Source organism: Streptomyces sp. 796.1 (assembly GCF_047525675.1).
Lineage (GTDB): Bacteria > Actinomycetota > Actinomycetes > Streptomycetales > Streptomycetaceae > Streptomyces.
The window spans coordinates 39,421-97,091 of record NZ_JBLIWA010000031.1 but is presented as its reverse complement, the minus strand read 5'-3'; the positions used below and the strand labels follow the sequence as shown (position 1 = coordinate 97,091).

46 protein-coding genes, 3 pseudogenes and 1 riboswitch (1 of these 50 running past the window's edge) are annotated in these 57,671 nt (G+C 73.8%); of the genes and pseudogenes, 28 read left to right on the top strand and 21 right to left on the bottom strand.

Annotated elements, in window-relative coordinates; all coding sequences use genetic code 11:
• Positions 1-141, bottom strand: the beginning of a protein-coding gene (locus ACMA1D_RS21290; RefSeq protein WP_414725598.1) for an AAA family ATPase. It extends 1,146 nt beyond the left edge of the window; the window shows 141 of its 1,287 coding nt (coding positions 1-141); its start codon is at positions 139-141; its stop codon lies off the left edge, out of view.
• A 253-nt stretch (positions 142-394) separates the two neighbouring features.
• Between ACMA1D_RS21290 and ACMA1D_RS21285 the strand changes: the two genes are divergently transcribed.
• Positions 395-2,044 (top strand): DNA repair helicase XPB, encoded by a 1,650-nt coding sequence (locus tag ACMA1D_RS21285; protein ID WP_414725597.1) that lies wholly within the window; start codon positions 395-397, stop codon positions 2,042-2,044.
• A 343-nt stretch (positions 2,045-2,387) separates the two neighbouring features.
• Here ACMA1D_RS21285 and ACMA1D_RS21280 read toward each other — a convergent pair whose 3' ends face one another.
• Entirely contained in the window at positions 2,388-2,615 is a 228-nt protein-coding gene (locus ACMA1D_RS21280) for a hypothetical protein (RefSeq protein WP_414725596.1), read from the bottom strand.
• A gap of 681 nt (positions 2,616-3,296) precedes the next feature.
• On the opposite strand from ACMA1D_RS21280, the gene ACMA1D_RS21275 reads away from it, so the two are divergent.
• The 5 genes and pseudogenes from ACMA1D_RS21275 (at position 3,297) to ACMA1D_RS21255 (ending at position 8,007) form a co-directional block, all read left to right on the top strand.
• Positions 3,297-5,750 (top strand): HelD family protein, encoded by a 2,454-nt coding sequence (locus tag ACMA1D_RS21275; protein WP_414725595.1) that lies wholly within the window; start codon positions 3,297-3,299, stop codon positions 5,748-5,750.
• 230 nt (positions 5,751-5,980) lie between these two features.
• A complete protein-coding gene (locus tag ACMA1D_RS21270; RefSeq protein ID WP_414725594.1) occupies positions 5,981-6,775 on the top strand; it encodes a hypothetical protein in 795 nt (264 codons plus the stop codon).
• Positions 6,759-7,202, top strand: a pseudogene (locus tag ACMA1D_RS21265) (RHS repeat-associated core domain-containing protein); the annotation flags it as partial. The gene ACMA1D_RS21270 and the pseudogene ACMA1D_RS21265, both read left to right, overlap by 17 nt.
• 48 nt (positions 7,203-7,250) lie before the next feature.
• On the top strand, positions 7,251-7,598 hold the full coding sequence (locus tag ACMA1D_RS21260) for a hypothetical protein (protein ID WP_414725593.1): 348 nt from the start codon (positions 7,251-7,253) through the stop codon (positions 7,596-7,598).
• Position 7,599: 1 nt separating this feature from the next.
• Positions 7,600-8,007, top strand: coding sequence for a hypothetical protein (locus ACMA1D_RS21255; protein WP_414725592.1), 408 nt, complete (start codon positions 7,600-7,602; stop codon positions 8,005-8,007).
• 623 nt (positions 8,008-8,630) lie between these two features.
• Here the strand turns inward: ACMA1D_RS21255 and ACMA1D_RS21250 are convergent.
• Positions 8,631-9,347 carry a copper homeostasis protein CutC gene (locus tag ACMA1D_RS21250; RefSeq protein WP_414725591.1) on the bottom strand — a complete coding sequence of 239 codons (717 nt, stop codon included), beginning with the start codon at positions 9,345-9,347 and terminating at the stop codon, positions 8,631-8,633.
• A gap of 58 nt (positions 9,348-9,405) precedes the next feature.
• Between ACMA1D_RS21250 and ACMA1D_RS21245 the strand changes: the two genes are divergently transcribed.
• Together ACMA1D_RS21245 and ACMA1D_RS21240 are read left to right on the top strand one after the other, a co-directional pair.
• A complete protein-coding gene (locus ACMA1D_RS21245) occupies positions 9,406-10,194 on the top strand; it encodes a hypothetical protein (protein WP_414725590.1) in 789 nt (262 codons plus the stop codon).
• 439 nt (positions 10,195-10,633) lie between these two features.
• Positions 10,634-11,947, top strand: a complete 1,314-nt coding sequence (locus ACMA1D_RS21240; RefSeq protein WP_414725622.1) for a Cmx/CmrA family chloramphenicol efflux MFS transporter — start codon at positions 10,634-10,636, stop codon at positions 11,945-11,947.
• 145 nt (positions 11,948-12,092) lie between these two features.
• Here ACMA1D_RS21240 and ACMA1D_RS21235 read toward each other — a convergent pair whose 3' ends face one another.
• Both ACMA1D_RS21235 and ACMA1D_RS21230 read right to left on the bottom strand, forming a co-directional pair.
• A complete protein-coding gene (locus tag ACMA1D_RS21235) occupies positions 12,093-12,422 on the bottom strand; it encodes a DUF4031 domain-containing protein (protein ID WP_414725589.1) in 330 nt (109 codons plus the stop codon).
• Positions 12,422-12,820 (bottom strand): hypothetical protein, encoded by a 399-nt coding sequence (locus tag ACMA1D_RS21230; protein ID WP_349992706.1) that lies wholly within the window; start codon positions 12,818-12,820, stop codon positions 12,422-12,424. The genes ACMA1D_RS21235 and ACMA1D_RS21230 overlap by 1 nt, the downstream gene beginning before the upstream one ends.
• Positions 12,821-12,950: 130 nt before the next feature.
• On the opposite strand from ACMA1D_RS21230, the gene ACMA1D_RS21225 reads away from it, so the two are divergent.
• Positions 12,951-13,811: a MurR/RpiR family transcriptional regulator gene (locus ACMA1D_RS21225; protein ID WP_414725621.1), complete on the top strand. Its 861-nt coding sequence runs from the start codon at positions 12,951-12,953 to the stop codon at positions 13,809-13,811.
• Positions 13,812-13,988: 177 nt separating this feature from the next.
• Positions 13,989-14,936 (top strand): N-acetylmuramic acid 6-phosphate etherase, encoded by a 948-nt coding sequence (murQ, locus tag ACMA1D_RS21220; RefSeq protein WP_414725588.1) that lies wholly within the window; start codon positions 13,989-13,991, stop codon positions 14,934-14,936.
• Between the two features lie 117 nt (positions 14,937-15,053).
• Here the strand turns inward: murQ and groL are convergent, their stop codons facing one another.
• The 4 genes from groL to thrC form a co-directional block, all read right to left on the bottom strand.
• Entirely contained in the window at positions 15,054-16,679 is a 1,626-nt protein-coding gene (gene groL, locus ACMA1D_RS21215) for a chaperonin GroEL (RefSeq protein ID WP_414725587.1), read from the bottom strand.
• A 716-nt stretch (positions 16,680-17,395) separates the two neighbouring features.
• Entirely contained in the window at positions 17,396-17,599 is a 204-nt protein-coding gene (locus ACMA1D_RS21210; RefSeq protein WP_003986833.1) for a cold-shock protein, read from the bottom strand.
• 509 nt (positions 17,600-18,108) lie between these two features.
• On the bottom strand, positions 18,109-18,384 hold the full coding sequence (locus ACMA1D_RS21205; RefSeq protein ID WP_349992711.1) for a MoaD/ThiS family protein: 276 nt from the start codon (positions 18,382-18,384) through the stop codon (positions 18,109-18,111).
• Between the two features lie 124 nt (positions 18,385-18,508).
• Positions 18,509-19,819, bottom strand: coding sequence for a threonine synthase (gene thrC / locus ACMA1D_RS21200; protein WP_414725586.1), 1,311 nt, complete (start codon positions 19,817-19,819; stop codon positions 18,509-18,511).
• Positions 19,820-19,836: 17 nt separating this feature from the next.
• Positions 19,837-19,975, bottom strand: a riboswitch (SAM riboswitch).
• A gap of 176 nt (positions 19,976-20,151) precedes the next feature.
• On the opposite strand from thrC, the gene ACMA1D_RS21195 reads away from it, so the two are divergent.
• On the top strand, positions 20,152-21,159 hold the full coding sequence (locus ACMA1D_RS21195; RefSeq protein ID WP_414725585.1) for a glucosyl-3-phosphoglycerate synthase: 1,008 nt from the start codon (positions 20,152-20,154) through the stop codon (positions 21,157-21,159).
• Positions 21,160-21,530: 371 nt separating this feature from the next.
• Positions 21,531-23,261, top strand: a complete 1,731-nt coding sequence (locus ACMA1D_RS21190) for an alpha,alpha-trehalose-phosphate synthase (UDP-forming) (protein WP_414725584.1) — start codon at positions 21,531-21,533, stop codon at positions 23,259-23,261.
• Positions 23,262-23,436: 175 nt separating this feature from the next.
• Here the strand turns inward: ACMA1D_RS21190 and otsB are convergent, their stop codons facing one another.
• The 3 genes and pseudogenes from otsB to ACMA1D_RS21175 form a co-directional block, all read right to left on the bottom strand.
• A complete protein-coding gene (gene otsB, locus ACMA1D_RS21185; RefSeq protein ID WP_414725583.1) occupies positions 23,437-24,267 on the bottom strand; it encodes a trehalose-phosphatase in 831 nt (276 codons plus the stop codon).
• Between the two features lie 187 nt (positions 24,268-24,454).
• Positions 24,455-24,682: pseudogene (locus ACMA1D_RS21180) on the bottom strand (DUF3263 domain-containing protein); the annotation flags it as partial.
• A 295-nt stretch (positions 24,683-24,977) separates the two neighbouring features.
• Positions 24,978-26,255: an extracellular solute-binding protein gene (locus ACMA1D_RS21175; RefSeq protein WP_414725582.1), complete on the bottom strand. Its 1,278-nt coding sequence runs from the start codon at positions 26,253-26,255 to the stop codon at positions 24,978-24,980.
• 728 nt (positions 26,256-26,983) lie between these two features.
• Between ACMA1D_RS21175 and ACMA1D_RS21170 the strand changes: the two genes are divergently transcribed.
• The 4 genes and pseudogenes from ACMA1D_RS21170 to ACMA1D_RS21155 all read left to right on the top strand — a co-directional run bounded on the left by ACMA1D_RS21170 (position 26,984) and on the right by ACMA1D_RS21155 (position 32,022).
• Complete coding sequence (locus ACMA1D_RS21170; RefSeq protein WP_414725581.1) at positions 26,984-27,916, top strand: ROK family protein; 933 nt, start codon at positions 26,984-26,986, stop codon at positions 27,914-27,916.
• Complete coding sequence (gene nagA / locus ACMA1D_RS21165) at positions 27,916-29,097, top strand: N-acetylglucosamine-6-phosphate deacetylase (RefSeq protein ID WP_414725580.1); 1,182 nt, start codon at positions 27,916-27,918, stop codon at positions 29,095-29,097. The genes ACMA1D_RS21170 and nagA overlap by 1 nt, the downstream gene beginning before the upstream one ends.
• Before the next feature lie 811 nt (positions 29,098-29,908).
• The gene (locus ACMA1D_RS21160; RefSeq protein ID WP_414725579.1) at positions 29,909-30,838 is read left to right on the top strand and encodes a 1-phosphofructokinase family hexose kinase; all 930 of its coding nucleotides are present in this window, start codon (positions 29,909-29,911) and stop codon (positions 30,836-30,838) included.
• Between the two features lie 319 nt (positions 30,839-31,157).
• Positions 31,158-32,022, top strand: a pseudogene (locus tag ACMA1D_RS21155) (class II fructose-bisphosphate aldolase).
• Between the two features lie 360 nt (positions 32,023-32,382).
• Here ACMA1D_RS21155 and ACMA1D_RS21150 read toward each other — a convergent pair.
• Together ACMA1D_RS21150 and cdgB are read right to left on the bottom strand one after the other, a co-directional pair.
• Positions 32,383-33,444, bottom strand: a complete 1,062-nt coding sequence (locus tag ACMA1D_RS21150; RefSeq protein ID WP_414725578.1) for a carbohydrate-binding protein — start codon at positions 33,442-33,444, stop codon at positions 32,383-32,385.
• 256 nt (positions 33,445-33,700) lie between these two features.
• Entirely contained in the window at positions 33,701-35,473 is a 1,773-nt protein-coding gene (gene cdgB, locus ACMA1D_RS21145) for a diguanylate cyclase CdgB (protein ID WP_414725577.1), read from the bottom strand.
• A 354-nt stretch (positions 35,474-35,827) separates the two neighbouring features.
• Between cdgB and ACMA1D_RS21140 the strand changes: the two genes are divergently transcribed.
• Together ACMA1D_RS21140 and ACMA1D_RS21135 are read left to right on the top strand one after the other, a co-directional pair.
• A complete protein-coding gene (locus ACMA1D_RS21140; RefSeq protein WP_414725620.1) occupies positions 35,828-36,463 on the top strand; it encodes a flavin reductase family protein in 636 nt (211 codons plus the stop codon).
• A 585-nt stretch (positions 36,464-37,048) separates the two neighbouring features.
• Positions 37,049-38,047: a hypothetical protein gene (locus ACMA1D_RS21135; protein ID WP_414725576.1), complete on the top strand. Its 999-nt coding sequence runs from the start codon at positions 37,049-37,051 to the stop codon at positions 38,045-38,047.
• Positions 38,048-38,652: 605 nt separating this feature from the next.
• Here the strand turns inward: ACMA1D_RS21135 and arfB are convergent.
• Positions 38,653-39,081: an alternative ribosome rescue aminoacyl-tRNA hydrolase ArfB gene (arfB, locus tag ACMA1D_RS21130; protein ID WP_414725575.1), complete on the bottom strand. Its 429-nt coding sequence runs from the start codon at positions 39,079-39,081 to the stop codon at positions 38,653-38,655.
• Between the two features lie 320 nt (positions 39,082-39,401).
• On the opposite strand from arfB, the gene ACMA1D_RS21125 reads away from it, so the two are divergent.
• The gene (locus tag ACMA1D_RS21125) at positions 39,402-39,977 is read left to right on the top strand and encodes a TerD family protein (protein WP_414725574.1); all 576 of its coding nucleotides are present in this window, start codon (positions 39,402-39,404) and stop codon (positions 39,975-39,977) included.
• A gap of 551 nt (positions 39,978-40,528) precedes the next feature.
• Positions 40,529-41,809, top strand: a complete 1,281-nt coding sequence (locus ACMA1D_RS21120) for a GNAT family N-acetyltransferase (protein ID WP_414725573.1) — start codon at positions 40,529-40,531, stop codon at positions 41,807-41,809.
• Positions 41,810-41,864: 55 nt separating this feature from the next.
• Here the strand turns inward: ACMA1D_RS21120 and ACMA1D_RS21115 are convergent, their stop codons facing one another.
• Entirely contained in the window at positions 41,865-42,473 is a 609-nt protein-coding gene (locus tag ACMA1D_RS21115) for an ArsR/SmtB family transcription factor (protein ID WP_414725572.1), read from the bottom strand.
• Positions 42,474-42,587: 114 nt separating this feature from the next.
• On the opposite strand from ACMA1D_RS21115, the gene def reads away from it, so the two are divergent.
• From def to ACMA1D_RS21090, 5 genes are all read left to right on the top strand, one after another.
• Positions 42,588-43,247: a peptide deformylase gene (gene def / locus ACMA1D_RS21110; RefSeq protein ID WP_414725571.1), complete on the top strand. Its 660-nt coding sequence runs from the start codon at positions 42,588-42,590 to the stop codon at positions 43,245-43,247.
• Between the two features lie 549 nt (positions 43,248-43,796).
• Positions 43,797-44,168 (top strand): hypothetical protein, encoded by a 372-nt coding sequence (locus ACMA1D_RS21105; protein ID WP_414725570.1) that lies wholly within the window; start codon positions 43,797-43,799, stop codon positions 44,166-44,168.
• A gap of 291 nt (positions 44,169-44,459) precedes the next feature.
• The gene (locus ACMA1D_RS21100; protein WP_414725569.1) at positions 44,460-45,557 is read left to right on the top strand and encodes an S-(hydroxymethyl)mycothiol dehydrogenase; all 1,098 of its coding nucleotides are present in this window, start codon (positions 44,460-44,462) and stop codon (positions 45,555-45,557) included.
• Positions 45,554-46,228 (top strand): MBL fold metallo-hydrolase, encoded by a 675-nt coding sequence (locus ACMA1D_RS21095; RefSeq protein ID WP_414725568.1) that lies wholly within the window; start codon positions 45,554-45,556, stop codon positions 46,226-46,228. Before ACMA1D_RS21100 ends, ACMA1D_RS21095 begins: the two co-directional genes overlap by 4 nt.
• Before the next feature lie 235 nt (positions 46,229-46,463).
• Positions 46,464-46,883 (top strand): hypothetical protein, encoded by a 420-nt coding sequence (locus ACMA1D_RS21090; protein ID WP_414725567.1) that lies wholly within the window; start codon positions 46,464-46,466, stop codon positions 46,881-46,883.
• A gap of 274 nt (positions 46,884-47,157) precedes the next feature.
• Here ACMA1D_RS21090 and ACMA1D_RS21085 read toward each other — a convergent pair whose 3' ends face one another.
• From ACMA1D_RS21085 to ACMA1D_RS21070, 4 genes are all read right to left on the bottom strand, one after another.
• Positions 47,158-49,269 (bottom strand): right-handed parallel beta-helix repeat-containing protein, encoded by a 2,112-nt coding sequence (locus ACMA1D_RS21085; protein WP_414725566.1) that lies wholly within the window; start codon positions 49,267-49,269, stop codon positions 47,158-47,160.
• Between the two features lie 510 nt (positions 49,270-49,779).
• On the bottom strand, positions 49,780-50,478 hold the full coding sequence (locus tag ACMA1D_RS21080) for a response regulator (RefSeq protein ID WP_414725565.1): 699 nt from the start codon (positions 50,476-50,478) through the stop codon (positions 49,780-49,782).
• Between the two features lie 207 nt (positions 50,479-50,685).
• Complete coding sequence (locus ACMA1D_RS21075) at positions 50,686-52,122, bottom strand: sensor histidine kinase (protein ID WP_414725564.1); 1,437 nt, start codon at positions 52,120-52,122, stop codon at positions 50,686-50,688.
• A gap of 99 nt (positions 52,123-52,221) precedes the next feature.
• Entirely contained in the window at positions 52,222-52,608 is a 387-nt protein-coding gene (locus ACMA1D_RS21070; protein ID WP_414725563.1) for an ArsR/SmtB family transcription factor, read from the bottom strand.
• A gap of 446 nt (positions 52,609-53,054) precedes the next feature.
• Here ACMA1D_RS21070 and ACMA1D_RS21065 point away from each other — a divergent pair, with 446 nt between their 5' ends.
• Entirely contained in the window at positions 53,055-54,401 is a 1,347-nt protein-coding gene (locus ACMA1D_RS21065) for an MFS transporter (RefSeq protein ID WP_414725619.1), read from the top strand.
• Between the two features lie 449 nt (positions 54,402-54,850).
• Positions 54,851-55,348: a hypothetical protein gene (locus tag ACMA1D_RS21060; protein WP_414725562.1), complete on the top strand. Its 498-nt coding sequence runs from the start codon at positions 54,851-54,853 to the stop codon at positions 55,346-55,348.
• A gap of 136 nt (positions 55,349-55,484) precedes the next feature.
• On the opposite strand, the gene ACMA1D_RS21055 is transcribed toward ACMA1D_RS21060, so the two are convergent.
• A complete protein-coding gene (locus ACMA1D_RS21055; RefSeq protein WP_414725561.1) occupies positions 55,485-56,165 on the bottom strand; it encodes a pentapeptide repeat-containing protein in 681 nt (226 codons plus the stop codon).
• A 500-nt stretch (positions 56,166-56,665) separates the two neighbouring features.
• Here ACMA1D_RS21055 and ACMA1D_RS21050 point away from each other — a divergent pair, with 500 nt between their 5' ends.
• Entirely contained in the window at positions 56,666-57,652 is a 987-nt protein-coding gene (locus ACMA1D_RS21050; protein ID WP_414725560.1) for a zinc-binding dehydrogenase, read from the top strand.
• Positions 57,653-57,671: the final 19 nt, after the last annotated feature.

Below are 57,671 nucleotides of genomic sequence, written 5' to 3'. Positions count from 1 at the left end.
TGCATTCGTCCCGTAGATCGCGGCCACGGGTACGACTCGGTGGCCGCCGCTTGCGAGCTCCCGCTCCGCCCGGCCCGGGTGGCTGTCGGAGGCGACCAAGGACAGTTCCTGCTCATCACGAAGAGAGGCGTGGTTGGTCACCTGGAACCGGAGTAGCACGGTAACCCCCTCAAGCATTTACAGATGTCGCTGAACAGCTCTCTGGAGCAGAATCCGACGATACAAGCCTCTAGACGCAATCACTAGACCATTCACTCTGACGTGGGCACAGCGGCCGTGCCACCTCTCCAAGGTCCCGTAGCAGTTCCTCGCCTCCGCCTCCGCCACATGCGGCAAACTGGAGGTTTGGCCGTCCATAACCGGGCGGGTCACTCTGCCGGAAGGACTCACCCACGTGAACGGACCCCTCATCGTCCAGAGCGACAAGACACTCCTCCTGGAGGTGGACCACGACCAGGCGGACGCCTGTCGGCGGGCCATCGCGCCGTTCGCTGAGTTGGAGCGGGCGCCGGAGCACATGCACACCTACCGGGTGACGCCGCTCGGGCTGTGGAACGCCCGGGCGGCCGGGCACGACGCCGAGCAGGTCGTGGACGCGCTCGTCGAGTACTCCCGGTACCCGGTCCCGCACGCCCTGCTGGTCGACGTCGCCGAGACGATGGCCCGGTACGGGCGGCTGCGACTGCTCAAGCACCCCACGCACGGGCTCGTCCTGGAGAGCAGCGACCGGCCAGTGCTCGAAGAGGTGTTGCGGTCGAAGAAGGTGCAGCCCCTGGTCGGTGCGCGGATCGACGCGGACACCGTGGCCGTGCACCCCTCCGAGCGCGGGCAGATCAAGCAGACCCTGCTCAAGCTGGGCTGGCCGGCCGAGGACCTGGCCGGGTACGTGGACGGCGAGGCGCACCGGATCGACCTGGACGAGCAGGGCTGGGCGCTGCGCCCGTACCAGCAGCAGGCCGTCGAGGGGTTCTGGCACGGCGGCTCCGGCGTGGTCGTGCTGCCGTGCGGCGCGGGCAAGACGCTGGTGGGCGCGGGCGCGATGGCCCAGGCCAAGGCGACCACGCTGATCCTGGTCACCAACACCGTCTCGGCCCGGCAGTGGAAGCACGAGCTGGTCAAGCGCACCTCGCTGACCGAGGAGGAGATCGGCGAGTACAGCGGTACGAAGAAGGAGATCCGGCCGGTCACCATCGCCACCTACCAGGTGCTGACGACCCGGCGGAAGGGCGTCTACCCGCACCTGGAGCTGTTCGACTCGCGGGACTGGGGCCTGATCGTCTACGACGAGGTGCACCTGCTGCCCGCGCCGGTCTTCAAGTTCACCGCCGACCTCCAGGCCCGGCGCCGGCTCGGCCTGACGGCCACGCTCGTACGGGAGGACGGCCGTGAGTCGGACGTGTTCTCGCTGATCGGCCCGAAGCGGTTCGACGCGCCGTGGAAGGAGATCGAGGCGCAGGGGTACATCGCGCCGGCCGACTGCGTCGAGGTGCGGGTCAACCTGACCGACAGCGAACGGCTGACGTACGCGACCGCCGAGGCCGAGGAGAAGTACCGCTACTGCGCCACCACCGACTCCAAGCGGCGCGTCACCGAGGCGCTGGTCAAGCGCCATCAGGGCGAGCAGACGCTGGTCATCGGGCAGTACATCGACCAGCTCGACGAACTCGGCGAGCACCTCGGCGCCCCGGTCATCAAGGGCGAGACGACCAACGCCCAGCGGGAACGCCTCTTCGACGCCTTCCGCGCCGGCGAGCTCTCCGTGCTCGTCGTCTCCAAGGTCGCCAACTTCTCCATCGACCTGCCCGAGGCGACCGTGGCCATCCAGGTCTCCGGCACCTTCGGCTCCCGCCAGGAGGAGGCCCAGCGACTCGGCCGGGTACTGCGCCCCAAGGCGGACGGGCACGAGGCCAGGTTCTACTCGGTCGTCGCCCGCGACACCATCGACCAGGACTTCGCCGCCCACCGCCAACGCTTCCTGGCCGAGCAGGGCTACGCCTACCGGATCGTCGACGCGAGCGACCTCCTCGCGGACGAGGACGTCTGAGGGCACTGCCCCGGGGACACGCGCCTGGGGATGCCTGGGAATGCTCGGGGACGTCTGACGACGCCTGGGGGCGCGGGTCGTGCGAGGGATCGGAGCGTACGGGGATCGGGCCGTACGGGATGGGGTCGCATGAGGCCGGGGCGTACGGGCCGGAGCAGGTGCGGGCGGGTCGCGGGCGTGCGGGCGGGACGGTCTCGGGTGTGTGGGGCGTCACCCACAGTGGCGGGTTCGGGCGGATGGGGCGGTGGCGGGGCGGTCCTGGCGGGCTGGGTCACGGCCTGACGGGCTGGGTCACGGGGCCGGACGGAAGGGGCCGCGCGCCGTTGGCGCGGCTCGGGCGCTGCTACCTGCGGCGGACGCCCGCGTCCTCGTAGTCACCGAGCACGGCGACGCTGAAGGCGGTGGAGGCGAAGACCTTCACGGCACGGAACGCGGTCCCGAGCGGGCGGCGGGCGCGCGGCGTGGAGGCGGTCGCGCAGTGTGCGGCCGGCTGCGCTGCGGACCCGGGGGAGGTGCCGAAGCTGCTGGTCGTGAGGGCGGTCGGGCTGGCGGTGACGGTCGCGGTGGTCATGTGTTCCATCGTCGTCCCCGCACCCGGCCCGGGCATCGGCCGCGCGGCGTAAATGACGGTCGGCGCCCCTCCGCCCCCAGGCCCATGGCGTCCCCTACGGGAGGCGGAGCGCGACCCTGAGACCCCCTACCCCCGGGAGGAGCCGCCCCTGAGCCAACCCTGATCTCTACCCCGAGGCGGAACCATCCCGTCCCCGTCGCCGCCGGACCGGCCCCGCACCCGGGCCCACTCCGGGCCCACCGGCGGTCACGCAGCGCGACGCCCCCACGTCACCCCACACCCCCGCGCGGCGCCGTCCCGTACCGCCCGGGCATCGCGCCTGAACCCCTGCGCATCGCGCCCGTACCGGCCCCGTCGGCTCCCACCCGCGCCGCCGGCCACCCGCCCCCCGTACGGTCCACGCACCCCGCCCGCGCCCCCGACGTCCCGCGGCCCGTCCCCGCGAGGGGATATTCGCTCGCGCCCAGCCGCCCCCGTGGTTAAACTCTCGCTCTTCCCCGGGGCGACCGGGGCTTCCCGCCTCCCTCTCCGCAAGGGAGCGCTGCCGACCGGACGGAAACCGGTCGGTCAACCGCTCACAGCCGCGCGTAGGTGTCGACCACCGACGTGCGCCCACGCGCGCCGTCGGGCGGTTCGTCCACCCCGCTCCGTCCACCCCGCTCCACCGCCGGAGGCAACACCGTGCCCTCGCACGCCAAGGAACCGTCCGCAGCCCACCGCCCCACCGCCGATGTACCCGCCCCACCCGCCCCGGCGGTGGACGGCCCCCGCGGCGCTGGCGGTCCCAACGACGCAGCCAGCGCCGACGGCGCCGACGGCGCAGACGACGGCGGGCCGCTCGGTCGGGAGCGGGCGCACCTGGCCGCGTCCCGGGCCGCGTTGCGCGCCATGCGGGTGGACGTGGAGTCGCTGGACACCAGCGACACGGCAGGCAACTGGGTGAGCGCGGAGTCCCTGCGGCGCACCATCGACGACCGGATCAAGGCGCTCGCCGACCTCTCCGACACTCCGCTGTTCTTCGGCCGCCTCACCTACGGGCACGCCCACCACACCACCGAGGCGCCCGCCGCCACCCCGGCCGCGGCGGGACCGCCCCCGGACCAGCCGGCCGCCGGCAGCACCGCGGACGAGGTCGGCGACCAGTTCTACATCGGCCGCCGACACGTCCACGACGCGGGCGGCGAACCCATGGTCATCGACTGGCGCGCGCCCATCTCGCAACCCTTCTACCAGGCGTCCCCGAAGCAGCCGATGGACGTCGTACTGCGGCGCCGGTTCGGCTACACCGGCGGCGAGTTGACCGCGTACGAGGACGAGCCGCTGAGCGGCCCCGGCGCGGACGGCGGCGAGCAGACCAGCCGGCTCCTCCAGACGGAGATCGAACGCCCGCGCGTCGGCCCGATGCGCGACATCGTGGCGACGATCCAGCCGGAACAGGACGAGATCGTGCGCGCCGGCATCGGCGGCACGGTGTGCGTCCAGGGCGCGCCCGGCACCGGGAAGACCGCGGTGGGCCTGCACCGGGTGGCGTACCTGCTGTACGCGCACCGCGAGCGGCTGGCCCGCACCGGCACCCTGGTCATCGGCCCCAACGAGTCCTTCCTCAGCTACATCGAGCAGGTGCTGCCCGCGCTGGGCGAACTCCAGGTCAAGCAGGCGACGGTGGCGGGCCTGGTGGCCCACGTGGAGGTGCGCGGCACCGACGGTGCGGACCGGGCCCGGATCAAGGGCGACGCGCGGATGGCCGAGGTGCTGCGGCGCGCGCTGCGCTCGGGGGTGCGGATGCCGCAGGAGCCGGTGGTCGTGGTGCGCGGCTCGCGGCGCTGGCGGGTGCCGGCGTACGAAGTGGAGGAGATCGTCAGGGAGTTGCTGGCCCGTGACATCAGGTACGGGGCGGCCAGGGCGGCGCTGCCGCAGCGCATCGCGCACGCGGTGCTGGTGCGGATGGAACAGGCCGGGGAGGCGCCGGACGACCGGGTGCAGGACGCGGTGGCCCGCAACGCGGCGGTCAAGGCGGCGGTCAAGGAGATCTGGCCGCCGGTCGACCCGGTGAAGCTGGTGCTGCGGCTGCTGTCGGACGCCGAGGCGCTCGCCGAGCACGCGGAAGGCATCCTCAGCGAGGCCGAACAGCGCACCCTGCTGTGGGAGAAGCCGGCGCGCGGCCCGAAGTCGGCCAAGTGGTCGGCGGCGGACGCGGTGCTCATCGACGAGGCGGCCGACCTGATCGAACGCACCCCCTCGCTCGGGCACGTGGTCCTGGACGAGGCGCAGGACCTGTCGCCGATGCAGTACCGGGCGGTGGGCCGGCGCTGCACGACCGGCTCGGCGACCATCCTCGGCGACATCGCGCAGGGCACCACGCCGTGGGCGACCGGAAGTTGGGCCGAGGCCCTGCACCACCTGGGCAAGCCGGAGGCGCGGGTGGAGGAGCTGACCCGCGGCTTCCGCGTACCGCGCGAGGTCATCGCGTACGCCTCCCGGCTACTCCCCTCCATCGCCCCCGACCTGGCGGAAGCGACGTCGGTCCGGGAGTCGCCGGGCTCGTTGGAGTTCCGGCGGGTGCGTGTGGCCGGGGCTGCGGAGGAGGGTGCCGGGGCCGAGGAGGGTACGGGTGGTGGGGACTCGGACAGCGGGTCCGCGGCCCTGGACGCGGAGGTGGTGGCGGCCTGCCGGGACGCGCTCACCCAGGAGGGCTCCATCGGCCTGATCGCCGCGGACGCCCGCATCCCCGCCCTGGCCACCGCCCTGACCGCGGCCGGCCTCAGCCACCTCGCCCCCGGCGACGAGACCACCGCCGCATCGCGCCTGACCCTGGTCCCGGCCTCGCTGGCCAAGGGCCTTGAGTACGACTACGTGGTCCTGGACGAACCGGCCGCGGTGGTGGCGGGCGAACCACTGCTGACCGGCCCCACGGTCCAGCCGCCCACGACATCCGCCGACGAGACCGCGCACGGGACCACCACCGCGACCACCCCGACCACGACCGAGCACCCCCCACAGATCCCCGCCCACCGCACGGGCCTGCGCCGCCTCTACGTCGCCCTCACCCGAGCCGTCTCGGGCCTGACCATCGTCCACGCCCAGCCCCTACCGGCGGAACTCGCGGGGAGGGCGGGGGGTTGGGAGGGGAGTTAGGGCGGTGCGGGGCGGTGGTGGTGCAGGGGGTGGCTCCGCGGGCGCTGGCGGGGCTACTCCCCGATGGAGTACGGGCGTTGGGGGCCCGTCGGGTGAACGTCCACTCGCCACGGCCCTGATCGGCATCCGGCACATTCCGACGTGCCGTCATTCGGCTACTGCTACGACCGATCGGTACGCGAGCCCTGACCCGCTGGGGCTGGAACGCGTGCCTCACCGTAAGGACCCCCGTGCGCTACGCAATCGCCGAAGCGGTGACCACCTACTTATCCGAGACCGGCACGGACATCGGGGCGGATTCCGGCGCGGGCCCCGGAATGGGCCACCTCCCCCGGTACTCGTTGAGCGGCGGGTACGTAGCCGCGGGCCCGTATGGCAACGCCCAGGAGCGCGAGAAGCACGCGCGTGCGACGTCCGGGAGTTGCGACTGGCCGTGGTTCGACGGTGACGAGATGCGGTTCGACGCGCGAAGTGGGCTGTTGACGAGCCTCTTGCTCGCCGTGCCGGAAGAACCGCCGGCGGATGCCCAGGACAGTGCGGCATGGCTGTCGGTGCCGGCGCGGCCGGGAGGGCTCGCGATCACGCCGGGTACGAATTTCGATCTGAACCGTGCGGAGAGCCGATGGTGGGACGATGCGGTGACTGTGCTCGTGTGCCTCTACCCGGGGCGCCCCGCTCGCCCGCAGCGGCGGGTACGGCTCGCCGTTGCGCCGGGTCTTTCACTGCTGTGGGGAGACGAAAGGTTGGCCGGCTGGATGCTGGAGGACCCGGCGCGGCACCTCGTCCACGACTGGGAACCGGCCGTCACGGCCGAGACCACACCACGTACGCGTGCGCTGTTGGGCGACTACCTCTCCCTCCTCTCACCACCGTGGATCGAGGCAATGGAGGAAGGTGACCCGGGTGTACTAGCGCGGCTTGAGGGATTGCGCCAGGCCATCTCCGACAGCGGCTCGGACGCCCAGCGCACAGACGTATTGGGCCGGGCCGTAGGCGACCTGATGGAGCATTGGTACGACCTTTAGACGTCTTGCGGAGCCGACACAGGAGGGGGCCCGCGTACCCGCCGCCTCCTCAACGGCCAACGCCTCACCTGGGATTACGCCCCCCACCCACCGTCCACTCACCCAAACCGATCACGCGCCGGCCCAACCCGACTCACCCAGCCGAGTCCTCACCCAGGCCGACACCCGCTTCCACGCCATCGTCACCGACCCGATCGGCACCCCACAAGAACTGGTCACCCCGACCGGCACCCTGGCCTGGACCCCACGCACCACCCTGTGGGGCACTCCCCTACCAACCCCGCCCAACCCTCAGAGCCTCGACTGCCCCCTCCGCTTCCCGGGCCAGTACGCCGACCCGGAAACGGGCCTGCACTACAACTACTTCCGCCACTACGACCCGGAGACCGGTCGGTACGCGAGCCCTGATCCGCTGGGGTTGGCGGCGGGGTGGAATGCGCAGGGGTATGTCGTTAATTGTCTGACGTGGAGCGACGTGCTCGGCTTGGCGTGCACGCCAGAAACGCCAAGCCTTACGATCAATGAGAAACAATTTGGCAAAAAATGGGGGAGACACGCGCAAGATTATGGCCTCGACCCGAGCGATGCCAGCGCGCGAACATGGTTCCGCACCCACCTGGCCAACGTGCGCAACGAACCAGACGAGATACGGCGAGGGCCTTATAATCCGCAAGGCGGCGGCGGAGAAGACTATTTCTTCTACCGACAAGGGAAAGATCTCGTCATCACAAAACCTACTGGTGAATTCGTTACGATGTTCCCCCAAGATCGCCCCAACCAATGGCTCACCGGCGCGACCACCCTTTACGAGAAAGAGGAATAAAGTGCACATCGAAAGTCTTCGCGGAAAAGAGGTGAAGAGGCTACTCGGCATCTACTACACCCCGGAGAATGAACCCGAAGACGCGACACTTGAGGCCGTGGAGATGATCCTCACCGATTCGAAATCCATCGTCCTGTACGCGGGTACGGACTGGTCGCTGCGAATTGACCAGGGTAGCTGGCCAAGCCTACCGACCTGGTGCCACCCACCTCAATGCTGGGCTTTCTCGGACATCATTAACTCGACCGCGAAACTCGGAAGCATCCGCGATGTGCTGCCCCTGCGCAACCGGTACTCCGAATTGACTGGGGCCCACATTTCATTCGATGGACACACGTCCTTGTCTGTGACCGCGGGCGAGCAGTTCACCCTGGAGGTGAAAGACGACTCGTCGGGCGGTGGCACCTGACCCCTCCTTCGGACATCGCGCGCCAATATGCGGCCTTATAGGAACGCCTAGGAACGCATGAACTCGGACCAGTGTCGTGTTGCGGCCCTTGACATCTGCACGGGTGATGAATCGACACCCTGACGCGCAGGAATCCGTATCACGGCGACGCGAGACAAGGCGGCCCTCATGCAGGTGTCAGTGCTATGAGAGACAGCCTGGTCCAGAAAGCGTCACCACTCCCAGGTTGGAGATCGTGAACAGAGAAGGAGTTCAGAAACTGGGCAATCTTGTGCGCTTCGAAGGGGAGACATCGCTTTTCTCGTCGAGTGAGCCCGCGCCGGCAGCGCTGGCCTCATCGATGAGATCGTCTACCTGACCCGCGCCGAGGCGGCAGACATTCTCGTTAGATTTCTCGCCGACGAGTCCAGGAGTACGGGAGCATCGGCCCGCGGCAATAGCTGACGAGTCGCCGAGAGCGGACCGGCGGGCCCCGGGCCCAAGGCGTTGCCGCCAAGGCCGGGGCCCGTACAACGGATAGTGCTCGTACGACGGACAGCACTCGCACAACGAGCAGCGCCCGTACAGGCTCACGCCCAGGTCGAGTGCCGGCGTCCAGGGTGACGCCAACGGCGCCCTCCCCCTCAGCCCACCCTCACCGACGCATCCAACGCCGCCCGCCACCCCGCGACCGCCTCCGCCTCCACCGGGCCGGACCAGCCCTGGGGGCGGGCCGCGCCGCCGATGTGGAAGGCGTTGATGCCTGCGGCGCGGAGCTCGGGGAGGTGGTCCAGGTGGAGGCCGCCGCCTACCAGGATGGTCGGCTCGTAGCCGGGTTCGGCCGCCGCGCCGCGGGCCGCTTCGGCCACCAGTACGGGGAGGCCGGCGGTGACGCCGTCGGCCGCGCCCGCGGTCAGGTACGTGTCCAGGCCGGGCAGGTCCAGCAGGCGCTTGCGGGCCAGGTCGCGGTCGGCGGCCCGGTCGATGGCGCGGTGGAAGGTCCACGGGGCGCCCTCGACCGCTTCGGCCAGGGCGCGCACGGTCGCCAGGTCGGGCTGGCCCGCGTCGTTCAGGAAGCCGAAGACGAACTGGTCGGCGCCGGCCGCGCGCAGTTCGCGGGCGCTCGCGCACAGCGCGGCCACCTGCTCGGCGGTGCCGGCCGCGAAGCCGTCCGTGGCGCGCAGCATGACGCGTAGCGGAATGTCGACGGCGGACCGGATCGCGGTGAAGCCGTCGAGCGTGGGGGTGAGGCCGTCGGCCGCCATGTCGGTGACCAGTTCGAGGCGGTCCGCCCCTCCGGCCTGGGCCGCGATCGCGTCGGCCACGTCGAGCGCGATCACCTCAAGAATTGGTCTAGACATGTAACACAGCCTGCCACACCCCGGGCCGCAACCGGAAGACGCGCCCCACAATTGGCCTATGCCAATCCCCAGTGCCCACCCCGACCAGCCGTCCGGCCCGCACCCCAGGCCGGCGTCCGCCGCGCACACGCCGCTCCCACCGGCGGCGGACCCGCCCGCCGCATCGGCAGCGGATGCCGCGGACCCGGCCGGGGAAGGGCCACATCCCGCCACCGACGCCCTGCTCGCCCGCTGGTCCCACACGCTCGTCCGGGCCCGCGGCGCCGCGCCGGGGCCCGACCCGCTCCCGTACGGCGCGAACCTGCTGGCCCGCTGGGCCGAGCCGCAGCGCCGCTACCACACCACCGAGCACCTGCTGGCCGTGCTCGACCACGTCGACACGCTGGCGGGACACGCGGACGACCCGGACGCGGTGCGGCTCGCCGCCTGGTTCCACGACGCCGTCTACCTCCCGGACCGCTCGACCAACGAGGAGCGCAGCGCCCGGCTGGCCGAGCGCGCCCTGACCGAGGCGGGCGTGCCGGCGGCCACCACCGCCGAGGTGGCCCGGCTGGTCCGGCTCACCACCGGGCACGCCCCGGGCGCGGGCGACCGCAACGGGCAGGTGCTGTGCGACGCCGACCTGGCGGTGCTGGCCGGCGCCCCCGCGGCGTACGCGGCCTACGCGGCGGCCGTGCGCGAGGAGTACGCGTTCGTCCCCGAGGCCGCGTTCCGCGCCGGCCGGGCCGACGTGCTGCGCCAACTCCTCGCGCTGGAGCGGCTGTTCACCACGCCGACCGGCCACGACCGCTGGGAGCGCCCGGCCCGCCACAACCTCGCCACCGAACTGGAGCTCCTCGGCGGGTGAAGCGGCCACCCACCGAGCCGCACATCCCCTGCCCGGCCGCGCGTTCCGCGTCTGGCCGCACCTGACCGCACCCGCGCGCCCGGGTGGGGGCGCCTGCCCGCCGCCGGCCGCCCCCGCCCACCGGACGACCCCCGTCCGTACGAGACGACTGCCCGCGCGAGGCGTCTTCCGCACGCACCGGCTCCCGTACGCACCAACCCCCATGCGCGCCGGCTCCCGTACGCGCCGACTTCCCGTACGAAACGCCCCCGTACCAGACGACTCCCGCATGGCCAGCCGCAGGCGACCAGGTAACCGCAGGTCGCCAGGGGCGGTGGCGGGAATGGTGGGTGGTGGGTGGCTGTTTATGGTGGTCATGCCCGTCCCCAGTGAACGCGCCGCGGAACCCGCCCCCGCGCCCCCCGCCGCCGCCCTCGTCGAGCCGCCCGCCAGCAACCGGATGCCGATCGCGGTGTACGTGCTCGGGCTCTCCGTCTTCGCCCTCGGCACCTCCGAGTTCATGCTCTCCGGGCTGCTCCAGCCGCTCGCCCGGGACATGGGCGTCTCCATCCCCCAGGCCGGCCTGCTCGTCTCCGCGTTCGCGGTCGGCATGGTGGTCGGCGCGCCGGTGCTGGCCGCCGCGACGCTGCGGCTGCCGCGCCGTACGACCCTGATCGCGCTGCTGACCGTCTTCGGCCTCGGACAGATAGCCGGCGCCGTCGCGCCCTCGTACGGACTCCTCTTCGCCTCCCGCGTGATCAGCGCGCTGGCCTGCGCCGGGTTCTGGGCGGTGGGCGCATCGGTCGCCGTGTCGCTGGTGCCGGTGACCGCGCGGGCCAGGGCGATGGCCGTCATGGTCGGTGGGTTGAGCATCGCCAACATCGCCGGCGTCCCGGCCGGCGCCTTCCTCGGCCAGCACGCAGGTTGGCGGGCCGCGTTCTGGGCGGTCGCCGCGCTCTCCGCGGTCGGGCTCGTCGGCGTGATCGCGCTGGTGCCGCGCACCGCGCCGGCCACCGGGGCCGACGCCCCCTCGCTCCGCCGCGAACTGCTCATCTACCGCGACCGCCAGGTGTGGCTCGCCCTGGTCACGACGGCGCTCAACGGCGGCGCCGTCTTCGCGCTCTTCTCCTACCTCGGGCCGCTGCTCACCGAGACCTCGGGGATGGCCGAGAGCTGGGTGCCGACGGTGCTCGGGCTGTTCGGCGTCGGCGCGCTGATCGGCACCGCCGTCGGCGGGCGGATCGCCGACGCCCACCTGTTCGGCACCATCTCCGGCGGCATCACCGCGTCCACCGTGGTGCTCGCGCTGCTGGCGCTCACCGCCCAGTGGCCGGTCGCCGCCGTGACGCTGTCGCTGCTGCTCGGCGTCACGTCCTTCGCCACCGCGCCCGCGCTCAACGCCCGGATGTTCAACGTCGCCGGCGCGGCGCCCACACTGGCCGGCGCGACCACGACCTCCGCGTTCAACATCGGCAACACGCTCGGCCCCTGGCTCGGCGGCCTCGTCATCGGCGCCGGCTGGGGCTACCCGGCGGTCGCCTGGACCGGCGCCGCGCTGGCCGCCCTCGCGGTCGGCACCACGGTGGTGGCCGTCCGCATCCACCGGCAGACCGCGCCAGCGGCCCCGACCGCCCAGGTCAGCCGCATCGTCGCCAGCTCGGACGACTCCGGTTCGGATGCCGCCGGCCCAGCGCCGGAGGCCGCAGCCGCAGCCGGCGCCGTCCCCGCGGCCGACACTGAGGCCGCGCCGAAGGCGGGCTGCGCGACCGGCTGAGGGCCGGCGCCGGGGCGACCGTCGCACCGCGGGCGGGGCCGTACGGGCATACGGCCCGCCGGCCCGCCACGGCGCCCCACCACCGCTCGCCGCCGCCACGTCCCACCGACCGCCGCCCGCCGACTGCCGCCCGCCGCAACGCCCGCTACGGCAGCGCCCCGCCCGCCGAACCCGGGTCGCCCAGGCTGTCGTCGCGGAGTACGGCCGTGCCGTCCGGGCCCCGGCGGGGGCGGCGCAGGCCGGCGGCGGAGAGCAGGCGGACCAGTTCCTTGCTGGTCACCTCGACCGCGCCCAGGTCGACGGCGGTCGCATAGCTGGTGGACGGCACGTCGTAGTGGTCCCGGTCGAAGCCGCGGCGCGGGGCACCGATCCGCTCCGCGAAGGCGTGCAACTCCTCGTACGACACGTCACTGACCAGGTGCGACCACATGCGGCCGTGGCCCGGCCAGATGGGCGGGTCGATGTACACGGCCATCAGTGGTCGCCCTTGCCGCCGGATCTGGAGCCCCGGCCGCCCGAGATCACGGCCTCAAGCGCGCCCAGCCTGGCCACCTCGACGGTGGTCTTGGTGCACACCCAACGCGGGTCGGGGCCGAGCTCCGGCTCGACCTCCAGGGCGTGCGGGTCGCCGCCGCCCACGCAGACCGGGCACAGCGGCCACCGCCCGTACCGCTCAAGCAGCGCGTCCTGGACGTCCTGCGCCACCAGGCCGGCCACGAACTGCGCCCCGTCCGGCCACTGCTCGACCCACCACCGCCGGTGCGTCACCGCGTCCTCGACGAGCGAGACCACGTCCGCCCGCGCCACGTCTCCCGCCGACAGGTCAGCCAGTACGAGCGCCCGCGCCCTGTGCAGTGTCTGTTCGAGCTCCATGGCTCCATTGTCAGGCTCCGTCACTCTTGACGCCCGCCATGACCGAAAATACCTTTCAAAGGTGAGCAGCAAGCTGAAGGAAACTTTCATCGGCGTCCAGGGCGCCGCCCCTCCGGCCCCGGCTGCCCTGATGGCCACGTTGCGGGCCGTCGGGCCGTCCATGACCCGTTCGATGCAGCGGGTCGCCGAGACGGTCGCCGCCGACCCGGCGGGTTGTGCCGCGCTCACCGTCACCGGCCTCGCGGAGCGCACCGGCACCAGCGAGGCCACCGTGGTGCGCACCGCCCGGCTGCTCGGCTATCCGGGCTACCGCGATCTGCGGCTCGCCCTCGCCGCGCTCGCCGCCCAGCAGGCCGCGGGCCGGGCGCCGGCCGTCACCGCCGACATCGCGGTGGACGACCCGATCGCCACCGTGGTCGCCAAGCTCGCCCAGGAAGAGCAGCAGTGCCTGGCGGACACCGCCGCAGCGCTCGACACCAGCCAGTTGGACGCGGCCGTGGCGGCGCTGGTCTCGGCCCGCCGCATCGACGTGTACGGGATCGCCGCCTCGGGCCTGGTCGGCCAGGACCTGGTGCAGAAGCTGCTGCGGATCGGGCTCATCGCGCACGCGCACACCGATCTGCACCTCGCGGTGACCGGCGCCGTGCAGCTGCGGCCGGGCGACGTGGCCATCGCCATCACGCACTCCGGGCGCACCGCCGACGTCATCGAACCGCTGCACACCGCCTTCGCGCACGGCGCCACGACGGTCGCGATCACCGGCAACCCGGCCGCCGAGGTCGCACAGTACGCGGACCTGGTGCTCACCACGTCCTCCGCCCGGGAGAGCGAGTTGCGGCCGGCCGCCATGTCCAGCCGGACCAGTCAACTCCTGGTCGTGGACTGCCTGTTCATCGGCGTCGCGCAGCGCACCTACGCCACCGCTGCGCCCGCGCTCTCGGACTCCTACGAGGCACTGGCGCACCGCCGCACCCCCCGTACCAGCCGCTGACCCGACCCCCGGTCGGCCGGGGCGACACCCACCCGACCGCCTTCCCCTCCCCCTCACTCACCCCTCATATCCCTCACCCGCCCCACCCCTCCCTCGCCCCTCCGCCTCGTTCCCCTCACTCCCCTCGCTCAGCTCCCGCTCCGTCTCCTCCCGTACCGAGAAAGAGCCATCGCCGCCATGAACACCAGCGCCGACGGTGTCCGGCCCGGGCCGCTCCGGGCCCAGCTCGACACCCTGACGACCGAGGCGTACCGCCCGGAACTAGCCGAGATCGACCGGCTCGACACGCTCGCCATCGCCCGGCTGATGAACGCCGAAGACAGCGCCGTACCCACCGCGGTCGCCGCACAGTTGCCCCAGGTGGCGGCGGCGATCGACGCGGTGGCCGACCGGATGGCCGGCGGCGGCCGGCTGATCTACGCGGGCGCCGGCACCGCGGGCCGCCTCGGCGTGCTCGACGCCAGCGAGTGCCCGCCGACCTTCAACACCGCGCCCGAGCAGGTCATCGGGCTGATCGCGGGCGGCACGCCGGCCCTGGTCACCTCGGCCGAGGACGCCGAGGACAGCAAGGAGCTGGCCGCCGCCGACCTGGCCGCGCTGCGCCTGACCGAGCGCGACAGCGTCGTCGGCGTCTCGGCGTCGGGTCGCACGCCGTACGCGGTCGGGGCCGTCGAGTACGCGAGGGCGCACGGCGCGCTGACCGTCGGGCTGGCCTGCAACGCGGGCTCGGCACTGGCCGGCGCGGCCGAGCACGGCATCGAAGTGGTGGTCGGCCCGGAACTGCTCACCGGCTCCACCCGGTTGAAGGCGGGCACGGCGCAGAAGCTGGTGCTCAACATGATCTCGACGCTCACGATGATCCGGCTGGGCAAGACGTACGGGAACCTGATGGTGGACGTGCGGGCCTCCAACGACAAGCTGCGGGCCCGCTCCCGGCGCATCGTGCAGTTGGCCACCGGCGCGTCGGACGAGGCGACCGAGGCGGCGCTCGCGGCCACCGGCGGCGAGGTGAAGCCCGCCATCCTCACGCTGCTCGCCGACGTGGACGCGCCGACCGCGGACCGGCTGCTGACGGATGCGAACGGCCACCTCCGCGCGGCCCTGGACACGGCCCGTACGACCTGAGCGGCGCGGGGAACGGGCCCCGGCCCCGGCCGCCGGGCCGTCCCCGAGAACGCCCGAGGGCGGCACCCGCAGTGGGTGCCGCCCTCGTTCGTACGGAACAAGCTGATCCGCTGGGGATCAGAAGTCCATGTCACCGCCCGGCATGCCGCCCGGGGCGCCCGCAGCAGCGGCCTTCTCCGGCTTGTCGGCGATGACGGCCTCGGTGGTGAGGAACAGCGCGGCGATCGACGCGGCGTTCTGGAGCGCGGAGCGCGTCACCTTGGCCGGGTCGATGATGCCCTCGGCAACCAGGTCGACGTAGTCGCCGGTCGCGGCGTTCAGACCGTGGCCGGGGGTCAGGTTGCGCACCTTCTCCACGACGACGCCACCCTCAAGGCCGGCGTTGACGGCGATCTGCTTGAGCGGGGCCTCCAGGGCCAGGCGCACGGCCTGCGCACCGGTGGCCTCGTCGCCTTCGAGCTCCAGCTTCTCGAAGACCGCGGAGGCCTGGAGCAGGGCCACGCCACCGCCGGCGACGATGCCCTCTTCGACGGCCGCCTTCGCGTTGCGAACGGCGTCCTCGATGCGGTGCTTGCGCTCCTTGAGCTCGACCTCGGTGGCGGCACCGGCCTTGATGACGGCCACGCCGCCGGCCAGCTTCGCCAGGCGCTCCTGGAGCTTCTCGCGGTCGTAGTCGCTGTCCGAGTTCTCGATCTCGGCGCGGATCTGGTTGACGCGGCCCTGGACCTGCTCGCTGTCACCAGCACCGTCGACGATGGTGGTCTCGTCCTTGGTGATGACGACCTTGCGGGCGCGGCCCAGCAGGTCGAGACCGGCGTTCTCCAGCTTGAGGCCGACCTCCTCGGAGATGACGGTGCCACCGGTGAGGATGGCGATGTCGCCGAGCATGGCCTTGCGGCGGTCACCGAAGCCCGGGGCCTTGACGGCGACGGACTTGAAGGTGCCCCGGATCTTGTTGACGACCAGGGTGGAGAGGGCCTCGCCCTCCACGTCCTCGGCGATGATCAGCAGCGGCTTGCCCGACTGCATGACCTTCTCCAGGAGCGGGAGCAGGTCCTTCACCGCGGAGATCTTGGAGTTGACGATCAGGATGTACGGGTCGTCCAGGGACGCCTCCATACGCTCCATGTCCGTCGCGAAGTACGCGGAGATGTAGCCCTTGTCGAAGCGCATGCCCTCGGTGAGCTCCAGCTCAAGCCCGAAGGTCTGCGACTCCTCGACGGTGATGACGCCTTCCTTGCCGACCTTGTCCATCGCCTCGGCGATGAGCTCGCCGATCTGGGTGTCGGCGGCGGAGATGGAGGCGGTGGAGGCGATCTGCTCCTTGGTCTCCACGTCCTTGGCCTGCTCAAGGAGCTGCGCGGAGACGGCCTCGACGGCGCGCTCGATGCCGCGCTTGAGGGCCATCGGGTTGGCGCCCGCGGCGACGTTCCGCAGGCCCTCCTTCACCAGCGCCTGGGCCAGGACGGTCGCGGTCGTCGTGCCGTCACCGGCGACGTCGTCCGTCTTCTTCGCGACCTCCTTGACCAGCTCGGCGCCGATCTTCTCGTACGGGTCTTCGAGCTCGATCTCCTTGGCGATGGACACACCATCGTTGGTGATCGTGGGGGCGCCCCACTTCTTCTCAAGGACGACGTTGCGGCCCTTGGGGCCGAGGGTGACCCGGACGGCGTCAGCGAGCTGGTTCATCCCACGCTCAAGACCGCGCCGTGCCTCCTCGTCGAACGCGATGATCTTGGCCATGTGAAGTGGTCCTCCCAGGACTGGGGGCCCCCGGCCAGTGGCTGGGGGAGGGTGAATACTCCGGACCGCGTGGCGCCCGCGACGGACGGCCTGCCTGCCCCGCGGTTCCTTGCCCCGCTTGGCCTGCGGGCCTCACCGACCCGATCCTTCTGTCACTCTCGACAGCAGAGTGCTAACGCCAATGATTAGCACTCGGCACCTTAGAGTGCAAGGCCGCTCCGCTAGGAGCGTCGATGGGGGGTGGTGGTCGGGGACGCGGCGGGCGCAAGGTCGCTCCGTCAGGAGCGTCGTTGAGGGGTGGTGGCCGGGGACGCGGCGGGCGCAAGGTCGCTCCGCTAGGAGCGTCAGTGGGGGGCGGCGGTCGGGCCCGCCTCCGGTGCGAGTCGGGTTACCCCGCGATGCGGGGCCCCGTGTCGGCGGGCGGGGCGCCGGCCGTGCCGTACGCCCGCCACCTGCCCCGTACGCATCCGCCGCCCACCGCACACCGCCCGCCTTCGCCGTACGCATTCGCAACGCGCGGGAACGTCTGACGGCCGCATCACCGCCCCGCCCCGCCGTCTGGCCGCCCCACCGCGCCGCCCAGAGGGCCGCTGGGGGCGCCGGGCCCGCGGGTGGCCCCGGGGGTTCCGGGCCCGCAGAACCCGCTGCGGACATGCGAAGGGCCCGCACCCCCCTGCCGAGGGTGCGGGCCCTTGTTTCGCGCAGTCGGTCGGCGCTCAGCCGGCCACGCGGACCATGTCCGCCTGCGGCCCTTTCTGACCCTGCGAGATCTCGAACTCGACCCGCTGGCCTTCCTCAAGGGTGCGGTAGCCGTCCATCTGGATCGCGCTGTAGTGGACGAACACGTCCGCACCACCGTCGACCGCGATGAAGCCGTACCCCTTCTCCGCGTTGAACCACTTGACGGTGCCCTGAGCCATTCCAAACTCCCCTATTGCTGGCCCTTGCGCAGGACCGCACTCCGCGGACCCGGGTCAGACCTCACCCCTGAGAAACCCCTCGCCATCGGCCAAGGGAGCCCCGGGGGCGTGCGCCGGAACGCGTCGACCGCCGCTGAATGTATCTGCCCAGATGCCCAGAGCAACAGGTCAATCGGACGAGAATTCTGGGCGCGCGTCATCGGCTATACGGGGTTAACTCCGGTGAATACCGGTCAAGTCGGGCCGGACATGGCGGCACTAACCCGGCAAATCATGTCCACATTTCACGCACATTTTGACGGGTTCTCATATGCGCTCAACGCACGGGCCCGTGAAGGGTGCGGGGGAAGCGGGGAGTTGCGGGTGGGGCGGAACCGCGAGTGCGGGGCGGAGCTGGGGCTAAACGGAGAGAGCCACACCAACTCTATCGCGGTTCTGAGCACGGAATTGCCCCGTCCGCTTTCTTGTGGACGGGGCAATTCCGGCAGTTCGTGGCAGGTGACGGGCGATCAGCCGCCGGCGACGGCCGGGATGATCGAGATGCCCGCGCCGTCCGGGGTCGCCGTCTGGAGGCCCTCGGCGAAGCGCACGTCGTCGTCGTTGACGTACACGTTCACGAAGCGGCGCAGCTTGCCGTCCTCGTCGAGCACCCGGGCGGCGATGCCCTGGTGGTTCTTGTCCAGGTCGGCCAGCACCTCGCTGAGGGTCGTGCCCTCGGCGCTGACCTCGGCCTTGCCGCCGGTGTAGGTGCGCAGGATGGTCGGGATGCGGACGTTGACGCTCATGGGGTCACCTTCGTGGGAGATGCGGGGAAGTGTGCTGTCGCGGCGGGCCGGCGCGGGCCCGCCAGTCCACGGCCGACGTCCGGCCGGCGGCCGGGGCGCGCCGGCCAGGACCGGCGCGCGGGCCTCAGCCCGCCAGGCCGGCCGCGCGGAACGCGTCGAGGTTCGGCTTGATCGTCGCCGTCGGACCGGTGGTGGGCGCCACGGCGTCCAGCGTCTTGAGGCCGTCACCGGTGTTGAGCACGACGGTCGTCAGCGCCGGGTCGAGCTGCCCGGTCTCGATGAGCTTCTGGGTGACGCCGACGGTCACGCCGCCCGCGGTCTCCGCGAAGATGCCCTCGGTGCGCGCCAGCAGCTTGATCGCGTCGACCACCTGCTGGTCGTTGACGTCCTCGACCGCTCCCCCGGTGCGCCGGGTGATGTCCAGGACGTACGGGCCGTCGGCCGGGTTGCCGATCGCCAGCGACTTGGCGATCGTGTTCGGCTTCACCGGGCGCACCACGTCGTGCCCGTCCTTGAAGGCGCGGGAGACCGGCGAGCAGCCCTCGGCCTGGGCGCCGAAGATCTTGTACGGCTTGTCCGCGACCAGGCCGAGCTTGATCAGCTCCTTGAGCCCCTTGTCGATCTTGGTGAGCTGGGAGCCGGAGGCGATCGGGATGACGATCTGGTCCGGGATCTCCCAGCCGAGCTGCTCGCAGATCTCGTACGCGAGCGTCTTGGAGCCCTCGCCGTAGTACGGGCGCAGGTTGACGTTGACGAAGCCCCAGCCCTCGCCGAGCGGGTCGCCGATCAGCTCGCTACAGAACCGGTTGACGTCGTCGTACGTGCCCTCGATGCCGACCAGCTCGCCACCGTAGACCGCGGCCATGACGACCTTGCCGGCCTCCAGGTCGTGCGGGATGAACACGCAGGAGCGGAAGCCCGCGCGGGCGGCGGCGGCGCCGACCGCGCCGGCCAGGTTGCCGGTGGAGGAGCAGGAGAGCGTGGTGAAGCCGAAGGCGCGGGCCGCCTCGACGGCGATGGCCACCACCCGGTCCTTGAAGGAGTGGGTGGGGTTGCCCGAGTCGTCCTTGACGTACAGGCCGCCGGTGACGCCGAGCGCGTCGGCCAGCCGGTCGGCCTTGACCAGCGGGGTCAGGCCCGGGTTCAGGTTGGGCTTGGCGGCGACGTTCGCGGGGACCGGGAGCAGCGGGGCGTAGCGCCAGATGCTGTTCGGGCCGGCCTCGATGCGCTGCCGCAGCGCCTGCGGGTCACCGGTCGGCAGGTCGTACGCCACTTCGAGGGGGCCGAAACAGAGCTGGCAGGCGAAGATCGGGCCGAGCTCGAAGCGCTCGCCGCACTCGCGACAGGACAGCGCGGCGGCGGGGCCGAGGTCCACTGGGGCGGAGGCGTCCGACGTGGCGGGAGCGGTGGGAGTTGCGGTGACTTGCACAGCCATGATGGCGAGGCCCTTTCTCCTCATCTTCCTCGCGGCGCACTTCGCCACGAGACGGAATTGGCACCTTCCCCACCGGGAGCCTCGCGGTACGAGTTTCCGGCTGGAGGGTTGCCGGGGCTTCAACGGGCCGTATCCCTCTGCCCCTCTGGATGAGCGGTATGGCACTGGGCTCCTTGGAGCCAGGCGTTTGTGGGCGAGATGACCCCGGCATGCGACGGTCATCCGCGTTGTTCAAGACTGTAACCGAAGGTTGGAACAGTACGGACAGTCGTCCGAACCACGAGATGAACGTAACATCGAGCGCTGCTCGCCGCGCATAAGGAGTCACGCAGGTGCTGGAAGAGGTGGAGCGCTGGCTGAGCCGCCGGTCCTGGTCCGCTGCCGACCGTCAGCTCGACCGGCTCCTGGCGGCGAAAAGGGCTGGTGGGGCCACGGTCAGCGTGGTGTTGCCGGCGCTGAACGAGGAGGCGACGGTCGGCACGATCGTCGCCACGATCCGCCGCGACCTGATGCGCGACGCGCCGCTGGTGGACGAGCTCGTGGTGGTCGACTCGGGCTCGACGGACCGCACCGCGGCCGTCGCGCGCGAGGCCGGGGCGCAGGTGGTGCACCGGGACGACCTGCTGCCGCGGCTGCCGACGGTGCCCGGCAAGGGCGAGGTGCTGTGGCGCTCGCTGCTGGCCACCCGCGGCGACATCGTCTGCTTCGTCGACGCCGACCTGCGCGACTTCTCCTCCACCTTCGTCTCCGGCATCGTCGGACCGCTGCTCACCGACCCCGAGGTGCAGTTCGTGAAGGCGATGTACGACCGGCCGCTGGGGCAGGTCGGCGACGTGGGCGGGCCGGCCGCGGCCGACGCGCCCGGGCCCGGTTCCGGTTCCGGTTCCGCCGGGCAGGGCGGCCGGGTGACGGAGCTGGTGGCCAGACCGCTGTTGAACCTGCACTGGCCACAGCTCGCGGGGTTCGTCCAGCCGCTGGGCGGCGAGTACGCGGCGCGCCGCTCGCTCCTTGAGCGGCTGCCGTTCCCGGTCGGGTACGGCGTGGAGCTCGGGCTGCTGGTGGACGCGTTGCACACGGTCGGGCTCGATGCGCTGGCCCAGGTCGACGTGGGCGTGCGCCGCCACCGCCACCAGGACGGCCAGGCCCTCGGCCGGATGGCGGCGGCGATCTACCGCACGGCCCAACTCCGGCTGGCTCGCGGCTACTTGGTGCGTCCCCGACTGACCCAGTTCCAGCGCGGCGCGGACGGCGGCTTCGAGCCGCACACCCATCCGGTGGACACCGAGGAGCGCCCGCCGATGATCGAGGTCCCGGAGTACGCGGAGCGCTGGGCGGCGTAGCCACGGCGGGCCGCGACCCGACCACGACACGGCCACGCGCGACCACGGCGCGACCGCGACAGGGAGCCGGCGACAGGCACGGGCACGACCGGGACAGCCCGCCATCACCGACGGTGACGGTGCGTGCGCGTCGTGGTACGCGGGGTGGGTCCCCTGGTGCGTACGGGGCGGGGTGGGGGCTGCGCGGGGTGGCTCGGCGGGGATGGCCGGGGACGCGGAGAGGTAACGGAATCCGCCGCACCGGCGCGTACCGGAGTCGGCGTAGCGCGGGCGGTCCGGTCGGGTGGCGCGCGGAGACGGCGGGTGGGAGCGCGGCGGGGGCGACGGCGTACGTACGTTTGAGCGGTTCCGGTCCTGGCTAGGCTCGCGGCATGGTCTCCGTCCATGGCGAGCAGGAAGCCGTCGACTCCGTGCCGGCCACCGGTCCTGGACCGGGCGCCCGGGTGCTGGTCGCCTCGAACCGCGGGCCCGTCGCGTACGCGCTGACGCCCCCGCCGACCCATTCGCCCTCGCGAACGCCGCCCCCGGGCGAGGCGGGCGCGGCGGACGCACCCGCGGAACCGCCCGCCACACCGGAACCACCCACGACATCGGCGACGCCGGCAGCACCAGCCGCGCCGGCGGTGGCTCCGGCCGCGGCCGGGCTGACCGCCAAGCGCGGCGGTGGCGGCCTGGTCTCCGGGCTCTCCGCGATCGGCGCGGACGCCGACTCCGTGTGGGTGTGCGCCGCGCTCGGCGACGGCGACCGGGAGGCGGTGCGGCGGGCCGCGGCCGGCGACCCGACGGCCGGCGGCCGGCGCGGTGCGCCGCTCGACCCGGCGGACACCGGCGGCCAGCGGGTGCGGATGCTGGACATCGAGCCCGAGGTCTTCACCGCGGCGTACAACGGGGTGGCCAACTCCGTGCTCTGGTTCGTGCACCACCTGCTCTACCAGACCCCGTTGGAGCCGGTCTTCGACGAGGAGTTCCGGCGCCAGTGGGAGGCGTACGAGGCCTACAACGCCGCGTTCGCGGACGCGCTCGCGCGCGAGGCGGGTCCCGGGGCCGCCGTCCTGGTGCAGGACTACCACCTGGCGCTGGTTCCCGCGCTGCTCCGGCAGCGCCGCCCCGACCTGCGCGTCGGCCACTTCTCGCACACCCCGTGGGCCCCGCCGGACTACTTCCGGCTGCTGCCCGACGACGTCGCAGCCGCCGTGCTGCACGGCATCCTGGGCGGCGACCGGGCGGCCTTCCTCACCACGCGCTGGGCCGAGGCGTTCGCCGACTGCTGCGCCCGGGTGCTCGGCGCCCGGATCGGCCGGGACGCGGCGACCGGCGAACTCACCGTGGAGTCGGCCGGGCGGACGACCCGGCTCGGGGTGCACGGCCTGGGCGCGGACGCGGAGTTCCTGCGCAGCCGCTCGCGCGCCGCCGACGTGACGGAGCGACTGGCCGCGCTGCGGGCCCAGATCGAGGGCCCGGGCGCCACCGACGGGCCAGCCGGCTCGGAGCACCGCGCGCCGGCCCGGAAGGTGATCGTCCGGGTGGACCGCACCGAGCTGTCCAAGAACATCGTGCGCGGGCTGCACGCGTACCGGCTGCTGCTCACGGACCATCCCGAGTGGCGCGAACGGGTGGTGCACGTCGCCTTCGCCTACCCCTCGCGGCAGGACCTCGCGGTCTACCGGGCGTACACGGCCGAGGTGCAGCGGGTCGCCGACGCGATCAACGAGGAGTTCGGCACGGCGACCTGGCAGCCGGTCGCGCTGCACGTGAAGGACGACTTCGCGCGCTCGCTCGCCGCGTACCGGATCGCCGACGTGGCGCTGGTGAACCCGATCAGGGACGGCATGAACCTGGTCGCCAAGGAGGTCCCGGTGGTCTCGGACGCCGGCTGCGCGCTGGTGCTCTCCCGGGAGGCCGGGGCGCACGCCGAGTTGGCCGACGACGCGCTGCCGGTCAACCCGTACGACGTGCAGGAGACGGCCAGGGCGCTGCACGAGGCGCTCCGCATGGACCCGGCCGAGCGCGCCGAGCGGACCAAGCGGCTGGCCGCTGCGGCCACGGCGCTGCCCCCGCAGGAGTGGTTCCTGGCCCAGTTGCGGGCGCTCGGGGCGGCGTAGCGGGCGCGCCTCCCGCGCGGAGTGGCGGGTCCTGCCTCACGGGGTGGCCCGTCTCCCCCGTCGCGGGGCGGCGCGTCCTCCCGCGCGGAGGCGATGAGCTTCCCGCGCGGGGCGGCGGGGCCCACCTGGAGGCGGCGCGCCTCCCGCGCGGGGCCGGTGAGCTTCCTGCGCGGCCTCAGCCCAGTTCGTGGGCGAGTGCCCTCAGCAGGGCGACCACGCCCGCCGGGCCGGCCACGACGAGGTCGGCCCGGTCGGCGAGTTCGGTGACCTCGTTGCTGCCGCTGCACACCAGGAGGCCGGGCGTGCCGTCCGCGCGGCGGCGTGCCACCGCGTCGAAGGCCGCGAGGTCGCCCAGGTCGTCGCCCGCGTACAGCACGGTCTCCGCGTCCACGCCGCGCACGAACTCGGTGAGCGCCGCGCCCTTGTCCACGCCCGGCGGGCGCAGCTCGATGACCAGGCGGCCCGGTTCGACGGCCAGGCCGTGACGGGCGGCGAGCTCACCGAGCGGGGCGCGCAGTGCGTCGAAGGCGGCCTGTGGTGCCGCGGCCCTGCGGGTGTGGACGGCGACGGCCCGGCCCTTGTCCTCGATCCACGCGCCGGCCGCCGCGGTGGTCCCGTCGAGCACGCCGGGCAGTTCGGCGCGGACGGCGGCCACCCCGGGGTGCGGCTCGGGGGCCCGGAGTTCGCCGGTCGCCGCGTCCCAGCGCTCGGCGCCGTAGTGGCCGAGTACGACGAGGTGTTCGAGTCCCGGGACGCCGGCGAAGCCGCCGTAGCGCACCGCGACGTCGGCCGGGCGGCCGGTGAGCACCAGCACGGTGCCCACCAGCGGGGCGAGCGCGGCCAGGGCCGGGACGGCCGCCGGGTGGGCGCGGGCCTGCTCCGGGTCGGGGACGATCTCGGCCAGCGTGCCGTCGAAGTCGAGTGCGACGACGGCCCGTCGGGGCCGTGCCAACAGCGCGGCGAGCCCGGCTCGGCCCGCGTCGGTTGAGGGGACGGGAATGCCCATGCGGCCGACCCTACCGGCGCCACCCACCACCGCCACCAGTGCCGGATCGGCCAACGCGGGGGTGGTGGTGCGGGCGGGCCCGCACGGGTTCAGCGGGCCGCGGATCGGCGCGCGTCCGGCCTGTCCGGCCAACCCACAGCGGGTCCGGCGGGCCGCGGGGCGGCGTTCGTCCTACGCGGCCGGCCGGTCAGCGGCGGTCGCGGCGGGCCTGGCGGACCCGGCGCAGCCGGTTGACGGTGACCGCGTCGTGGCGCAGGGCGCGCGGGTCGTCCAGGAGGGCGTTGAGGAGTTGGTAGTAGTGGGTGGGCGAGATGCCGAGCCGTTCCCGGATGGCCCGCTCCTTCGCGCCGGGGCCCGACCAACCGCGGCGCTCCAGCGCCAGCACGGCCAGGTCCCGCTCGGAGAGCCCGGGGCCCGCCGCGTCGGATTCCTCGGCGCCTGGGCCCTCTGCTCCGGGGCCGCCTGTGCCGGGGCCCGCTGCGTCGGGGCCGTCCGGACTGCTGGTGCCGTTCGGGCCGTCTGTGCCGTACGAGCCGTCGGGGCCGGTGGCGGCGCCGGACTCGGACCCCGAGACGGGTTCGGCCGCGGACGCGGGCTCGACCCCAGACGCAGGCTCAGCCCCAGGACCGGGCTCAGCTCCAGGCAGGTGCTCGGGCCCGGGCTCGGGTGCTGGCCGGTCGGGAGTGGCGGGGGGAGTCACGCCCGTCAACCTAACGTTCCTCGTTCTCCTTGGCGTCGGCCTTGCGCTGGATCTCACCGAGCACCGTGGCCGGGTCGCCGCCGCTGGCGACCATCGTGCCGACCGAGTCCCGCAGCGACTGGTTGACCTTGGTCCAGGAGACCTTGTCGAACGGGTAGAACTGCGCGGTGTCCAGGCCGTCGAGGAACTGCCACAGGCTCTTGTACTCGTCGTCGCGGCGCATGACCGTGGACGCGTCCGTGGTCACCGGCAGCAGCCGGTACTTGCCGGAGAAGCCGACCACGTTGTCCGACTCGTAGACGAAGTTGAGGAACTGGCCTATCTGCTTGCGGTGGCCGTTCTTCTTGAACGCCATCATCCAGTCGGCCACGCCCATCGTGGTGGGCGAGGGGCCCTTGCGGCCGGGCAGCGGTGCGACGTCGTAGTCGATGCGGTGGCCGACGGCCTGCTGCATCAGCGTCGGGTGGCCGTTCAGCATGCCGACCTCGCCGCGCGTGAAGGCGTTGAACGCCTCCTGCCGGTTGAGCTGGCCCGGCGGGCGGGAGCCGGTCAGGCCCTTGCCGACGAACTCGTCGCGCAGCCACTCCAGCGTCTCGACGTTCTCCGGCGAGTCGAGCATGTAGCTGCCGTACCCGTCGGTGTAGCCGCCACCGCCGCTGAGCAGCCAGATCAGCGTCTCGGCCTGGGCCTCCTCGCGGCCGAGCGGCAGCGCGTACGGGTACTTCACGTCGATCGCCTTGAGCTTTTCGGCCGCGGCCTGGAGCTCGTCCCAGTCCTTCGGGGGCGCGGTGATGCCCGCCTGCTCGAAGAGGGCCTTGTTGTAGAAGAGCAGTCGGGTGCTGGCGCCGAACGGCATCGCGTACTGCACCCGGTTGACCTCGCCCGCCTGGGCGATGGAGGAGACGAAGGAGGCCATCGTGCGGATGGAGAGGATCTGGTCGGCGCGGTAGAGCATGCCCTGGTCGACGAAGTCCGCGTACGTGCCGAACTGGACCATGTCCGGCGTGTCGCCGGACTCGATCATCTCGGCGACCTTCTTGTCGATGTCCGTCCAGCTATAGACGTTGACGTCGACCTTGACGTTGCTGTTCTTGGTCTCGAACGCGCGGACCAGGTCGCCCCAGTAGTTGAGCGTGCTGTTGCTACTGCTGTCGCCGTAGTCGGCCGCGACCAGCTTCAGGCGCACGTCGTCCGTGCCCGAGTCACTGCCGCAGGCGGTGAGTGTCGGCGCCAACGCCGCCGTCGCGGCACCCGCCGCCGTCAGACCCAAGAACCGCCGCCGCTGCACGACCAGTACCCACCCTCGCGCTCTCGTTGTTTCCCGGAATCAGCCGGAGTGTCACTCTCCGGCACGAGTTGCGAGTCTCCCCGCTAACCCCTCCTGAGGTCTACACCACACCCGGTCTCGCTTCGGTATCACCTCTGGTCACACCGGCTTCACCTGTATCGGGTATGGCGGCAGCCGGAACGCACCGCTCCCCGCGGGCGCACCGAACCCGCTCAGGGTAAGCACGACTTCCCGCACCGTCCCGGCACAACCGTGCGCGAAGCCGACTACTCCCCCACGTCAAACGGGGTGATTACCGCCCCATTCCGGCACTTTGCCCGGGCACCGTGTGCGGAGTCACAGATCGTTTGCGCGTCGCCGGCCAGCAGCCCTCCCGTCGGCCGACGGGCACCGCCGGGCCACCCGCCCCCCGCCCCACCGGGCCGCCCACCGGGCGCCCCACCATCCGCACCACCGCACGTCACGCGGCGGTCCCGGGAACGCCCACACTGCCCCGGTGGCCGCACATTCGGGGCCAAATCACCACCCCGGCGCCGCCCGGGCGCTGCCCGAGCACCGTCGAACACGCTGCCCGATGGGGCATCTACCGGGGCCCTGACCACACCCCGGGACCGGTACCGGAGCGGCCCGTCGCGGCCCCGGCGATCACACCGCGTCGGGGGGCGCGACACTCCGCGAGCGTGAAGTGGCCTAGACCTCTAGTGGGGAATCGCGCGAGACTGTCCCGCGTGAAACACGTCATCGCCCTTGATGTGGGCGGCACCGGAATGAAGGCCGCCCTGGTCGGGGCGGACGGCGAACTGCTGCACACGGCCCGGCGGCGCACCGAGCGCGAGCGCGGTCCCGACGCCGTGATAGCCGGCATCCTCGACTTCGCGGCCGAACTGCGCGCGCTCGGCATCGAGCGGTACGGGGTACCCGCCGCGGCGGCCGGGGTCGCCGTACCGGGCATCGTCGACGAGGCAGCGGGCGTCGCCGTGTACGCGGCCAACCTGGGCTGGCGCGACGTCCCCATGCGGGCGCGGCTTTCGGAGCGGCTCGCCGGCGCGCCGGTGGCGCTCGGCCATGACGTGCGCACCGGTGGCCTGGCCGAGGGCCGCATCGGTGCCGGTGAGGGCACCGACCGCTTCCTGTTCGTACCGCTGGGCACCGGGATCGCCGGCGCCATCGGCATCGACGGACGGGTGGAGGCCGGCGCGCACGGCTGCGCCGGCGAGATCGGGCACGTGGTGGTCCGCCCCGGCGGTCCCGAGTGCGGCTGCGGGCAGCGCGGCTGTCTGGAGACGCTCGCCTCGGCCGCCGCGGTCAGCCGGGCGTGGGCCGCCGCCGTCGGCGACCCGCAGGCGGACGCCGCCGACTGCGCGAAGGCCGTCGCCTCCGGCGATCCGCGGGCCGTCGCCGTCTGGCAGGAGGCCGTGGACGCGCTCGCCGACGGCCTCGTCGTCGCCCTCACCCTGCTCGACCCGCGCCGGCTGATCATCGGCGGCGGACTCGCCGAGGCCCGGGACACGTTGTTCGTACCGCTGCGTGCGGCGGTGGCCGAGCGGGTCACGTTCCAACAGCTCCCCGACATCGTCCCGGCGGCCCTCGGGGACACCGCCGGTTGCCTGGGCGCCGGTCTGCTCGCCTGGGATCTTCTCGCTACGGAGGTATCCGCCTGATGGCCGAACGAACATCTCTCGCGGGCGCCCGCGTCGCCCTACCCACCGGAGTCGTCGAGTCCGGTCAGGTCACGGTCGCGGACGGACGCATCGTCAGCGCCGGCCCGGACGACGCCGCTGCGGGGGCCGGGGCAGCCGGCACCGACCGCATCGACCTCGCCGGGCACCTGATCGTCCCCGGCTTCGTGGACGTGCACGTGCACGGTGGCGGCGGCGCCTCGTTCTCGGCGGGCAAGACCGAGGAGGCGCTGCGGGTCATCGACACCCACCGCCGGCACGGCAGCACCACCATGCTCGCCTCCACCGTCACCGGTGACCTGGACGAGGTGGCCCAGCAGGCGCACGTGCTCTCCGAACTGGTCCAGCAGGGCGAGTTGGCCGGCGTGCACTTCGAGGGCCCGTTCATCTCGCCGCACCGCTGCGGGGCGCACGAGCCGACCCTGCTGCGCGACCCGGACCCGGCCGACGTCCGCAAGCTGATCGACGCGGCCCGCGGCACGGCGAAGATGATGACGCTGGCGCCCGAACTGCCCGGCGGCCTGGACTCGGTGCGGCTCCTGGTGGACGCCGGCGTGATCGCCGCGGTGGGCCACACGGACTCCACGTACGACGCGACGCGCGAGGCCATCGACGCCGGCGCGAGCGTGGCGACGCACCTGTTCAACGCGATGCCCTCGCTGCTGCACCGCGCGCCTGGCCCGGTGGCGGCGCTGCTTGAGGACGAGCGGATCACCGTCGAGCTGATCAACGACGGCACGCACCTGCACCCGGCGACGCTGGAGTTGGCGTTCCGCAGCGCGGGCGCGGACCGGGTCGCGTTCATCACGGACGCGATGGGCGCGGCCGGCATGGAGGACGGCATCTTCCCGCTGGGTCCGATGCAGGTGGAGGTCAAGGACGGGGTGGCGCGCATCAGCGACGGCCCGACCGCGGGCTCCATCGCCGGCTCCACGCTCACCCTGGACCAGGTCTTCCGGCGCGCGGTCAGCGTCGACCGGCTCTCGATCGACCAGACCGTGCGCGCCCTGTCCAGCACCCCGGCCCGGGTGCTGGGCCTGGAGGACCGCATCGGCTCCATCGAGCCGGGCAAGGACGCCGACCTGGTGGTGCTCGACTCCGACTACGCGCTGGTCGGCGTCATGCGTCGGGGTGCGTGGGTGGTACGGCCGACGGCGGGCTGAGCCCGCGGCGCACGCCCCGACCGACCACCCCCCGGCCGAGGACGCGCAGCCCCCACCCCCGCACCACCCCGCCGCGCGGGCCCAGGCCGAAGCGCCCGGCCCGCGCGGCACCGGCCGCCCCACCCTCGGGTGCGGGCGCCGGCCGCCCGCTCCCCGCGCCGGCGGACCCGTACCCGCTACGGGCCCCCGGCGCGGGGCGCCGGCACCCCACCGGCACGGCCCACGGCGGGCCGCGGCAGGACGATCGACACGGCGCCTGTGTGTTCCTGTTGCTTCGTTGGGTGGCTCTGCTGCCTCGTTGTGCGGGCCTGTTGCTCCGTGAGTCTTTCTGCTCTGTGGCTGGCCTGTTTCGCACCCGGGTTGCCTTACGGCCGTGTCACCCTCCGCGTGGGTCGCCGTACGCCTGGTCCCGTACGCCTGGTCCCGTACGCCTGTGGCCCCGTACGCCTGGGTTGCTCCACTGCTGGGTCACACCCAACCCTGCGGCGATGGCGCCCACCCACACGAGCCACCCCGCGCACCCGCACGCACACCCACCCCACGCGCCGGTCACACCCACCACCCCACCACACCGGGCGGAATCCACCGCCAACGGCACACAAATCGACAGAGCCGCGCGGTTGGACTACAGGGGTGGGCCAACCGCTTCGGCTTTGGCATGATCGCTGCCAGTAAGCCAACCGCTCCGAGCGCCGTGCCGCGCAGCAGGGACCGGCGCCCCGAGACCACGCCTCGGAACCGCGCCGCCCGGCCGCCACCACCGCTCGGCGGCCACACCACGTCCACCAGCAACGGGGAGGGGGAGCCCGCCGTGATCCTGACCGTGACGCTCAACGCCGCCCTCGACATCACCTACCGCGTGCCGCGCCTGCGCGCCCACCACAGCCACCGGGTGTCCGAGGTCATCGAGCGCCCTGGCGGCAAGGGCCTGAACGTCGCACGGGTGCTCGCCGCGCTCGGCCACCCGTCGATCGCCACCGGCCTGGTCGGCGGCGCGACCGGGGCGGCGGTGCGCGACCAACTCGGCGCCTACCCGGGGGTGAGCGACGCGTTCGTCACCGTCGCCGGCACCACCCGGCGCACGGTCGGCGTGGTGGACGCCTCCAGCGGCGACACCACCCAGCTCAACGAGCCCGGGCCACAGGTCACACCGGCCGAGTGGGCGGCGTTCGCGGCCCGCTACACCGAACTGGTCGACGGCGTGACGGCGGTCGCGCTGTGCGGCAGCCTGCCGCCCGGGGTGCCGGTCGGCGCCTACGCCCAGTTGATACGCACCGCGCGCACCGCCGGGGTCCCCGTCCTGCTGGACACCAGCGGCGAGCCGCTGCGCCGCGGCATCGCCGCCAGGCCCGACGTCGTCAAGCCGAACGCGGAGGAGCTCGCCGCACTGACCGGCTCCACCGAGCCGGTGCGGGCCGCCCGGGACGCCAGGCGCCGGGGCGCGCACGCCGTCGCCGCTTCGCTCGGCCCGGACGGGCTGCTGGCCGTGACCGCCGACGGCGCCTGGCGGGCCGGACCGCCCGGCCGGATCGCGGGCAACCCGACGGGCGCCGGCGACTCGGCCGTCGCCGGCCTGCTCTCCGGCCTCGCCGAGGGGCTGCCCTGGCCGGAGCGGCTGGCCCGGGCGGTGGCGCTGTCGGCGGCGACGGTGCGGGCGCCGGTGGCCGGCGAGTTCGACGAGGCGACGTACGCGGAGTTGCTGCCCCAGGTCCGCGTCGAGAGCCACCCGGCAGCGGCATGAGCGAGCGCGCCCGGCCCGGCCGACCCCGGCCGCGCCGGGCGCTCCTGCGACCACGTCCCGCACACGCCGGACCACGCTGCGCGCCGCCCACCGGGCCGGCAGCCGCCCCCCACACGCGTGCGGGCCGCCCCTTCGCGGGCCGGCCCCGCACCTCCGCGACCGGCAAGGGTGCCGGCCCGCGGGCCACCGGCGGCGGGCTGCGGCCCGGCGCGTGTACGACCGCCGCGGCGGGGCCCGGGGCGTGCGCGCAGTGCGCCGCGCGCCCGGCGTCGCCCGGCGCGAACGAGGGGCCGTCCAAGGCCCGGGACAGAGGAAAGTCATGCCACTGGTCAGCACTGGTGAACTCGTCGGGCAGGCGCGGTCCGCGGGCCGCGCGCTCGCCGCGTTCAACGTCATCTCGCTGGAGCACGCCGAGGCGATCGCCGCCGGCGCGGACACCGTGATGCTGGGCAGCCTGCTCGCCGGCGATCCTCCAGGTGTCGGAGAACGCGGTGCGCTTCCACGGCGGCCGACTGGCCCCGATCGCCGCCGCCGCTGCCGCGGTCGCCCGCGCGTCCAGCGCCCCGCTCTCGCTCCACCTCGACCACGTGGTCAGCGTCGACCTGCTGCACGCCGCGCACGACAACGGCTTCAGCTCGGTGATGTTCGACGCGTCCAAGCTCGGCTACGCGGCGAACGTGCGGGCCACCGCGGACGCCGTCGCCTGGGGCCACCAGCGGGGCGTCTGGGTGGAGGCCGAACTCGGCGAGGTCGGCGGCAAGGAGGGCGAGGCACCGCTGGACGCCCACGCCCCCGGGGTGCGGACCGACCCGGACCAGGCGGCGGCGTACGTCGCGGACACCGGCGTGGACGCGCTGGCCGTGGCCGTCGGCAGCTCGCACGCGATGACCGAGCGCACCGCGGCCCTCGACCACGAACTGATCGGCAGGCTGCGGGACGCGGTGCCGGTGCCGCTGGTGCTGCACGGCTCGTCCGGCGTGCCGGACGCGGAGATCCGGCAGGCGGTCGCCGCCGGCATGGCCAAGATCAACGTGGGCACGGCCCTGAACACCGCCTTCACCGCCGCCGTCCGCGCGGAGCTCGCGGCCCGCCCCGACCTGGTGGACCCGCGCAAGTACGTGGGCCCCGGCCGCGATGCGATGGCCGCGACGGTGGCCGCGTTCCTCGCCGTGGTCGGCGGCTGAGCGCCGCGAGGGGGGCGGCGACGGGGTGAGCCCGCCATGAGGGTGCCGGTCCCGGCCCGACCGACCCGGGACCGGCCGGCCCGTACGCGTTCCCCGGGCCGGCCCCCGGCCCGGGGCCGATTGGGCCGCACGGGCGGGAGGCGTACGGGCCGGGGCGTCGGCGTGCGGGCCGAGGCGTCCTCGTACGGGCCGGGGCGAGCGGGGCCGGAGCCGCGCGGCCGGGGAGAGCGGGCCTGGAGCACGGGCCGGGAGGGAACAGGCCCGGTGCGGGCCGAGGAAGCAGGTCCAGCGCGCGGCATCGGAGCAGCAGCTCCGGTGCCGCGGGTGGGCCGGAGGGGAGCAGGTGCCGCGGGGTGGGTGTCAGCCCTTCGTCAGCCACACCCGGTCGAGGTTGACGTCACACTTGTTGCCGCTCTCGCAGGAGAGCCGGACCGTGTTGGTGCCCTTGTTGAGGTTGACGATGGCCCAGGTGTTGGTCCAGCCGGCTTCCCAGTCACCCTTCTTCGCTAGTGCGAAGTTCTTCATGCTGACGGCGCGGGGGTCCCGCTTGCTGTTCACCGTCAGGCTCAGGTTCTGGTCCTCGCCGGGGACGCCGTACCCCACGTACAGCCGGTACTGGCCGGACTCTTCGACGTCGACGGTCCAGGTGGCCGCCGCACCGGGCTTGTTGATGCCCGCCACGTACTTGCCGCCGTCGGCCTTCGCACCGGGCACGTCGGAGGCGAGGGTCGTGCCGCCCTCCAGCTTCATCGCCGACGCGTCCTCGGTGGGCAGCGGCGCCGGGCCCTTGGTGGCCTTCGGGGTGTTGCTCGGCTCGACGGTCTCGGAGGCGGTCGGCTGGGCGTCCTTGGTCGGCTCGGCCTTGTCGTCCTTCTTGCCGCCCGTGTTGTTGGAGATCATCGCCACGGAGATGGCGACGATCACGACGGCGACCACGGCTATCGCCCCGATGAGCAGCCCCTTGCTGTTGGGCCCGCGGCCTCCGCCGCCGCGCCCCGCGGGGGCGCCGTGGCCGGGACCGCCGGGCGCCTGCTGCCGCGGCGGCACGCCGCCGGGCGGCGGGCCCTGCACCCGGTTCCAGGTCTGCGTCGGCAGCGCCTCGGGCGCCGTGTAGTGCCCGTGCTGCTGCTGTTGCTGTGGTGACTGCTGCTGCCCGTAGCCGTAGCCGCCGGGCGCGGCCTGCTGGTGGTGCTGCTGATGCTGTTGCTGCTGCCCGTACTGCCGCTCACCCACCGCGCGGACGTGGTTGTACGAGGTGCGGGGGACGCCGGGCTGCGGCGGTCCTGGATAGCCGTAACCGCCCGTGCGCGGCGTGCCCTGGGCGCCCTGGTCCGCGCCCGCCTCGCCGCCCTCCTGGCGGTACAGGTAGGCGAACGGGTCGTCGTCCTGCGGCACCCCCGAGCCGTTATTGCCGGCCGTCATCCCCTGGTCACTCCCACTTCGTCCCTGATGGTCATCCGCGCTGCGGCACTCAGGTGCCAGAACAGCTCATATCAGGGCCGGGGCGGCCGTCATAGCCGTGCGCTGTCCGGATGGCCAATGTTCATGATCGATTCATTCTCGGCAGCCGTGCCGACCGGCGCAGCCTACCCCGCCGAGCAACGGCCGTGCGGCTGCTCCGCGTTCCCGCCCCGGGCACCCGCTCGGGACCGGCCACGCGGCAGCGGGCGGCCGGCGGTCAGCCGGCGCGCCGGTTCGCCTTCGAGCGCGACCGCTTTTCCACGTACATGCGCTGGTCAGCGGATTGCAGCACCTCTTCGGCCGACATTCCGCAGGCCGCCCAGCCGATGCCGAAGCTGGCGCCGACCCGTACCGCGCGGCCCTCGAAACGAATGGGCGGGATGATCGCGTTCCGCAGCCGCACGGCGAGGTCCTGGGCGTCGGCCCGGCCGAGGCCGTCCGCCAGCACCACGAACTCGTCGCCGCCGAGCCTGGCCACCGTGTCCCCGTCCCGCACCCCGTGCGAGAGCCGCCGGGCGACCTCGATGAGCACGGCGTCGCCGGTGTGGTGGCCGAACCTGTCGTTGATCGACTTGAAGCCGTCGAGGTCGCAGAAGAGCACCGCGAGCCCCTTGGTGCCGTCGTCCTCCTCGCCCTCGGCCGGCGCATAGGTGTGCACGTGGTGGTCGAAGGGGCCGGCGTCCGCGCCGCCCGGCAGGCCCTCCAGCACGTCGGCGGCGAGCCCGCCGAGGTCACCGGGGTCGCCGAGGTCCACCGCGGCGCCGCCGAACGCGTCGAGCCCGAAGCCCTGCACGTACGCGTCCTGCTCGATGCTGCCGACCAGCGCCGCCTCGCGCACCGCCGCGGGCTGGGCGCCGTCGACGGCCGGACCCGCGGCGTCCGCGCCCGCGTAGACCGGCTGCGGGGGACGGCCGCAGAGCCGGGCGCCGAGCCGGCTGCGCAACTCGGCGCTGTTGGGCAGCCCGGTCAGCGAATCGTGGCTGGCCCGGTGGGCGAGTTGCAGTTCGTGGCGCTTGCGCTCCTCGATGTCCTCGACGTGGGTGAGCAGGAAGCGGGGGCCGTCGGCGGCGTCGGCGACCACGCTGTTGCGCAGCGAGACCCACATGTACGTGCCGTCGCGGCGGGCGAGGCGCAGTTCGGCCCGGCCGCCCTCGGCCGAGGTGCGCAGCAGCGTCCCGATGTCCTCGGGGTGGACGAGGTCGGAGAAGGAGTAGCGGCGCAGCACGGTGGCGGAGCGGCCGAGCAGCCGGCACAGCGCGTCGTTGGTGCGCAGCAGTCGCCCGTGCTGGTCGCCGCCCATCTCGGCGATGGCCATGCCGCTGGGCGCGTACTCGAACGCCTGCCGGAAGCTCTCCTCGCTGGCCCGCAGCGCCTGCTGGTCACGGCCGAGCCGGCGCAGCGCGCGCTGCATGTTGGCGCGCAGCCGGGCGTTGCCGATCGCGATGGCGGCGTGGAAGGCGTACATCTGGAGGGCCTCCTGGCCCCAGGCGCCGGGGCGGCGGCCGTTGCGCGGCTTGTCGACGGAGATCACGCCGAGCAGCTCGCCCTCCGAGGTGCCCGCCGAGCGCATCGGCGCGAACAGCCGGTCCATCGGGTGCCACTCGTCGGGGAACCGCGGCGCGGGCCCGGCGACGTGCCACTGCGGCACGTCGTCGTCGTCGAGCACCCAGCCCTCGGTGTACGGGATGAACCGCAGGTCGCCCCAGCGGTCACCCATCGACAGGCGGCGCTCCCAGGACGCCCGCGAGCCGATCCGGCCCGCCATCAGCGCCTCGGCACCCGGGCTGCCGCTGACCGCGGCCACCACCAGGTCCCCGTCGGGTCGGACCAGATTGACTGCCGACAGCTCATAGCCCAGGCCCTGGGTCACGCCGTCGGCGACGGTTTGCAGGGTGTCCGCAAGACTGCGCCCCGTGTTCAGTTCGGCGACCACGTGATGTAGCTGCCGCAGGGTCGCAAGACGGATGTACGGCTCCGACTCGGTCTCCATCGATCGCTCTCCCCCGAGACCTCGACAGCAACTCCAGAATTTCTCGTCGACTCTCCACTGCCACGGCCACTGAATCACAGCGAGCTGTCCAGTCGGTACACAGGGTCAACAATTACTGCCCGTTGTGACTTATGTCACAACGTACATCCGTTGCAGGGATATGGCCGTTACTCGGGCTCAGACCCCCCGCACGATATTTCCTGAAAGCAAATCCGGAATGCGATTACGTTTACCGGGGGTGGCCGTATCGAATATCGGTACGGATTTGCGCGGACCCCGCCCAAGGTCCTAGGGCGTTCTCCGTCGGGAGCCCGATGTGGGTCGGCGGGGCGGCCGGATAGCGTCGCTGACGTGTTGCGAACCTCGTCCTCCCCAGCCCCGCACGTCCCCGGCTCCACCACGGCCACACCGGGCACACCACCGGCCGCGCCGACCCGCGAGACGCCCCGGCGGTCGGAGTCCGGCCGCGCCGTCCCGCATCCTGGAGGGGTGAGCGAGGACGAGTTCCGGGCCGCGCTGTCGCGGCTGGCGGCCGGGGTGGTGCTGGTGACGGCGCACGACCCGGAGGACGGCCCGCGCGGCGAGGACGTCGGCATGACGGCGACCGCCTTCCTCTCGGTGTCGCTCGATCCGCCGCTGGTGATGGTGAGCGTGCGCACCGAGTCGCGGATGGACGACGTGCTGGAGCGGCAGCCGCTGTGGGCGGTGTCGCTGCTCGCCGAGGGCCAGCGGCAGGTCGCGGGCCGCTTCGCGATGAAGGGCCGGATCAGCGACCGACTGCTCTTCGCCGACCTCCCGCACGTCCGCGGCGAGGCGTCCGGCGCCCCGCTGGTCAGCGGCGCCCTCGCCACCCTGGAGTGCCGCACGGAGCAGCGCATCCCGGCGGGCGACCACACCCTTGTGGTGGCCCGCGTACTGACCGCCGCGGCCTCGGGCACGGAGGGCGACCCGCTGACCTACTTCCGGGGTCGATACCGGCACCTGGGCTGAGGCGTTTCTGGGGCCAGTGCCGGCACCCCGGGCTGACGTAGGGGGCGCGCCTCGCGCACGTACGGGCGGGTTGGCGGGACCCGGCGCCTTCGTCTTCGCCTTCGCTTCGGCGTGCCTTCGCGCGCGTACGCGTGGGTTGGGGCGCGCGGATTGTCGCGCGCGAGTCGTGGGCTCCGTCGGCGGCGGGCTTGCCGCTTCGCGCCCGCGCGTACGGGGTGGGTGGGGCGGCGTACCGGTGGTGCGGGGTGTCCGCACCCTGGACCGGTGCGGGGGCGTCGGGGGCCCGCGCGCCGTTGCGCCGCCGTGCGCCCGGCCGTACGCCGCGGGGCTCGGTCCGCACCCCGTCGGCGTCGGGGCGCGGCGACGGGTGCGCAGCGCAGCGCGGGTGTTCGGCCCACCGGACGCCGCGGGGTGCGCCGGCGCACCGGGCGGGCGGTGCGGTGGCCGGGGCGGGCCCGTGCGGGTGGCCGGAGCGACGCCAGGGGCCGACGGGACAGGATGAGCTGATTGACCGTCAACTAATGAGTTTCTAAACGCCGTTGGGTCGTTGACAATGGATTGCCCACAGTGGATCGGGGGGCAACGATGGGGAGACCAGGACGTCGACAGGGCGCGCCGCGGGGTCGCACCGCGCAGGCCAATGAGCTGGCCGCGTTCGTCTGTACGCTCACGCACGGGCGTACGGTGCGGGAGCTGGCCGACCGCTATCCGGCAGGCAAGACGAGTTGGGGCGAGTACCGCACCGGGGCCAAGATCATTCCGCTGGTGCTGTTACGGACGCTGGCCGCGGACGGGGCGCCGGACGCCTGGGGCCGCGCCAAGCTGCTGACCAGGGCCGAACTCCTGCACGCGCGGGCGGAGGCGGCCCGCCAGGCCACCGGCCGCCCACCGACCGCCGGCGGGCGCACCGCGGCGGGCGCCCGCACCGGCAGGCAGCGCGCGGCCGGGCCCGGCCCGGCGGCCGGACAGGGCCAGGCCCTTGGCGCCGGGGCGCGACGGGGCACCGGCGCGGCGACCGCGGCCACGGCGGAACGCGGGGCGAGAGCACGGCCCGGGGCGGCTGCACGGGCAGTTGCCGGCGCGGCGGAGGCGACCGCAGGTGCGGTGGGTTCGACCGCCGCCGGGTCGGAGGCCGGGGCCGGGGCCGGGGCGAGTGCCCGAGCCGCTGCCGCCAGGGCGGGTGCGGGTGATGCGGGCTCACGCCGCGCCGGCGCGGTCGGTACGGGCGCAGGCGATACGGGCTCGCGCCGGACAGGCTCGGGCGAGAGGGACTCACGCGGTACGGGCTCACGCAGTACGGGCGCGCGGGCGGGCGCCGGCGGCGCCCGGGCGGAGGTGGCCGGGAAACTGGCCGGAGCCGTCGGAGCAGCCGTGGCGCAGGCGGCACCCGCGCCGGGGGCGGTAACGGTGGTGGGGAAGTCGCCCACGGCGAGGAGTCGTGGTGCGGCGCGGAGTCGGGCCGCGACCGAGGGGGCGGGCGGGGACGTCGACACCGGGCGGACGGGCGCGGGCCACGGGTCCGTCGCCGGGCCGCACGACGACGGACCCGCCCAGCAGACCGAGGCCGAAAGGGGCGCCTCATAACGAGCGCACGCCCCCTACGGCCCGGGGCGAGCCTTATGCCGCTGCGGGCCGCCGGTAAGGGGCGGAGTGGTACGACACCCGGCGTGCGCACGGCTGTTCGCATGCGAGAAGCCGTGGGCCGTGGAATGGCGCGCGAATAGCCGTGTACGAGGCCCTGCGGCCTATTACCAGTTCGGCCATCCGCGATATCGCTAAATGCTGCCCAAGCGGGCAGTTCGTTTTCCCGTAATGCCGGGCGGGGGCGGGTTCTCGGGGCGGCGGGCCTTCCGCGAACGCCTCCGGAGCCGCCGGCTCCGCCGCGCCGCGTGCCGTCGCCCCCGCCCCGGCGTCAGCACGTAGCGTCACCGGCGGGAGCGTGCTGGGGGTGGACAGTTGCTCCGCCCCTGCGGGCCGCGGCGTACGACCATCAGCGACGCACCCGGAATCCGGCAACTGGCGACCGGCAACCACGGAGCCGGGCCGGTACGCATGAGGAACCCCGGCACACCTGAGAAGCCACGGAGCCGGGCCGGCGCGCATCAGGTCCCACCGGGCCACGCACGCGCGCGCTCGCGCGAGGTGCCCGGCCCGGGGCGGGCCTCACGGCCGCTGGGCCGAGGCTGCCCTCAGTGCCAATCGCGGCCGGAGCGGCCCCGCTTGGTGTCGCCGCGCTGCTTCTTCTCGCGCAGGCGGCGTTCGTTGATGCCGCGCGGGATGCGGGTGGGGCGGCGGGGCTTGGGCGGCGGGGCGGTGGCCTCGGCCAGCAGGGCGGCGAGGCGGACGGCCGCGGTCTCCCGGTTGCGCCACTGGGAGCGGTGGTCCGACGCGCGGACCGCCACCACGCCGTTGACCAGCCGGTCGGCCAGTCGCTTGAGCGCGCGTTCCTTCCACACCGGCGGCAGGGACTCGGTCGCGGCCAGGTCGAAGCGCAACTCCACCTGGCTGTCGCTGGTGTTCACGTGCTGCCCGCCGGGCCCCGACGACCGGGAGAAACGCCACATCAGCTCGGCCTCCGGCAGGGAGACCGAGCCGCGGATGACATAGGGCCCGGACATGCCCCCATGATCCCCCCTTTGACGCGCCCCCGTCACCCACATTTCCCGCCCCACGCGCCCGGGCCCACGCGGGACGCACCCCGATCCCTCCCCGGCCCCGCCCTCGGGTCGACGGCGGGCCGGCAGGGGCCCCGGCCGCTCCGCGCGGGCGCGAGGCGCCCAAAAGAAGCGGAATGACATCGTCCGTACCGCCAGGGTTTGGCAAAGAAAGTAAAGGGTGCTGGAACCCAGTGGTCCCCTCGGGGCGTTGTGAGGGGTGACGGTAGCTTCGTGGTCGTCACGAAGCCCGACTCTCGACCAGTACAGGAAAGGGACACCCCATGGCTGTAAGCCTGTCCAAGGGCGGCAACGTCTCGCTCACCAAGGAGGCACCGGGCCTGACCGCCGTTACGGTCGGCCTCGGCTGGGACGTCCGCACCACCACCGGCCAGGACTTCGACCTGGACGCCAGCGCCATCGCCGTGAACCCGAGCGGCAAGGTCTACTCGGACCAGCACTTCGTCTTCTTCAACAACAAGGCGACGCCGGACCAGTCGATCGTGCACACCGGTGACAACCTCACCGGCCAGGGCGAGGGCGACGACGAGCAGATCAACGTCAACCTGGCGGGTCTGCCGGCCGACGTCGAGAAGATCGTCTTCCCGGTTTCGATCTACGACGCCGAGACCCGCAGCCAGAACTTCGGCCAGGTCCGCAACGCGTACATCCGCATCCTCAACCAGGCCGGCGGCGCCGAGATCGCCCGCTACGACCTGAGCGAGGACGCCGCCACCGAGACCGCCATGGTCTTCGGTGAGCTGTACCGCAACGGTGCCGAGTGGAAGTTCCGCGCCGTCGGCCAGGGGTACGCCTCGGGCCTGTCGGGCATCGCGCAGGACTTCGGCGTCAACGTCTGATCGACGCGGTCCGATCGACCTGATCGACGCGACGCGATCTGATCGACGCACACCGTTCCGCACGGCGCCCGCGCGGCGTTCCGCACGGCGCCCGCACGGTGTCGACGCGGCGCCCCTGTCGGCCGACCCGTCGGCCGGTGCGGCCGGTCGTCGTTGAGTCGTCGAGTCGTCGAGTCGCAGCCCGGCGCGTTCCGGGCCAGCACGCGGCCCCCTCCCTTCCCCACGGGTGCACCACCTGCGGGCGGGAGGGGGCCGCGTGCGTCGTACGGCAGCACGCCGGGCCGCGGCGACGAGACGGCGAGGCGGCCTAGACGGCAGGGCGTCAGGGCCGCGAGCGGCGCGCGCAGGCCCGCGCGGGGACGCGAGTGGTGCGCGAGGGGCAACAGCGCGCGGGGCTCCGCGCACGGCGGCGCCGGCCCCTTCCCCCGTCGCGCACCGCCCCCGACCGGCCGCCGCTCGGGCACCACCGCACGCGGTCACCCACCGTCACACACCGTCCCACCAGCAAAAACTCCTGGACCACGCGGACCGCGGATGCCATAGTGCCCGCCATGAACGACTCCCCCGCAGCCGCCCGCCCGGAGAACCCGCCCGCCGCGGAAGGCTCCGCTCCGCCCCGTACGTTGCCCGGCGGGCTGGTGCTGCGTACGGCGGGGCCGGCGGACCTGGAGCAGATCGGGGAGTTGCTCGCCCGGCGCGGGGACGCGGTGGACGCGCTCGATCACCGGCTGGTGGTGGAGGACCCCGAGGCCGGCTGGGAGTCCTGTGCGGTGGTCGTGGACGGGGACCGGGTGGTCTCCACGGCGACCCTGTTGGACGAGGTCGTCCGCATCGGTGACGTACGCCTGCCGGCCGGACAGGTCGAGCTGGTCGCCACCGACCGCGCCTACGAGGGCCGCGGCCTGGTGCGGGCCCTGATGGAGTGGGCGCACGAGCGCTCAGCGGCCCGCGGACACGTCGTCCAGGTCATGATCGGCATCCCGTACTTCTACCGGCTCTTCGGCTACGAGTACGCCATCGACATCCCGCCCGCGCGCACCGTGTGCATCCCGCGGCCGGCCGCTGCCCACGGCGGGCCCGTGCTGCGCGCCGCGCTGCCGGCCGACGTGCCCGCGCTGGCCGGCCTCCAGGCGGCGGCGCAGAGCGGGTTCGACGTGGCGATCGGGCACCCCGCGGCGCGCTGGCGCTGGCTGCTCGGCCACGAGGCGAGCAGCCTGTGGGTGGTGGAGCGGGACGGCGCGGTCGTCGCATCGGGGCGGATCACGCCGCCCGACGACGGCGGGGTGCTGGTCGCGGAGGCGACGGCGGTGGACGCGGCGGCGGCCCACGCGCTGCTGCGCGGCGTCGCGGCCCGCCGGCCCGGCGCGGAGATCAGCGTGGTGCACCGGGCCGGTACGGTGCCGGCCGACGCCTGGCAGGAGTGGGCGGACGCGACGCCGCAGGGGCGCGCCGAGCAGTACTACGTACGGATTCCGGACCCGGCCGCGCTGCTCGACCGGCTCCGCCCGGTGCTGGCGGGGCGGTTGGCCGCGGCCGGCATCGACCGCCCCGAACGGGACGTCGTCGTCTCCACCTTCGGCGCCCACTACCGGCTGCCGGTCACGGCCGACGGCCTCGGCCCGGTCGTCACCGGCGGCACGATGCAGAGCCCGGGCGCCGTGCGCGGCGCGGCGGTCGCCCCCGACCAACTGCCGGCGCTGCTCTTCGGCCCGCACGGCATGGCGGGCCTGACCAAGCTCCGCCCCGACGTCTACGCCGGCGACCGCCCCCTGTTCGACGCGCTGTTCCCACCGCTGCGAGCCGACGTGCTCAGCTACTACCTGCCGTACTAGGCGGATCACGGTCCGAGCCGTACGGGGCCCGGACCCGTGCGGCTCGGCGTCCCGTTCACTCCCGTCGTGTCGGGCCCTCCCCGGTCGTGGCGATCAGGGGGAAGAGCCTGGCCACCGCGGCGACCGGGGCGGTGCCTTCGGGGCGGGCGGCCGGGGCGCGGTCGCGGTAGTCGGCGAGCAGGCCGCGGATCGCGGTGGCGAGGTCGGTCAGCTCCGCCGGGGTCAGGTGCAGCACGGCGCTGAAGGACTCGTCCCGCTGCCAGGCGGCCGGCGCCAGGTCCCGGTGGGCCAGCCACTGCTGGTAGCTCTCGTCTTCGAGCCCGCGGGCCAGCGCCGTGAACTCGTCCTGGCCCGCCGCCCCCTGGCCCGCCGGCTCGGATCCGTCGGCCGACGCCCAGCGCAGCCGCCACGGGCGGGCCCTGCCGCCGTGGTGCGGGGCCTCCTCGATCAGCCCGTACCGGGCGAGTTGCCGCAGGTGGAAGGAGCACAGCCCGGAGCTGTGGCCGAGCCGGGCCGCGGCCTCGGTCGAGGTGAGTGTGCCGACCTCGGCCAGCAGGTCGAGCAGCGCGACGCGGACCGGATGGTCCGGCAGCGGCTGGTGGGGGCGGCCCGGCAGGGCGGGGGCGGCGTGCGGGGCGGTGGGGTGCCGGTGTTCAGTGCTCACTTTGCAAAGAGTGCTACTTTGCAAAGGACTTGGCAACCACGACCCGCCACCCACCCGGGCCCCGCAGGCCCGGCGTCCGGGTGGGCGGGGGAACCGGAAGGGTGGGAACGGCGCATGGCAGGGGAGTTCGGTGACGCGGCGCAGGACCGTCGGGTACGGGTACAGGGCGAGCCCGTGGCGTCCTTCCCGTCGCTGCCGCCCGAGGTGACACGGGGCACCGCGCGGCGGATCACCGAGGTCGGCGAGCCCGTACTGCACCGGCGGTGCCGGGAGGTGACGGAGTTCGGCACGCCGGAGCTCGCCGCGCTGGTGGACGACATGTTCGCCACCAACGCGGTGGCCAGGGGCGCCGGGCTCGCGGCCAACCAGGTGGGCGTGGACCTCCAGTTGTTCATTTGGGACATCACGGACGACTGGGGCGTACGGCACGTCGGGCACATCGCCAACCCGGTCCTGGACGAGGTGCCGGCCGCTGACCGGCGGCTGGTGGAGGAGTCCGAGGGCTGCCTCTCGGTGCCGGGCCCGTACCGGATGGTGCCGCGGCTGGACCTGGCCACCGTGCGGGGCCTGGACCAGGACGGCCGGCCGCTGGTCATCGAGGGCCGCGGCTACTTCGCCCGCTGCCTCCAGCACGAGACCGACCACCTGCACGGCCGGCTCTACCTGGATCGGCTCGGCCAGCGGGACCGGAAGACCGCACTGCGCGAGATGGCGCGCAGCAGGGACGAGGTGCTGGCCCGCCGCGCCGCCACGGCCGAGCGGCTCGGCAAGTAGCGGCCGGGGGCGGGCCCGGCGGGCCGTCGGCCCCGCCCCCTCGGCGCCCCCTCGCCCACGCCACCCGCACCCCGCGCAGTCGCGCGCCCAACCGCGTCCCCGCGCCCACCCGCACCCCACTGGCCCGCGCACCCTCCCCGACGTCCGCGCCCGTCCCCACACCCGGCCCCGCGCCGCCCCGGCGCACCCACCCGCGCCCCACCCGTCCCGCATTCGCCCCGCCCCGCCCGCTCTCGTACCGCCCCGGGCCCGCGGGCTCGCCCGTTCGACCCGCGTGCCTCGCCGTACGCCCCCCGTACGCCCCCGACGCCCGTTCCCCCGTGCCGTGGCCGGGGCGGGGGCGGTCCGGTGCGCGGTCGTGCAACCGCTCCCACCGGTGGCGTTCGGCCCCGGTCGGGCCGAAGCGGGCACACGGACGACGTCGGGCCCCCTGGTGGCGGGCGCCACCCAGTGCAAGAGTGGCGGCGCTCATAGTCACCGCGCTGACCTGAGCCTGGGCCGGTGCCCTGAGGTGCGCGGACGTCCCCACCCGAGAAGGGAACACGGCAGGTGAGCCAGGAACGCGAGTGGAATCAGGGCGTGGCGGCCCTGTTGCGGTACACCGCGTGGCAGCACCCGAAGCGGTACGTAGGCCCGCACGGCGACTCGTGCTACGTGGCCAGTGACGATCTGGACAGCCCGCTCTCGCACCTGATGCAGAGCATGGAGGACGGGGCGCTCGACCACGTGGCGTCGGTCACCGAGCACGCCAGGGCGACGCTGCGCGGCACGCCGTCCGCCGACCAACTCCGCGGCGCCCTCAGTGAACTCGTGCAGTGCTCCGACCGGGCGTTGCGGATCGCCGCCTGTCGCGGCGAACGGCTGACCGCGGACGCCAAGGAGCACCCCGTCGACGACGAGGACGACACGTCGGCGCACTGACCCTGGCGCGCCGAACCGGCGCACTGCCCCGCCCCGTACCGCCGCCGCGCCCGCCCGTTCCCGCCGTCCCCCCTCCGCCACTCGCGCCTCGCCGCTCCCCCACTCCATCGCCGCGCCCGCCCCCACTCCCCATCCTCGTCCCGCACCCCGGCCCCCACCTGCGATGATCCGGTCGGAGCCGGGGGCGCGCCGCGCCGGTTGGACGGTGGCGGCGTGGCACAGGAGAGTGGAGGCCGCGCGGTGCGCGGGGGTGGATCCGCGGGGCGCGAAACGGAGAGGAAGGTAGCGCGCATGGCACAGCAGGTGCGGGGCGTGGTGGCCCCGGGCAAGGGCCAGCCGGTTCGGGTGGAGACCATCGTGGTGCCCGACCCGGGCCCTGGCGAGGCGGTCGTACGGGTCCAGGCGTGCGGCGTGTGCCACACCGACCTGCACTACCGCGAGGGCGGCATCAACGACGACTTCCCGTTCCTGCTCGGGCACGAGGCGGCGGGCGTCGTGGAGTCGGTGGGCGCCGGGGTGAGCGAGGTGGCGCCGGGCGACTTCGTGATCCTCAACTGGCGTGCGGTGTGCGGTCAGTGTCGGGCGTGCCAGCGGGGCCGCCCGTGGTACTGCTTCGCCACCCACAACGCGACCCAGAAGATGACCATCGCCGAGGGCCCGGCGGCCGGTACGGAGCTGACGCCGGCGCTCGGCATCGGGGCGTTCGCCGAGAAGACGCTGGTCGCCGCCGGCCAGTGCACCAAGGTGGACCCGGCGGCCTCGCCGGCCGCCGCCGGGCTGCTCGGCTGCGGCGTGATGGCGGGCCTCGGCGCCGCCCTGAACACCGGCAACGTGGGCCGCGGCGACTCGGTCGCCGTCATCGGCTGCGGCGGCGTGGGCATCGCGGCGGTCGCCGGCGCCCAGTTGGCCGGCGCCAGCAAGATCATCGCGGTGGACCTGGACGACCGGAAGCTGACCCAGGCGCGCGGCCTGGGCGCCACGCACACCGTCAACGGCCGCACCGCCGACGTGGTCGAGGCGGTGCGCGAACTGACCGGCGGCAACGGCGCCGACGTCGTCATCGAGGCGGTCGGCCGCCCCGAGACGTACCAGCAGGCGTTCTACGCCCGCGACCTGGCCGGCACCGTCGTCCTGGTGGGCGTGCCGACGCCGGAGATGAAGCTGGAGCTGCCGCTGCTGGACGTGTTCGGCCGCGGCGGCGCGCTGAAGTCGTCCTGGTACGGCGACTGCCTGCCGTCCCGCGACTTCCCGATGCTGATCGACCTGTACTTGCAGGGCCGGCTCGACCTGGACGCGTTCGTCAGCGAGACGATCGCGCTGGACGACATCGAGGAGGCGTTCGCCAAGATGCACCGCGGCGACGTGCTGCGTTCGGTGGTGGAGCTGTGAGCAACGGCGCGCGCCTGGACCACCTCGTCACCTCGGGCACGTTCTCGCTGGACGGCGGCGTGTGGGAGGTGGACAACAACGTCTGGCTGGTCGGCGACGACCACGAGGCGTACGTCATCGACGCCGCGCACGACGCGGCGTCGATCCTGGCCGCGGTCGGCGACCGGCGGCTGCTCGGCATCCTGTGCACGCACGGCCACGACGACCACATCGACGCGGCCCCCGAGGTCGCCGACGCGACGGGCGCGCCGATCCTGCTGCACCGGGACGACGAGGCGCTGTGGCGGATGCGGCACCCGGACCGGGCCCCGGACGGGCAGCTCGCCGACGGCGACGTGCTCACGGTCGCCGGCACCGACCTGCGCGTGCTGCACACGCCGGGCCACTCGCCGGGCGCGGTCTGCCTGTACGCGCCGACGCTGACCGCCGGGGCACCGGGCGAAGGCGGGGTGTCCGGGGTGGGGACGCTGTTCTCGGGCGACACCCTGTTCCAGGGCGGTCCTGGCGCCACCGGCCGGTCGTACTCCTCGTTCCCGACGATCATCGACTCGATCCGGGACCGGCTGCTGACGCTGCCGCCGGAGACGGTGGTGCGCACCGGGCACGGCGCCACCACCACGATCGGCGCCGAGGCGCCGCACCTGGCGGAGTGGATCGCCCGCGGGCACTGAGGCGTTGCGCGCTGCGCATCGGGCGCTGCGTACCGTCGCGGGCCGGCGCCCGAGGGTTTCCCGGGGCCGGCCCGCGCGCCTGTCGTTCTCGATCGCACTCGATCCCGTGGAGAAAAATTAGAAAAAATCAGGACATAGCCGAACCCTTCGCCCGGAGTGCCGCGTCCTCGCTTATGTAGTCCCGACTCTCGCTCCCGGCGCAGACCGGGGGCGACGACGCAAGGAGATGAGTGACATGGCAGCAACGACGCGCCGCGCTCGCGCAACCGCCGTGGCCCTGGCCCTCGGCGTAGCCGCGGGTGGTGCCGCGCTCGGCCTGGGCACGGCCTCCGCCCAGGCGGCCGACACCGCCCGGGCCGCGGCCCCGGCCAAGCCGTACGTCACGGTCAATACGGGCAGTAGCGCAGAGCTCTTCATCCGCCACTACCCGAGCACCGACTCCACGATCCGGGGCTCCCTGCACAACGGGGACCAGCGGGGCGTGGACTGTAAGGTGCGGGCGCAGAACATCGCCGGCGAGACCGTCTGGTACAAGCTCCGCGGAAAGGAGCAGTGGGTCAGCGGCAAGTGGGCCAAGCCCACCGGCACGGTCAAGTACTGCAACGAGTTCTACCCGAGCGACCACCGCGTCGCCGCCACCAACGGAGTGGGCTAACCCACCCCGGGCCCGATAGGGCACCCGGCGCGGGCCAGCGGCCCCGGCACGCGCGCGGGTCAGCGAACCGGTCGCCCGCGGGCGCCGGTGAGCCGGCCGAACGCCCCGCCGGACGCGGAAGTTCCAGCGTCCGACGGGGCGTTCGGCTGCCCGCGGCCGGGCCCCCCGCCCTCGGCCGTGGGCGACGGTCCGCCGCGGGTCGTCGAGCGACCGCGCGTCAGCGGACCCTGTTCGGCAGCGCCCCCGCCTCGATCGCTCAGCGGTTGGCCCCCGCTCAGCGGGTCGTCAGCAGCGACCTCCACTCGGCCGTCAGACCGGCGCCGGCCTCGATCGCCGCACAGGTCGTGTTCGCCCGGCAGGAGCGCTCCGGGTCGGTCGCCGACAGCTTGGTGTTGCCGGAGATCTCCACCTCCTTGGCCTCGCCCCACCACACGACCTGGGTGTCGTCCCAGAAGTTGCCGGTGAAGCGCACCCGGCGGGGCGCCACGCCGCCCAGCGAGCGCTGGTTCTGGTAGACGACGTTGCGGGTGACGGTGATGTGGTCGCCGCCGTCGTCGGTGTAGATCGCGTACGGCGGGTACTCGGGCTGGCCGGCGGCCGGGTTGGTCACCCCGTGCACCACGTTCCCCGCCACCCGCGCGCCGTCCGCGAACGAGGGGCCCTGCGGGCCGTTGGAGTAGATCCCGCCGCCGTCGATGAGCGCGGTGTTGGTGCGGAAGACGCGGTTGTCGAGCACCTGGGTGCGGCGTGCGGTGGTGGCGTCGCCGCCCGCGTTCAGGAACACGATCCCGGAGTACGGAACGTCGTTGACCTGGTTGTGCGCGATCAAGGCGCCCTTCGGCTGGTCGAGCAGGATGCCCCAGGAGCCCCGGTAGTCCACGCCCACGTGATGCACCCAGTTGTTCTCCACCCGGCTGCCGCGCGCGTCCGCCGGCTCCTCGCCGCCCGGCTCGATGTGGATGCCGCCGGCCGACACGTCGTCGATCACGTTGCCGCGTACGGTGCTGTCGTACGTGCCCTCCGTCAGCGCCAGCGCCTGCGTGCCGAGGCGGGTGAACCGGCTGCCCTCGACGGTGACGCCGGCCGCGCCGCGGAAGGTGACGCCGCCCGGAACGGCCCGCGCCTCCTGCTCTACGGGGTCGTCGCCCACGTAGTACCAGTCGCCGATGATGTGCGGGAAGCCCTCGGGCCGGTCCGGGCCGAGCCAGGTGGTGTGGCTGAAGGTCAGCCCGCGCAACGACACGTCGCGCAGCGGCTGTTGGGCCGTGCCCGTGCCGTCGATCAGTTGCTCAAGGACCGGTGCGACGACGTCGCTCGGCGCCCCGCGCTCGCCGGCGCGCGGCAGGTAGGAGAGCACGTGGTGGCCGGGGTTCGACCGGTCCAGGTACCAACTGCCGGGCTTCCGCAGGAAGCTGGCGCTGTTCTCCACGCCGGTGGGATCGATCATCCCGGGGCCTTCCTCGGCGATCGAGTCGTAGAGCTCGTTCGCCCGCCGGAAGCACGGCTGGTCCATGGTGATGGTGGTCCGCCGGGCGTCGCCCGCGATGCCGGCGACGCCGCACCGGCCCTCGGAGTACGCGGTGTCGAAGGTGTACACGAACTCCACGTCCTGCGGGCGCTGCCAGGACTGCGGGGCCGTGCTGTCGGTGACGTAACCGGTCGCGGTCCGGGTCACCTTGCCGGGCAGCCCGGCGCCGAGCGCGGCCCGCGCGGCGCGCTTGCCGCCCACGAACAACTGCCGCGTCTCCAGGTCCCCCACGTCCGCCCGCCACACCCCGCCGGCCGCCGGCCGCCAGCCGGTGACCGACCGGCCGCCGCTGAGCGTGACCTGCTCGCGGTCGGCGCCGCCGTAGCCGTACGCCTGGTAGACCACCCGGTGCCCGTCCCGGCCCCCGTCGCCCGCCGCGCCGGAGAGGGCCAGCGGCCGGTCGAGCCGGTACGTCCCGGCCCGCAGGTTCACCACGACGTCCGAGGTCATCCGCCCGGTCAGGGCCCGCACCGCCTGCTGTGCCCGCGCCGGGGTGGCGAACGGCTTGGCGAGGCTGCCGGGCCAGGAGTCGTCGCCCCAGGGCGCGACGTAGAGCTGGGTGGCGTCGCGGGGGGTGGGTGTGGTGGCTGTCGTTGGGGTGGTGGGTGTGGTCGCGGTTGGGGTGGTGGGTGTGGGTGTGGGGTTCGTGGGGGCGGCCTGGGTTGCGGCGGCCGGGGCGATGGCCAGCGGCACGGCCAGGGCCAGCGCCCCGACCCATCGACCGGCCCGGCCGGTGCGGGCCCGTCGGCCGCCCGGGCCCTCGGCCGCGTCGGCCGTACTGGTGTGGCGCGAGTACGGGCCCGGGCCAGGGCTCGTGGCCGAGCCGGCGCCCGGGGCGGGCGGGGGGTTCTGCGACATGCTCATGTCCTCCTGGGGAACGTCTGGCTGACCGCCGGGCGCCCGTACGCCGTACGTGCCCGGCCCCGCCCTGGCGTCGTACTCGTACGGGCCGCGTGTTCTTCGGCGCGCATTTCCTGTGTGCCGCTACGTCACTTCGGCGCTGCGGCGCGGCGCTTCGCCATGGCGTTTCGGCACGTCACGGCCTTGTCGTGGGGGTGGGAGCGGGGCGTGGGGGCCGGGGTTCCGGGGCGGGTTCGGCGGTCGATGACGACGCTACGCAAGGTGCGGTGGGCCGGGCGTCGGGCGCAGGGCGGGGAGCCCCCTTCGACCGACGGTCAAGCCCGGCCCACCGCCCTACGACCCGAGTCGAAGATCGCCCTCCGCAACCTCCTCCTCACGGATGAGGCGAACCGACGCCGAACGCCCCGGCGGGGCGGGGGGAGAGGGGGCGGCTGAGGGAGCGACGAGGCGTCTGCGGTACGGGCCCGGGGGGGGCGGGGCGTCCTGCCGTACGGGCCCGGTCCTGGGTCAGTTCTGGCGCGGTCTGACCAGCCCGAGGTCGTACGCGAGGACGACCGCCTGGACCCGGTCGCGCAGCTTCAACTTCCGCAGGACAGCGGAGACATGGGCCTTGACGGTGGCCTCGGTGAGCCCCAGTCGGTCGGCGATCTCGGCGTTGTTGAGGGCGAGCGCGATCAGCCGCAGCACCTCGTACTCGCGCTGGGTGAGCGCCGCGACCTCGTCCGGTGTGGCCTCCGACGGCGCGGGCAGCACCTGGACGAAGCGGTCGAGCAGCCGGCGCGTCACGGTCGGCGCGAGGAGTGCGTCCCCGCCGGCGACCACCCGGATGCCCTCCACCAGTTCGGCCGGCCGCACGTCCTTGAGCATGAACGCGCAGGCTCCGGCGCGCAGCGCGGCGAACACCGCGTCGTCCACGTCGTACGTGGTGAGCACGATGATCCGGGCCGGATTGCCGGACGCCACGATCCGCTCGATGGCCGCGATGCCGTCGACGTGCGGCATCCGTACGTCCATCAGGATCACGTCGGGGCGCAGCCCGGCGGCCAGCACCGCGGCCTCTTCCCCGTCGGCGGCCTCGCCCACCACCTCCAGGTCCGGCTTCCCGTCGATGATCATGCGGAACCCGCTCCTGACCAGGGCCTGGTCGTCGGCGAGGAGGACCTTGATGGGCCCAGGTTCGGAGCCGTCGGGCGGGGGCGCGGTCATGGGCATCAGGGTAGGCGGCGGACGGCGGACCGACCGCGTCCGGGCGGCGCGGAGGGCTGGCTTCGGCCTGGTGGCGCGGGGCGGGCCGGGTTCGCGGGTGCGGGGTGGCTTCGGCTCGGCGGCGCGGGGCGGGGCTCGGTGGCCTGGGCCGGCTTCGGCTCGGTGGCGCGGGGTGGCTTCGGTCCCGTTCCGGCGGGTGGGCCCGTGTCAGCGCCCCGTGTCCAACGGCAGCCGCGCCCAGACGCGGAAGCCGCCTTCCGGGAGCGGCCCCGCCTCCAGGGTGCCGCCGAGCATCGTGGCCCGCTCGCGCATGCCGACCAGCCCGAAGCCGCCGCCGGGCGAGGTGCGGGGCCGAGGTTGGGACTGGGGCTGGGGCTGAGGGGCGGGGGCACTTTTGCTACCGGTGGCTGCGGTTTCGGCGGGGCCCGGTGCACCGGGGCTCGGCGCGCCTGGCCGGGGGCGCGTGGGCGAGGCGTCGGCGGGCGGGGCGTCGGTGGTTGGGGTGCCGGTGGGAGCCGTGAGGTGGGCGGGTTGTGTGGTGCGGCCGTCGTCGCGTACCTCCAACTCCAGCGTGCCGGCGGTGATCCGCACGGTCACCACCACCTCGCTCGCGCCGGAGTGGCGCAACGTGTTGGTCAGCGCCTCCTGCACGATCCGGTACGCGGACAGTTCCACGCCGGCGGGCAGCGGCCGGCCCCGGCCCGGCGCCCCCGGAGCGGCAGCCGCACCACCCGCCACACCCGCGTCCCCCGCGGCGTCCTCGCGGCGCAGGGTCACGCGCAGGCCGGCGGCGCGTAGCGGCTCGGCGAGTTCAGCCAGCCGGTCGAGGCCGGGCTGCGGGCGGCGGGGCTCCTCGGTCTCGCCCGGGCGGACGGCGGCCAGCAGCCGGCGCAGTTCGCCGAGGGCGATCCGGCCCGCGGACTCGATCGACTGCAAGGCCGCGCGCGCCTGGTCGGGCCGGTCGTCGAAGACGTCGTCGGCCGCCGCCGCCTGGACGACGATGACCGACACGCTGTGCGCGATCACGTCGTGCAACTCCCGCGCGATACGGGCCTGTTCCTCGCCGATGGCGCGCCGGGTGGCCTCCGCGATGGCCGTCCTGCGGTGCCGTACCGCCTCGCCGAGCGCCCACGGCACGACGGCGACGGCCATGGCGAACTGGGCGTCGGCGCTGGGCCCGGTACGGAAGTTGAGCGCGGTGACGCCGAGCAGGCCCGCGAGCCCGCACAGCGAGATCAGCGGCGGCCGGGCGGCGGCCAGCGAACCGACGGCGACCAACCCCGCGTACGGGAAGACCCCTTCCGGCGCGACCAGGTGCACCACCACGCCGCCGGCCAGCGCCACCACCATCACCTGCACCGGGCGCGAGCGCCGCCACCACAGCGCCCCGCCCTGCGCAAAGCCGGCGAGCAGCCACAGCGGCGCCAGCGGCCACGCGCCGTCGAAGCTCGCCGCCATCAAGGTGGCCAAGAAGCAACCGAGAAGCAGCGGCAACGCCAGGTCGATGAGGCGCCGGGGCCAGCCGTTGCGCACCCCGAGCACCCGCCGCACGCGGACCCGCGCCCGCGCCGTCACCCCCGCGGCCGAGGCCGTACCCGCTCCCGTTCCCGTGTTCGTCCCCGTACCTGCACCCGTACCAGACACCACCGGATTATGACCCGGGGCGGGTACCCGGCGGCCCGGGTGCGCGGCGGGCCGCGGGTCGGGGCCAGGCTTCTGCGGGTCGGTCCGCCGCGGGCCGGGTCAGGGCCGGTCGGGGTGCCAGGCGGCGACGAGGTCGAGCAGGCCGGGGAAGCGGGCGTTGAGGTCGTCGATCCGGACCTGGCTGCGCCGCTCCAGGCCGTACTGGCGCTGGCGCGTGACGCCCGCCTCGCGCAGCGCCTTGAAGTGGTGGGTGAGGGTGGACTTCGGGCGGTCGAGGCCGAGCCAGCTACACGGGTGGTCGAACTGCTCCGACTCCAACAGCAACTTGCGCACGATCGTCAGCCGCAGCGGGTCGCTCAGCGCCCCGAGCACCACTTCGAGGCGCAGGTCGGCGACGTCCGGTTCGGGCAGCCTCGGCGGGAGGTCAACCGGCTCCGGCAGCCGCCTGAAGACCGGCCGCACGGCCCCGGCCGCCGGCTCCGACACCTCCGACGCCCGGTGCTCCCCCGGCGTTTCTGACGTTTCTGACGTTTCTGGTGTTTCGGATGGTCCTGGCGTGGTGGACGGTCCTGACGCCTTCGGCGTTCGCGACGACACGGGCCCCACTCCCCTCTCGCCCCCGGCACCGCATGGCGCGGCAGACGCGGCACGACTCAGCACACGAACCTTCAGTACGAGTTGAATCGTACTGCATGTTAGGTTCGAAAAAACTCGTACTGGCAGCGGTGGAGGGATCGGTCGTGCCCAAATCAGTCATGCCCGAAAGGGGTTCGGAGGCGTTGCTGACGGACCGCGGGCCGGGTTCAGGACGGCGGCGCGGGTCGGCGCCCGCCCCGGGGCGCGGGTCGGCGCCCGGCGCCGGGCCCGGATCGGAGGCCGGCGCGGGGCCCGGATCGGGCCCGGGGCCGGGCCACGGGCCGGGTGGCGCCCCGCTGCGCGGGGAGGCGCCGCTGTGGTGGGTGTGGTTGGCCACGTGGCCCGTCGTCGCCGTGTTCGTCCTTTCCAACGCGGCCACCCCGCTCTACCTGCTCTGGCAGCGTGACCTGGGCTTTTCCCGGGGGACGCTCACCGTGGTGTTCGCCTGCTACATCGTCGGGCTACTGAGTTCGCTGCTGGTGTGCGGCGTCGCGTCCGACCGGTGGGGCCGCAAGCCCGTCCTGCTGCCGGCGCTGGGGCTGGCGTTCGTCGGCTGCGTGCTCTTCGCGACCGCGGGCAGCGTGGCCGCGCTGGTCGCCGGCCGACTGCTGACCGGCATCGCGGTCGGCGCCGCGGTCTCCGCGGGCATGGCCGCCGTCACCGACGTGGCCGGCCCGGGCCGCAAACGGCTCGGCGCCCTGCTGGCCTCCTGCGCCATGGTCTTCGGCGCCGGCCTCGGCCCCCTCCTGGCCGGCATCGTGTCCGAGACCCTGCCCGGACCGACGGTCACCGTCTTCCTGCTGGAAATGGTCCTGCTGGCCTCGGCCGCCGGCACGGTCTGGCGCATGCCGCTGCACCACCCGTCCGCGGGGGCCGTACCGCCCGGCGCGGCGACGGGCACGACGGCAAGCGCGACGACGGGCACAGCGGCAAGCCCGGCAAGCCCGGCAAGCCCGGCGACGAACGCCGCGGCAGGCACCGCGGTCGGCGCCGCGCAAGGCGCAGCGAAAGGTGCCGCGGCGAGCGCGCGAGCGGGCTCGTGGGTGCGGGTGCCGCGCGTACCGCGCGGTCGGGGGCGCCAACTGGGCCTCGGCATAGCGGTGTTCGCACCCGGTCTCACCGCCACCTCCTTCGTGCTGTCGCTCGGCCCCTCGCTCCTGGCCGACCTGCTCGACTCCGACAGTCGGGTGCTCGCCGGCGCGATGGCCTTCGTGATGTTCCTCGCCTCGACCGCCGTGCAGTTCGGCGTGCAGCGGCTGTCCCGCCGTACGATCCTGGCCGCCGGGGCGGCCGGCACCCTGCTCGGCATGGGCTCACTGGTCGCCGCGGTGCACACCTCGGCCGTACCGGTCCTGGTCGCCGCCGCGCTGCTGGCCGGAGCCGGCCAGGGGATGGGGCAGCTCGGCGGCCTCTCGCTGCTCAACGCGAGCGTGCCGCCGGAGCGACTGGCCGAGGCCAACGCCGCCCTGAACGTCGGCGGGTACGCCCCGGCCGGCCTGCTCGCGGTCTCCGTCGGCTTCCTCGGCGACGGCTTCGGCCTCACCACCGCGGTCACCCTCTTCGCCACCGCCCTCGCCGCGTGCGCCGTGGCCGCCGCCACGATCGTCCTCACCAGCGACCGGAGCGCCATGGAACTCGCGTGAGCGGTGCCGCGGGGGCGGCGGGGTGGTGGGGCCGGTGGGCGGCACGGCCGCGGGCGCGGCGGCATCGCGACGGCGTCGGCACCGCGCGGCCCGGAGCGCGGGCGGGGTTACGGGACGCCGGCGGGGCGGCGAGATCACGGAGCACTGAGGCGAGCGCGGACGCGGGCCGCTGGCGGTGCGGGTGTGGCGTACGAGGTCGTCAGCGGGTGAGTACGGGGCCGGCGCGGGTTCGGCCGCGTACGCACCCCGTGCCGGCCAGCCAGCCTGACCCGCGCAACCAGAGGACCGCCCGCCCCGCCGGACCACCCGTCCCGCCGGCGGGACGGACGACGCCGCCTCGGGGCCCGCCCCCCGGGGCCCCGGGGGCCGCCCCTGGCCCGCCCCCGCGCAGCCCCGTACGGACGGTGGCGGGCCGTGATCGCAGCCCCGGCCGTGACACCATCGGCCGTGTGATCGACCTCGGCTACTCCCTCTCCCACCGCTTCCCGGACCCGCCGCAGACGGACTACCGGACCGCTGACGTGCACGCACTGCGGCACGACCTGTTCTGCGGCGACGTCTACCTGGCCGACACCAAGGCCGACCGGGAGGTGTCCACGGCCTGGGGGTGGGTGCCCGTCCTGGACTTCGCCTGGGCGCTGTGCGACATCGTGGAGCAGCTCGACACCGATCCGCGCGGCAACCGGTCGGCCACCCCGATCCACGCCGAACTCGACTTCACCGAGTCCAGCGACTGCATGCTCTTCGAGCGCCGCTTCGGCTGGGTGGACGTCACCGCCGACTGGGTGCCGCTCGAAGAGCCGCCGCTGACGTTCAACCACCGGGCCCTGCGCCGGGAGGCCCGCGACTTCCTGCACGACCTGGTCGCCGACCTCGCCGACCTGCACGAGGGCCTGGCCGACAACCCCGCGGTCTGGGACCTCCAGGCCCGCTTCCCGCGCGTCTGACACCACGCCCGCGCCCCGCCGGCTCCTCTCCCCCGCGCCCTCCCCTCCTACCTGCTCCCGCCCCGGCGGGAGGCCCGCCCTCACGACCACCGCCGCCTCTCGCCCCTCCCCCGCCCCCACTCCCCTCCACCTGGGCTCACCCCCCGCCCGCACTCTCCCCCTCCGTCTCGCTCTGCTCGACGCGGATGCCCAGTTGGGCGGCGAACGCCGGGGCCAGGTCCAGGAGTTGGGACGGACTGATGGTCGCTCCGGAGAGCGCGTCGAGGCCGCGGGCGACGTCGAGTTCGGCCACGTTCCGCAGGTCGACGTCGGCCAGCCGGGCCGCGGTGAAGTCCACCCGGCGCACGGTGCAGCCGGCGAAGGAGACCCGCTCCAGCTCGGCGCCCCCGAAGTCCGCCTCGACCAGCACGCAGTCCTCGAAGGTGACGTCCTTGAGCGTGGCCCGGCGCAGATTCAGGTAGTCGATCTTGCCGCCGCGCACCACCACCCGCTCCCACGCCCCGCCGTGCGCCTGCGCCCCGCCGAGCCGGGCGTCCGTCAGCTCCACGTCCCGCAGCCCGGCGCCCGCCAGGTCCGTCCCCACGCCGTGCACCCCGTCCAGGACGCTGTCGATGAACCGGGCGTTGCCGAGCACCGTCTCGTCCAGCGCGCAGCGGCGCAGCGCGCAGTCCAGGAACCGGGCGCCGGCCCCGTCCTGGTCCCGCAGGTCGAGATCGGCGAACTCCACCCCGTCGTAGTCCCCTTCGACCTCAAGGCCGCCCGCCCCGTGCGGCACCAGGGGCGGCAGCGACAGCGCCGGCCGCCGCGGCGGACGCACCCCACCACGCGCCCCGCCCCGTCCGGCGCTCCCCGCACTCCCCGTGCTCCCTCCGCGTCCCGCACCAGCACGGTCCGACCCGCCCGCGCCGCCACCGGTTCGCCGCTGCACCCGCTCCGCCACCCGGACCGCCTCCGTTTCCCTGCCGTCACCCGCATCGATCGCGCGGTCACGCCGCGCCGCCCCACACCGCACACGCCCACCGGCCCCGCCCGCTGGCCCCACCCACGGGGTCCCGACCGTCCCCATCGTGAACCATGGGTCTGACAATGCCCCTGAACGCCGGCGAGCCCCCAGGTCAGCGGCGCACTGCCGGGACCGGGCCGCGTCGCGGCCGGCCACGGCCACCCGCCCCCGGCACTCCCGATCTCCCACGCCCCTTGACTTCAACAATGGTTGAAGTTGGACGCTCATCGCAGGACGCGGCCCCGCAGGGCCGCGCAGCACCACCGGCATCACCAGCACCAGCACCACCCGCATCGACACCGACGGAGATCGCCATGCACGCCATTCGTCTGCACGCCTTCGGACCGGCCGAGAACCTCACGTACGAGCAGACCGTGGACCCGCGGCCCGGACCCGGCGAGGTGCGGATCAAGGTGGCGGCTGCCGGGGTGCACGTCATCGACACCTACTTCAGGGCCGGCTCCGACGAACTCCCCTACGCACTGCCCGAACTGCCCACCGTCCCCGGGCGCGAGGTCGCCGGCACCATCGACGAGCTGGGCGAAGGCGTGGGCGACGAGTGGCTGGGGCGCCGGGTGGTGGCGCACCTGGGGATGGCGCCCGGCGGGTACGCCGAACTCGCCGTGGTGGCCGTCGAGAAGGTGCACGTACTCCCGGACGGGCTGACCGCCGCGCAGGCCGTGGCCATGATCGGCACCGGCCGCACCACCGTGGGCATCCTGCTCTTCGCCGACCTCACCGCCGATGACCTGGTGATCGTCACCGGGGCCGCCGGCGGCATCGGTTCGCTGCTCGTGCAGTACGCGCGCTCGGTCGGCGCCACCGTGGTGGGCCTGGCCGGCGGCCCGACCAAGGTCGCCCGGGTCGCCGAACTCGGCGCCGACGTGGCCGTCGACTACGAGTCCGCGGGCTGGGTCGAGCAGGTCGGGCAGGCCGTCGGCGACCGGCGGGCCACCGTCGTCTTCGACGCGGTGGCCGGCGCGCAGGGGCTGGCCGCCGTCGATCTGCTCGGCCCCGGCGGCCGGCACCTGGTGTACGGCTGGATCGGCGGCCCGCTCCAGTTCACCGACGCCGAACTGGAGCGCCGCGGCATCACCTCGCAGCAGGTCATCGGCAAGCCGCTGATGGACCGGATCGGCGGCCCGGCGGGGATGCGGAAGCTGGAGGAGGACGCGATGGCGCTGGCCGCCTCCGGCACGGTGGTCCCGCCGGTGCACCCGTTCCCGCTGGCGGACGCGGCTGCCGCGCACCGGGCGATCGAGACCCGCGGCACGATCGGCAAGGTCGTCCTCGTCCCGTGAGCCCCGTGGGGCGGGTCCG

Excerpts from the sequence above, each read along its gene's own strand:
- ACMA1D_RS21245 (WP_414725590.1), top strand. The coding sequence starts at position 9,406 with ATGCCAATCCCCAGTGCCCACCCCGACCAGCCGTCCGGCCCGCACCCC.
- nagA (WP_414725580.1), top strand. The coding sequence starts at position 27,916 with ATGGCCGAACGAACATCTCTCGCGGGCGCCCGCGTCGCCCTACCCACC.
- ACMA1D_RS21230 (WP_349992706.1), bottom strand. The coding sequence starts at position 12,820 with ATGGAGCTCGAACAGACACTGCACAGGGCGCGGGCGCTCGTACTGGCT.
- ACMA1D_RS21080 (WP_414725565.1), bottom strand. The coding sequence starts at position 50,478 with ATGACCGCGCCCCCGCCCGACGGCTCCGAACCTGGGCCCATCAAGGTC.
- ACMA1D_RS21205 (WP_349992711.1), bottom strand. The coding sequence starts at position 18,384 with ATGAGCGTCAACGTCCGCATCCCGACCATCCTGCGCACCTACACCGGC.
- murQ (WP_414725588.1), top strand. The coding sequence starts at position 13,989 with ATGAACACCAGCGCCGACGGTGTCCGGCCCGGGCCGCTCCGGGCCCAG.
- ACMA1D_RS21225 (WP_414725621.1), top strand. The coding sequence starts at position 12,951 with ATGGCCACGTTGCGGGCCGTCGGGCCGTCCATGACCCGTTCGATGCAG.
- ACMA1D_RS21100 (WP_414725569.1), top strand. The coding sequence starts at position 44,460 with ATGGCACAGCAGGTGCGGGGCGTGGTGGCCCCGGGCAAGGGCCAGCCG.
- thrC (WP_414725586.1), bottom strand. The coding sequence starts at position 19,819 with ATGGCTGTGCAAGTCACCGCAACTCCCACCGCTCCCGCCACGTCGGAC.
- ACMA1D_RS21235 (WP_414725589.1), bottom strand. The coding sequence starts at position 12,422 with ATGGCCGTGTACATCGACCCGCCCATCTGGCCGGGCCACGGCCGCATG.
- ACMA1D_RS21125 (WP_414725574.1), top strand. The coding sequence starts at position 39,402 with ATGGCTGTAAGCCTGTCCAAGGGCGGCAACGTCTCGCTCACCAAGGAG.
- ACMA1D_RS21210 (WP_003986833.1), bottom strand. The coding sequence starts at position 17,599 with ATGGCTCAGGGCACCGTCAAGTGGTTCAACGCGGAGAAGGGGTACGGC.
- ACMA1D_RS21280 (WP_414725596.1), bottom strand. The coding sequence starts at position 2,615 with ATGACCACCGCGACCGTCACCGCCAGCCCGACCGCCCTCACGACCAGC.
- ACMA1D_RS21090 (WP_414725567.1), top strand. The coding sequence starts at position 46,464 with ATGGCAGCAACGACGCGCCGCGCTCGCGCAACCGCCGTGGCCCTGGCC.
- ACMA1D_RS21240 (WP_414725622.1), top strand. The coding sequence starts at position 10,634 with ATGCCGATCGCGGTGTACGTGCTCGGGCTCTCCGTCTTCGCCCTCGGC.
- ACMA1D_RS21120 (WP_414725573.1), top strand. The coding sequence starts at position 40,529 with ATGAACGACTCCCCCGCAGCCGCCCGCCCGGAGAACCCGCCCGCCGCG.
- ACMA1D_RS21190 (WP_414725584.1), top strand. The coding sequence starts at position 21,531 with ATGGTCTCCGTCCATGGCGAGCAGGAAGCCGTCGACTCCGTGCCGGCC.
- ACMA1D_RS21250 (WP_414725591.1), bottom strand. The coding sequence starts at position 9,347 with ATGTCTAGACCAATTCTTGAGGTGATCGCGCTCGACGTGGCCGACGCG.
- ACMA1D_RS21150 (WP_414725578.1), bottom strand. The coding sequence starts at position 33,444 with ATGACGGCCGGCAATAACGGCTCGGGGGTGCCGCAGGACGACGACCCG.
- ACMA1D_RS21050 (WP_414725560.1), top strand. The coding sequence starts at position 56,666 with ATGCACGCCATTCGTCTGCACGCCTTCGGACCGGCCGAGAACCTCACG.
- ACMA1D_RS21085 (WP_414725566.1), bottom strand. The coding sequence starts at position 49,269 with ATGTCGCAGAACCCCCCGCCCGCCCCGGGCGCCGGCTCGGCCACGAGC.
- ACMA1D_RS21135 (WP_414725576.1), top strand. The coding sequence starts at position 37,049 with ATGGGGAGACCAGGACGTCGACAGGGCGCGCCGCGGGGTCGCACCGCG.
- cdgB (WP_414725577.1), bottom strand. The coding sequence starts at position 35,473 with ATGGAGACCGAGTCGGAGCCGTACATCCGTCTTGCGACCCTGCGGCAG.
- def (WP_414725571.1), top strand. The coding sequence starts at position 42,588 with ATGGCAGGGGAGTTCGGTGACGCGGCGCAGGACCGTCGGGTACGGGTA.
- arfB (WP_414725575.1), bottom strand. The coding sequence starts at position 39,081 with ATGTCCGGGCCCTATGTCATCCGCGGCTCGGTCTCCCTGCCGGAGGCC.
- otsB (WP_414725583.1), bottom strand. The coding sequence starts at position 24,267 with ATGGGCATTCCCGTCCCCTCAACCGACGCGGGCCGAGCCGGGCTCGCC.
- groL (WP_414725587.1), bottom strand. The coding sequence starts at position 16,679 with ATGGCCAAGATCATCGCGTTCGACGAGGAGGCACGGCGCGGTCTTGAG.